Annotated in this window: 34 protein-coding genes and 1 tRNA gene; 27 read left to right on the forward strand and 8 right to left on the reverse strand. The window is 39.6% G+C overall.

The window, feature by feature from the left end; all coding sequences use genetic code 11:
- Positions 1 to 53: 53 nt before the first annotated feature.
- Positions 54 to 2,399 carry a glycoside hydrolase family 127 protein gene (locus FHT21_RS14005; RefSeq protein ID WP_167295257.1) on the reverse strand — a complete coding sequence of 782 codons (2,346 nt, stop codon included), beginning with the start codon at positions 2,397 to 2,399 and terminating at the stop codon, positions 54 to 56.
- Positions 2,400 to 2,409: 10 nt separating this feature from the next.
- On the reverse strand, positions 2,410 to 3,783 hold the full coding sequence (locus tag FHT21_RS14010; protein ID WP_243853996.1) for a rhamnogalacturonan acetylesterase: 1,374 nt from the start codon (positions 3,781 to 3,783) through the stop codon (positions 2,410 to 2,412).
- A 697-nt stretch (positions 3,784 to 4,480) separates the two neighbouring features.
- Here FHT21_RS14010 and FHT21_RS14015 point away from each other — a divergent pair.
- The 9 genes from FHT21_RS14015 (at position 4,481) to FHT21_RS14055 (ending at position 22,494) form a co-directional block, all read left to right on the forward strand.
- Positions 4,481 to 11,566 (forward strand): type I polyketide synthase, encoded by a 7,086-nt coding sequence (locus tag FHT21_RS14015; protein WP_243853997.1) that lies wholly within the window; start codon positions 4,481 to 4,483, stop codon positions 11,564 to 11,566.
- 23 nt (positions 11,567 to 11,589) lie between these two features.
- Complete coding sequence (locus tag FHT21_RS14020) at positions 11,590 to 15,825, forward strand: type I polyketide synthase (RefSeq protein ID WP_167295258.1); 4,236 nt, start codon at positions 11,590 to 11,592, stop codon at positions 15,823 to 15,825.
- Positions 15,826 to 15,860: 35 nt separating this feature from the next.
- A complete protein-coding gene (locus tag FHT21_RS14025; protein ID WP_223833381.1) occupies positions 15,861 to 16,109 on the forward strand; it encodes a phosphopantetheine-binding protein in 249 nt (82 codons plus the stop codon).
- Complete coding sequence (locus FHT21_RS14030) at positions 16,097 to 16,861, forward strand: alpha/beta hydrolase (RefSeq protein ID WP_167295260.1); 765 nt, start codon at positions 16,097 to 16,099, stop codon at positions 16,859 to 16,861. The genes FHT21_RS14025 and FHT21_RS14030 overlap by 13 nt, the downstream gene beginning before the upstream one ends.
- A 12-nt stretch (positions 16,862 to 16,873) precedes the next feature.
- The gene (locus FHT21_RS14035; protein WP_167295261.1) at positions 16,874 to 18,073 is read left to right on the forward strand and encodes a nucleotide disphospho-sugar-binding domain-containing protein; all 1,200 of its coding nucleotides are present in this window, start codon (positions 16,874 to 16,876) and stop codon (positions 18,071 to 18,073) included.
- A gap of 10 nt (positions 18,074 to 18,083) precedes the next feature.
- Entirely contained in the window at positions 18,084 to 19,286 is a 1,203-nt protein-coding gene (locus FHT21_RS14040) for a nucleotide disphospho-sugar-binding domain-containing protein (RefSeq protein ID WP_167295262.1), read from the forward strand.
- Between the two features lie 151 nt (positions 19,287 to 19,437).
- Positions 19,438 to 20,727, forward strand: a complete 1,290-nt coding sequence (locus FHT21_RS14045) for a condensation domain-containing protein (RefSeq protein WP_167295263.1) — start codon at positions 19,438 to 19,440, stop codon at positions 20,725 to 20,727.
- Entirely contained in the window at positions 20,724 to 21,992 is a 1,269-nt protein-coding gene (locus FHT21_RS14050; protein ID WP_167295264.1) for a hypothetical protein, read from the forward strand. The genes FHT21_RS14045 and FHT21_RS14050 overlap by 4 nt, the downstream gene beginning before the upstream one ends.
- Positions 21,985 to 22,494: a hypothetical protein gene (locus FHT21_RS14055; RefSeq protein WP_167295265.1), complete on the forward strand. Its 510-nt coding sequence runs from the start codon at positions 21,985 to 21,987 to the stop codon at positions 22,492 to 22,494. The genes FHT21_RS14050 and FHT21_RS14055 overlap by 8 nt, the downstream gene beginning before the upstream one ends.
- Before the next feature lie 75 nt (positions 22,495 to 22,569).
- Here the strand turns inward: FHT21_RS14055 and FHT21_RS14060 are convergent, their stop codons facing one another.
- Positions 22,570 to 24,648: a hypothetical protein gene (locus FHT21_RS14060; RefSeq protein WP_167295266.1), complete on the reverse strand. Its 2,079-nt coding sequence runs from the start codon at positions 24,646 to 24,648 to the stop codon at positions 22,570 to 22,572.
- 156 nt (positions 24,649 to 24,804) lie between these two features.
- Between FHT21_RS14060 and FHT21_RS14065 the strand changes: the two genes are divergently transcribed.
- The 7 genes from FHT21_RS14065 to FHT21_RS14095 all read left to right on the forward strand — a co-directional run bounded on the left by FHT21_RS14065 (position 24,805) and on the right by FHT21_RS14095 (position 32,810).
- Complete coding sequence (locus FHT21_RS14065; protein ID WP_167295267.1) at positions 24,805 to 25,641, forward strand: alpha/beta hydrolase; 837 nt, start codon at positions 24,805 to 24,807, stop codon at positions 25,639 to 25,641.
- 618 nt (positions 25,642 to 26,259) lie between these two features.
- Complete coding sequence (locus FHT21_RS14070; protein WP_167295268.1) at positions 26,260 to 26,880, forward strand: insulinase family protein; 621 nt, start codon at positions 26,260 to 26,262, stop codon at positions 26,878 to 26,880.
- A 153-nt stretch (positions 26,881 to 27,033) separates the two neighbouring features.
- The gene (locus FHT21_RS14075; RefSeq protein WP_167295269.1) at positions 27,034 to 28,383 is read left to right on the forward strand and encodes a M28 family metallopeptidase; all 1,350 of its coding nucleotides are present in this window, start codon (positions 27,034 to 27,036) and stop codon (positions 28,381 to 28,383) included.
- 45 nt (positions 28,384 to 28,428) lie between these two features.
- A complete protein-coding gene (locus tag FHT21_RS14080) occupies positions 28,429 to 28,902 on the forward strand; it encodes a TspO/MBR family protein (RefSeq protein ID WP_167295270.1) in 474 nt (157 codons plus the stop codon).
- Positions 28,903 to 28,951: 49 nt separating this feature from the next.
- The gene (locus tag FHT21_RS14085; RefSeq protein ID WP_208398920.1) at positions 28,952 to 31,249 is read left to right on the forward strand and encodes a patatin-like phospholipase family protein; all 2,298 of its coding nucleotides are present in this window, start codon (positions 28,952 to 28,954) and stop codon (positions 31,247 to 31,249) included.
- Positions 31,246 to 31,776 (forward strand): hypothetical protein, encoded by a 531-nt coding sequence (locus FHT21_RS14090; protein WP_167295271.1) that lies wholly within the window; start codon positions 31,246 to 31,248, stop codon positions 31,774 to 31,776. Before FHT21_RS14085 ends, FHT21_RS14090 begins: the two co-directional genes overlap by 4 nt.
- Positions 31,777 to 32,240: 464 nt before the next feature.
- The gene (locus tag FHT21_RS14095) at positions 32,241 to 32,810 is read left to right on the forward strand and encodes a 2'-5' RNA ligase family protein (RefSeq protein WP_167295272.1); all 570 of its coding nucleotides are present in this window, start codon (positions 32,241 to 32,243) and stop codon (positions 32,808 to 32,810) included.
- Here FHT21_RS14095 and FHT21_RS14100 read toward each other — a convergent pair whose 3' ends face one another.
- Positions 32,811 to 35,231 (reverse strand): BamA/TamA family outer membrane protein, encoded by a 2,421-nt coding sequence (locus FHT21_RS14100; RefSeq protein WP_167295273.1) that lies wholly within the window; start codon positions 35,229 to 35,231, stop codon positions 32,811 to 32,813.
- Between FHT21_RS14100 and FHT21_RS14105 the strand changes: the two genes are divergently transcribed.
- The 4 genes from FHT21_RS14105 (at position 35,222) to FHT21_RS14120 (ending at position 37,086) form a co-directional block, all read left to right on the forward strand.
- The gene (locus tag FHT21_RS14105; RefSeq protein WP_167295274.1) at positions 35,222 to 35,968 is read left to right on the forward strand and encodes an RNA methyltransferase; all 747 of its coding nucleotides are present in this window, start codon (positions 35,222 to 35,224) and stop codon (positions 35,966 to 35,968) included. The genes FHT21_RS14100 and FHT21_RS14105 overlap by 10 nt on opposite strands.
- Positions 35,969 to 36,027: 59 nt before the next feature.
- A tRNA-Cys gene (locus tag FHT21_RS14110) sits at positions 36,028 to 36,101 on the forward strand.
- A 34-nt stretch (positions 36,102 to 36,135) separates the two neighbouring features.
- A complete protein-coding gene (locus FHT21_RS14115) occupies positions 36,136 to 36,306 on the forward strand; it encodes a spore protein (RefSeq protein ID WP_167295275.1) in 171 nt (56 codons plus the stop codon).
- Positions 36,307 to 36,420: 114 nt separating this feature from the next.
- Entirely contained in the window at positions 36,421 to 37,086 is a 666-nt protein-coding gene (locus FHT21_RS14120; RefSeq protein WP_167295276.1) for a DNA alkylation repair protein, read from the forward strand.
- A gap of 236 nt (positions 37,087 to 37,322) precedes the next feature.
- Here FHT21_RS14120 and FHT21_RS14125 read toward each other — a convergent pair whose 3' ends face one another.
- The 3 genes from FHT21_RS14125 to FHT21_RS14135 form a co-directional block, all read right to left on the reverse strand.
- A complete protein-coding gene (locus FHT21_RS14125; protein ID WP_167295277.1) occupies positions 37,323 to 38,351 on the reverse strand; it encodes a quinone-dependent dihydroorotate dehydrogenase in 1,029 nt (342 codons plus the stop codon).
- A gap of 185 nt (positions 38,352 to 38,536) precedes the next feature.
- A complete protein-coding gene (locus tag FHT21_RS14130) occupies positions 38,537 to 39,187 on the reverse strand; it encodes an NAD(P)H-binding protein (protein WP_167295278.1) in 651 nt (216 codons plus the stop codon).
- A 73-nt stretch (positions 39,188 to 39,260) separates the two neighbouring features.
- Positions 39,261 to 39,671: an Rrf2 family transcriptional regulator gene (locus FHT21_RS14135; RefSeq protein ID WP_167295279.1), complete on the reverse strand. Its 411-nt coding sequence runs from the start codon at positions 39,669 to 39,671 to the stop codon at positions 39,261 to 39,263.
- Between the two features lie 125 nt (positions 39,672 to 39,796).
- On the opposite strand from FHT21_RS14135, the gene FHT21_RS14140 reads away from it, so the two are divergent.
- From FHT21_RS14140 to FHT21_RS14170, 7 genes are all read left to right on the forward strand, one after another.
- Positions 39,797 to 42,877, forward strand: coding sequence for an AsmA family protein (locus FHT21_RS14140; RefSeq protein ID WP_167295280.1), 3,081 nt, complete (start codon positions 39,797 to 39,799; stop codon positions 42,875 to 42,877).
- 140 nt (positions 42,878 to 43,017) lie between these two features.
- The gene (locus FHT21_RS14145) at positions 43,018 to 44,925 is read left to right on the forward strand and encodes an ABC-F family ATP-binding cassette domain-containing protein (RefSeq protein WP_167295281.1); all 1,908 of its coding nucleotides are present in this window, start codon (positions 43,018 to 43,020) and stop codon (positions 44,923 to 44,925) included.
- A gap of 466 nt (positions 44,926 to 45,391) precedes the next feature.
- The gene (locus FHT21_RS14150; RefSeq protein ID WP_167295282.1) at positions 45,392 to 46,669 is read left to right on the forward strand and encodes a DUF5103 domain-containing protein; all 1,278 of its coding nucleotides are present in this window, start codon (positions 45,392 to 45,394) and stop codon (positions 46,667 to 46,669) included.
- A 170-nt stretch (positions 46,670 to 46,839) separates the two neighbouring features.
- A complete protein-coding gene (locus tag FHT21_RS14155; RefSeq protein ID WP_167295283.1) occupies positions 46,840 to 47,805 on the forward strand; it encodes an SUMF1/EgtB/PvdO family nonheme iron enzyme in 966 nt (321 codons plus the stop codon).
- A 36-nt stretch (positions 47,806 to 47,841) separates the two neighbouring features.
- Positions 47,842 to 49,161 carry a Gfo/Idh/MocA family oxidoreductase gene (locus FHT21_RS14160; protein ID WP_167295284.1) on the forward strand — a complete coding sequence of 440 codons (1,320 nt, stop codon included), beginning with the start codon at positions 47,842 to 47,844 and terminating at the stop codon, positions 49,159 to 49,161.
- 10 nt (positions 49,162 to 49,171) lie between these two features.
- Positions 49,172 to 50,170 carry an FAD:protein FMN transferase gene (locus FHT21_RS14165; protein ID WP_167295285.1) on the forward strand — a complete coding sequence of 333 codons (999 nt, stop codon included), beginning with the start codon at positions 49,172 to 49,174 and terminating at the stop codon, positions 50,168 to 50,170.
- Positions 50,171 to 50,185: 15 nt separating this feature from the next.
- Positions 50,186 to 51,112: a TIM barrel protein gene (locus tag FHT21_RS14170; RefSeq protein WP_167295286.1), complete on the forward strand. Its 927-nt coding sequence runs from the start codon at positions 50,186 to 50,188 to the stop codon at positions 51,110 to 51,112.
- A gap of 459 nt (positions 51,113 to 51,571) precedes the next feature.
- On the opposite strand, the gene FHT21_RS14175 is transcribed toward FHT21_RS14170, so the two are convergent.
- Positions 51,572 to 51,856 (reverse strand): GIY-YIG nuclease family protein, encoded by a 285-nt coding sequence (locus FHT21_RS14175; protein ID WP_167295287.1) that lies wholly within the window; start codon positions 51,854 to 51,856, stop codon positions 51,572 to 51,574.
- Positions 51,857 to 52,312: the final 456 nt, after the last annotated feature.

The following is a 52,312-nucleotide window of genomic DNA, read 5'->3' on the forward strand; positions in this document are numbered from 1 at the left end:
GTAATACCTGATTCTCCGTGGTCTGTGAGGACACAGACCACATAAAAATAAATCTACTTCAGCAACCTTACTTCATATATATTGGCTATAGCGGATCCCTGATCGGCAACGAATTTCACTTCTAAATCTGTTTTTAACAGCGTTTTCGGAATTTGATATTCCTGCGTATAAAAAACATCGCCCTGGCTCCCATCTAACTTTACATTTTCAACAGCAACGCCATTGATCAGGATCGAGAAGTTTTTATTCTTTTCCTTTCCGAAATATGTTAAACTCAGCTTGGTGCCCAATAAATCTTTGTTCTTTAACACATAACTGAACCATGCTTTCCCATTTCTAAAATGCCTTTCCTGATAGATTCCATTATCGGTTTGCTCACCTTTAAAATTATGATCCGATTCTGGCTGTTGTTCTCCGGTATTGATCAGATCGATGGTTTTCTGTTCCATTTTCATATTTTCTTCTTCAGCCAACTTAATCGCCATCGCACGTTTCGATAATGCTTCAGGACTACTGTAAGGAAAATAAACCACATAGCGCTTTTCGGCCAGGCTGTAAAAAGGAACTAATTTTAAGGATTTGTATTTGGGTTGATAGATTGCATTTCGAGCATTGAAAGTAAAACTGTTTTTATCAATCAATGTAATTTCGTCTGCTAAGGCATTTTTAGCTCCTGTAACGAGTGGTGCATCGCTAATCGGGAACAGTGCTCCCGAAGCAATATGCCCCATCCTGCTGCCATCAGCGGTTAAATTAGGCTGACTTAAAGTATCCATTGCCGCAGCAAGTACAATTGGGCCATGCAGAAAAGCCACCCAATCAGAACCATCAGGCATAAATTCAGTAGTGGTGTGCATCTGTAATGAAATATTAAGCACATCGCCAGCAGCCCAAACACGGTCGATACTGGCATAACCGTTTTCATCACTTTTTACCATTACCTTTTTTCCATTGACCAACACGGTCATTTTTCCCTTTTCTATCCAGGCTGGCTGACGGAAATGTAAAGCAAAACGCTGTTTGTTTTTTAATTGAAGTTTGAGTGTCGTATTTTCCGCATCAGGAAAAAGCGTTTGTTGTGTAAGCTGAATACCTTTTTCTTTCCAATTTAAAGTAGAAGGGATAAAAAGATTTACATAAAGATCATTTCCACTGTGTGCATAAATTAATTCGCCATATTTACCATGGTTCTCCAATCCCGAACCTACACAGCACCAGAAACTTTCCTGTGGACTTGAATAGGTACGGTAATGTCCTGGCCGCATTGGTGTAAAATATACAAAACCACCTTCTGGCCTTTGCGAAGAAAGGATGTGATTATAAAGTGTACGTTCGTAGTAATCAAGGTAAGTGTTTGAAGGAGCTGCTAAAAATAACTGTTTAGTAAGCTTCAGCATATTGTAAGAATTGCAGGTTTCAGGTCCTTCGCGCGATTCTGTCATCGAAGAAAAATCATTGGCTGGATGAAAATGTTCTCTAACGCTATTTCCGCCAATGGCTACGGTTCTATGTTCCACCACTGTTTTCCAAAAGAAAGCAGCTGCATTTGCCCAGGAAGGATCTTTGTCCAGCAAGGCAATCTGTTCAAAACCAATCACCTTAGGAATCTGCGTGTTTGCGTGCAAACCATTCAGCGCATCCGTATTTTTTAATAGTGGCTTTAAGATAGATTGATCTGAAAACCGTTTGGCCAACTGAAGGTACTTTTGGTTGCCCGTTATCGCGTAAACATGGGCGAAAGTTTCATTTAATCCGCCATGTTCGCTCTTTAATAATTCCTGTATTTGCTGATCGGATAAATTGGAGACCAGATCTACACACCAATCCGTTAGTTTAATAAGCATCTGCTTTGCTTTTGCATTGCCTGCAACTGCGTAAGCATCGTAAAGCCCGGCATAAATTTTATGGATATTGTAAAGGGGCACCCATTTTCCATTTAGCGAAAAACTGGACGATTTTATATTTCCGGCTTTAATCTCTTTCCAGATATCCTTGCCTCCCGGGATCCCCGCCAAATACCCATCACCATTTTTAAGCTGACATTTACCCAGTTCGGCAATCATATATTCTAACCGCTCTTTTACTTTTATATCTCCGGTAGAAGCATACATTAAAGCAAGGGCCGATAAATAATGTCCGCCGATATGCCCATCTAAACCTGTGTTTTCCCAGTTTCCGTAAGATGCTGCCTTAGGCTTTAGCCCCGCTTCTCTTAAATATGGCGCCAGAAGTCTATCCGCATCCAGCGATAGCATATACTTTTTATCGGTTTCCTGAGCCTGTTTAAAAGGTCCTTCGAGCAATCGAACTTCTGTTAAATTAAATGGCTGCAAACTGGTTTGCCCAAATGCCGCTGCACACACCGTTGCAAATAATACCGCAATAACTATTTTTTTCATTTCTATCTCTTTAATTACCATCTGGTTTAACCACACTGCTTTTCGGACTTTCTGGCCAGTGCCAATTTGCCGGGTTATTTGGTTTTGCAGGATCAAATTTTGGTAGATCATCTACCAAATATTTGGCAATTCCCAATTGCTGCTCTTTAATGCCTAAAATAACACATTGCGCAATTTCATAAGCGCCATAAGGATTAAAGTGCGTATTATCGGCCAAAGCTTTATCCTGACCAGGGTAACTGTTTGCTGGGTAATGAACAAAGGCTTTTTTAGATGCTTCTTCACCCAGAGCATTAAATAAAGTCGATGTCATGGCATTCAGATCGATTAAAGCCACTTGCTCTGCGGCGGCTACCTTTTGTGCTGCAGCAGGGAAATCACCAAGAGAATTTATAATCTTCCCCTCAGGCCCAAAAGATCTTCTGCTGGTTGAGGTTACCACCACCGGGATTCCGCCTTTTTTCTTCACTTCCGAAATGAATGTTTTTAACCTTTCGGTGTAAGATTTATAAGCGCCATCGTTTGGTCCTTTATCTTTTTGATCGTTATGTCCAAATTCGATAAACAGATAATCACCAGGCTTCATCACACTTAAAATCTTCGCTAATCGCTTGCTCCCCAAAAACGAGCCCAGTGTTAGGCCCGATTCGGCATGATTGGCAATGGCAACCCCTGGCTTAAAAAACCGCGGGATCATTTGCCCCCACGATGCCCAAGGCTCATCATCCTGGTTCACCACAGTTGAGTTCCCGGCTAAGAAAACAGTAACCTGGTCTTCAACCTTCGTAATTTCGAGTGCCTGTAGTGCCGTTTGATGGTCAAATTCCAGGGTCAGTTTATCATCCCAATCGAGTTTGGTAAGTTCGCGTGGTTTTAACGAAACCAGTTGGCCGTCAGCAATGTGTTTATCTTTAACGTTTACGATAAATGTTTTGGTTAGCGATTGCCCTGCAGTAGTTTTCACATTTTCGAGCATCAACCTTCTCGATTCTGCTTTTACTGTGCTTAACGCAGGGCCTTTCGGATCGCCAAGTGTAACTGTTATTTTGTAATTTCCTTCAGGAACTGCAACCGAAAAATAAAAAGGTTTATCACTTTTCACCAGATCTGATGTTAAAAAATTCTTCCCGCCATAATCTACCCCCTCAACTTTCGAATCAAAATCGAAACCATAACCCTTTTCTTTACTGTAAGCATCGTTAGGTAAAATCTGTATATAGCCTTTGGCAATCTTTCCTGGTCCGAAATCGAATTTGTAGCTGTTTCTTTCCTGTGCCTGCGATAGATTGACCATTAAACCAAGGAAAATAAATGGTTTAATAAACTTTTGAATGCTCATATAGTTTGGATTTGCTGCACGGTCTGTTTCAACAGTCTTATTCATTCAGACCATTTTCTCATAAAATTTGAAATCTGGTTAATTAAACGTCATATAGACGGTTATAATACAAATATATAAAAACAATTCCCATTTAAAGGATATTGAACAGTTGATTTAAAATTTAAGCATTTTCTATTTTAAAATACCATCTTCCCCAACACAAAAACAGCAAACACACAATATTTACTACTAATTAAACATACACAATAAAGTAATTTAGAATACTAGTAAAATTTCGGCGATTTTGAATTAAAAACCCTCAGTAAAAACAAATACAATTGGATAATATTAAAAACGCTATTCTTCAGATCAAAACGAATTAAAATTTGACACTTTTTTAATAAAAAAACAAAAAATATCAACACAAAACATAATAAATCAACCAATTACAAAAAATAATTCATAAATTAACCCATTATTAATATTAACCCAATGTAAGGCCGCTTCTTTTGTATATGAAATTAAAATAAACCATATTAAGAAGCATAATTAAATATATTAATGAGAATTTTGTTCATAAAATTCATTTTTTAATGGAAAAACAAGGCACTTTTCAAACACTTGTTCAGTTCATTCATTTATAAATTTTTGAAACAATTTGACTTAACCAAGTCGTATATTAGTCTAATTAATCATACACACTAATTGCAGTGCTAAAAACCTGTGTTATTGCGTATTACGGTGAGCATAAAGAACCATTATGCCTCACTTAAATCATCCACCAAACAGAAGATTAGAATCAAAATCTAAAGCCATGAACAAACACGCCATTATTGGAGTAACTCCCTTCGAAATCCCTGACAGTAGATTGGTTTCCAATTTACAAAAAGCATATTGCTTTCCGGTTCTCAGTCTTGGGCATAGTAAAAATGAAGCTGAAAAAGCCCTTCAAGCCCTAATAGAAGTAGGCATATCAGATTTCGGTGTAAGCATCAATTCAACAGAATTAGCAAATATTGATCTTCCAGCACAAGTAAGTTTAATTATTGCACCTTATGATTTCGCACTGAAACGTAAAACAACTGCAAAAATTATCTATCAGGTTTACGACCTTCAATCGGCATTAGCTGCCCAGGCAAACGGTGCGGATGGAATTATTGTAAAAGGAAATGAAGGTGCCGGCCGCGTAGCATACGAATCTTCTTTTGTTCTTTTTCAGCGGATTATTAAAGAAATTTCTTCCATTCCGGTTTGGGTTCAGGGGGGTGTGGGTATTCACACGGCAGCCGCTTTAATGGCACAAGGCGCAGCGGGAATCATTTTAGATAGCCAACTCACCTTATTTCCAGAATGTTCCGCTCCTGAAGATTTAAAAACTATTTGTGGTAAGTTAAGCGGAACTGAAACCAAACTGATTGATAATTGCCGCATATTGGCCCGTCCCAATTCGCCGGCATTGGCAGAAGATATAGATTATAATGATCTTCAAAAGTACTTTAAAGGTTACGATCTGGAAACCAATTACCTTCCAATGGGTCAGGATATTGCCTTATCGATTGATCTGGTAACTAAATACAAAAAGCTCGATAAACTGGTTTTTGGAATAAAAGAGGCCATATATGGCCATTTAAAACAAGCCAAAGCCATCAATGTAATAAAGGCGAACAATTCGTTGGCCAAAGATTTAAATATCACCTACCCTATTGCGCAGGGCCCTATGACCAGGGTAAGCGATGTTGCTCCATTTGCTGATGCCGTTTCGGAAGCTGGAGCCTTATCGTTTATTGCCTTATCCTTATTAAAAGGAGCATCGGCAAAAGGCCTGATTGATGAAACTAAAAAATTGGCAGGCGAAAAAACCTGGGGGGTAGGTATTTTAGGTTTTGCACCACAAGAGCTTAGAGATGAACAACAGGAATATATCTTAAATGCAAAACCTCCTGTTCTGTTAATTGCCGGTGGAAGGCCTTCGCAGGCTAAACCTTTTGAAAAAGCGGGCATCAAAACCTTTCTCCATGTGCCCTCTGCCTCGCTTTTAGATATGTTTTTAAAAGAAGGTGCTAAACGCTTTGTATTCGAAGGTCGCGAATGTGGTGGTCACGTCGGCCCACTATCTAGCATGGTATTGTGGGAAAAACAGATCGAACGTTTGTTAAAAGAAGAAAATCCGGAAAATATTAGCGTTTTCTTTGCCGGCGGTATCCATGATGCTTTTTCTACTGCATTTATTTCGGTAATGGCTGCTCCTTTGGCAGCTAAAGGAATGAAAATTGGTGTATTAATGGGCACTGCATACTTATACACCAAAGAAGCTGTTAGTACGGGTGCCATTTTAGATAAATTCCAGCAGGAGGCTATGCAGGCAAACGAAACCGTTTTGCTCGAAACTGCGCCAGGGCATGAAACCAGGTGTTTAAACTCTTCATTTGCCACTTTCTTTAACGAAGAAAAAAAGAAGTTACAGGCTGAGGGAATGGATAAAAAAGAAATCTGGGCAAAACTGGAAACATTAAATGTTGGCCGTTTACGTATTGCCGCAAAAGGTATAGAAAGACGTGGCGATGAACTGGTAAAAATCGACGAAGCTGAACAAACCGATCTGGGCATGTACATGATCGGCCAGATTGCACCTATGCATAAAGAGGTGATGTCATTGCTTGATCTTCATCAGGATGTAGCTAACGAAAACTATACGCACATTTTAAATGCCACACTTCCTTCACCTCCTGTTAATAAGGCAGAAGCCCTTGATGTGGCCATTGTAGGTATGGCCTGTATCTTCCCTGGGGCTAAAAACCTCGAAGAATACTGGCGCAACATTATTTTGGGCAAGGATTCGGTAACTGAAGTACCAGATGAAAGATGGAATAAAGAACTGTATTACAACCCTGATTCTACTGATGGCGATATGTCGCACTCAAAATGGGGTGGTTTTATACCAAGAATAGATTTTGATCCTTTAGAATTTGGTATCCCGCCACAGTCGCTTGCAGCTATAGAGCCCACCCAACTGCTTACCTTAATGGTGGCCAAACAGGCCATGCAGCATGCAGGTTATGCTGATGGTGGTGTAGACAATGAAAATGTTTCGGTAATTATTGGTGCCGAAGGTGGAAACGACCTCGCCAACAGCTACAGTTTTAGGGGCTATTACAAGCAGATGTTTGGTGATATGCCGCCTGAAGTAGATGCTGCCTTACCAAAAACAACCGAAGATTCTTTCCCGGGTATTTTGGCGAATGTAATTTCTGGCAGAATCACCAACAGGTTAAACCTGGGCGGCAGAAATTACACCGTTGATGCGGCCTGTGCTTCTTCGCTTGCGGCAATCGATCTGGCCTGCCAAGAGTTATTTTTAGAGAAATCGGATATGGTTTTGGCCGGAGGAGCGGATTTGCACAATGGTATTAACGATTACCTCATGTTCTCGAGTACACACGCCCTTTCTAAAAAAGGAAGGTGCGCCACTTTTGATGCTGAAGCAGATGGAATTGCCCTCGGCGAAGGTATTGCCATGATCGTATTAAAAAGATATGATGATGCTTTACGCGATGGTGATACCATTTATTCTATTATTAAAGGTGTTGGCGGATCGAGCGATGGCAAAAGCCTTGGTTTAACTGCACCACGCAAAAACGGACAGGTAAATGCATTAGAAAGGGCTTATAGTCAGGCTGGGATTACACCTTCTTTGATTGGTTTGGTAGAAGCACATGGTACAGGTACGGTGGTAGGCGATAAAACAGAAATCAGCGCATTAACCGATATGCTTAATCAATCGGGTGCAATCGCCGGACAAACGCATTTAGGTTCCGTAAAAACGCAGATCGGCCATACCAAATGTGCAGCCGGTATTGCGGGATTAATCAAAGCATCATTATCGGTTTACCATGGCATTAAACCACCTACCATTAATTTAAAAACCCCTAACAGCTTTTATAATGCACAAACCAGTCCTTTCGCTTTCCATACCGAAGCTGGTTTATGGATGGAAGAAAAAAGATATGCTGGCGTTAGTGCCTTTGGTTTTGGTGGAACAAATTTCCATGCGGTATTAGAAAGCGCAAAAAATACAGAAGATAAAAATTCGATATTAAAATCGTGGCCATCTGAACTTTTTGTTTTCAGGGGAGATACTTACGAGGAAGCTAAAAATCGCGTAATCTCTGTAAAAAATCTCTTAGAACTGAACGATCAGATCGAATTGAAAGATATTGCCTATAGTTTAGCAACTGCAGATACCAAACCTGTTCAATTGAGCATCGTTGCCAACCACGCCGAGGATCTGGTGATGAAAATCGATCTTGTTCTATCTGGTGTAGAAAGTAAAGATACTTACCTTACCCAAAAACAGGATGGCAAGGTTGCTTTCATGTTCCCGGGGCAGGGAAGCCAGCGGATAAACATGGCAAGGGATCTTTTTGTGGTTTTTCCTGAAATGAGAAAACTACTGAAAGCTTATCCTGAATATGAAAAAATCCTTTTCCCAAATACTGTATTCAATGATGCAGATGCGAAAGCGCAAAAAGAACGCATAAAAGATACCCGCATGGCACAACCGCTATTGGGTATTGTTGATCTGGCCATTGCCAACTTCTTAAAATCATTGGGTATTGTGCCTGATATGGTTGCCGGCCACAGTTATGGAGAATTACCAGCACTTTGTTTTGCTGGCGCTTTTGAGGAAGAAGCCTTGGTTTACCTGAGTGCAGAACGGGCAAAAGCCATTTTAAATGCTGTTGAAAATGGAGATCCGGGTACCATGCTTGCCGTGAGTGCAAAACCGGAAGATCTTGCGCAATACTTGGGCGATATTGCCTCTGTTTATCCGGTAAATTTTAATGCACCAACCCAATGTGTAATTGCTGGCAGCACTGAAGCCATCGGAAAATTAGCAGCAGTACTAAAAGAAGCCAAAATATCTTTCCGCCCGCTTGAAGTGGCCTGTGCTTTCCACAGTCCATTGGTGGCCAAATCGAAACAGCTTTACCAACAAGTGCTTTCTGGCGTAAACTTTAATGATCTAAAAATTCCGGTATGGTCTAACACCACGGCAAAAGAATACCCAACTGAACCTGCCGCTGTAAAAGAACGTTTGACCGACCATTTAATAAAACCTGTCCTTTTTGTTGATGAGCTTAGGGATATGTATGCTGCCGGAGCCAGGGTTTTCGTAGAAGTTGGCCCTGGCAAGGTGCTAAGCGGATTAACCAAATCCTGCATCGGCAAAGACGAAGTGATTTTACATACCGAAGATCAAGGTCAGAACAAACTCAGCAATTTACTGGGTACACTTGCTGGCTACATGGCTACAGGTCGCGAAATCAAGCTCGAAAAATTATTCGAAGGGCGCTCAGTTAAAATCATCAATCTCGACGAACCCTCAATTTACAAAAAAAGTCCTGCCATTTGGTATGTAAATGGTCAGCATGCTGTTCCATCAACAGGTAAACTTCCTGCAAATGGTGCATCCCCTATTACTAAACCGATTATCCTTATGAATAACACCTCTACACTAACTGAAAATCAACAAGTTAATAGCTCATCCAAAGACTTGATGATGCAGGAGTACCTGCACAGCATGAAAATGCTGATCCAGGCACAACGTGATGTGATGCTTTCCTTTTTAGGACAGGCGCCCGCGATGTCTACGCAAATCATTAATCAGCCTTTAACATCATATCAGGTGCCTCAACCGCTTCGTACCGAAAATCAGATCACGGTAAAACAGGAAATACCACAAATTGAGGTAATAACACCTGTAGCTGCACAAAAAGATTTAAAATTGGTGCTGTTGCAGATCGTGAGCGATAAAACCGGCTATCCGCAGGAAATGCTGGGTATGGAAATGGATCTTGAAGCCGACTTAAGTATCGATTCGATCAAACGTGTCGAAATTATAGGCGCTTTACGTACCGAACTGGGTGGTTTTTCTCAACTGAACCTTCCAGAAGATAAAATTATGGAACAGCTTGCCGGGCTAAAAACCTTAAGCAGCCTGGTAAACTGGATTACAGAAAACACCGAACAACCAAAAGCGGTTAGTACACCTGCCGTAGCAGTAGCACCTACAATCCAGTCAGAACAGACAAAATTTTCATTAGATCAGTTAAAATCGGCCATTCTTGATGTGGTGAGTGAAAAAACGGGTTATCCTAAAGAAATGCTGGGCATGGATTTGGATCTTGAAGCTGATTTAAGTATCGATTCGATCAAACGGATGGAAATTATCGCCTCTTTAAAAGAAAAAATTGGATTTGGCTCACAGAGCGACCAAGCTGATGATTTAATGGAAAAACTGGCCGCTATCAAAACCTTAAATGCACTGGTTAACTGGATTGCAGATGTTGAAGCAGAAAGCTCGGAGGTGCTTACCGAAGCAAAAAAGCTTATTGAGGAGAGCATCGATGATCAAACAGTTAAAGAAAAATTATCCCGTTTAAGATTTGAGCTAACTCCTGCTGCACTTACCATTACCGAAGCAGCTATTTTAAAAGGCCAGCGTTTTGCCTTAACCGATGATGGTGGCGGACAGGCGATCAAAATCAAGAAAGTGTTGGAAAAACATGGTGCCATTGCCGATCTGGTGAGCTTTGAAGATTCATTGGATGGCTATCAGGGCCTCATCATCTTGAACATGTTCGAAGCACAGCAAAAAGTAGGCATTCTCGATCATTTCGCAACCATTAAAAAACTAAATTTTGATACCGTAAAATGGGTGTACCTGATTGCAGATACCAAACAGTATTTTAACGATCAATCTGATATTTCTTTCTTGAGAAATTATCAAGGTTATTCCGGCTTCTTTAAAAGTTTAGACCGCGAATACGAGCATACCAAATGCCGTTTCATCAGTCTCGAAACCAAAATGTCGCCAGATGAAATTACCAATATTACCTTAAACGAAATCCTGAATCCGGATAAACCTTCAGAGATTATTTACAATGACCATAAAAGGCATATTATGGAACTGGTACCGCAACCTTTGAGTACCGAAACGGATGCCCACATCCATTTGGATAAAGACGCGGTAGTGATGGTTTTAGGTGGTGCGCAAGGTATAACCGCCGAACTGATGATCCATTTCGCAAAAGATTATCCTTGCAGGTACATTCTGGTAGGCCGTTCTGCAAATCCAATCGCCTCTGCAAATGAAGCCAGCTCCTCGTTAAAAACCAAAGATGAGATTAGGCAGTACTTAATTAAACAGGGTGAGATTAAAAAACCTGCCGAGATAGAACAGGAAACAAATAGGATTTACAAAAACAACCAGATTTTACGCTGCATTGCAACTTTAGAAGAAGGTGGATCGACGGTAGTTTACGAATCGTTAGACCTTAAAGATGAAGAAGCTTTAACCCGTTTGATCAATCAGGTTTACGAAGATTATGGTCGCATAGATGGCGTAGTACACGGTGCAGGTTTATTGGAAGATAAACTATTCAGCAGCAAAACCTCCGAATCATTCGGACGTGTTTTCGATACCAAAGTAACCCCATTAAGGGTATTGGCTGAACAATTAAGGCCAGAAACCCAATTTGTAATCCTTTTCTCGAGCATTGCTTCTGTTTATGGAAACCGCGGGCAAACCGATTATGCAGCGGCAAACAGTGTAATGGATAAATATGCCTGGGCCTTGAAACAGAAGATTCAGGGAAAGGTAATGGCCATTAACTGGGGCCCTTGGAAAGGTGCAGGCATGGTTTCGCCAACATTAGAGAAAGAATACCAACGCAGGGGAATTGCCTTGATCCCTTTACAGGATGGGATGGAAACTTTCCTGAACGAACTTAAATATGGTAAAGAAAGCCAGGTATTAATTATGGCCGGAAACACCTGGACATAGAAAATCGCATAACCAAACAGCAGATGAAGAAAAGCGACGTAGCAATTATTGGAATGTCATGCATTTTTCCGGGTGCGAAAGATATGCAGACCTTTTGGGAAAATATTATAAACCGGGTAGATTCTACACAGCAGGTTCCGGCTGATCGGATTGATCCCGTGCATTTCGACAAAAACCTGGGTGGCGTTGATCGTTTTTATTGCAACCGTGGTGGCTTTATCCCCGATCATCAATTCGATCCACAGCGGTTTGGGATTTTACCTTTAGCAGTTGAAGGTACAGAACCCGATCATCTCTTAACCTTAGATCTGGTTCACCAGGCGCTGGAAGATGCAGCAGTATTTGAAAAAAAGTACTCGCTCGATAAAACAGGGATCATTATCGGTAAAGGCAATTATGTAGGACCGGGCGCAACCCGTGCGATAGAAATTGTAAGGACAGGCGAACAGATTTCGAGTGTATTAAAAGACTTGATGCCACAACTTACCGAAGCTGAAATTGAAAAGGTAAAACACGAGTTTCAATTACGCAAAGGTCGTTTTAGTGCTGATACCGCAATGGGATTGATCCCTAATTTAGTAGCCTCGCTGGTAGCCAATCGCCTTAATTTAGGTGGCTTAGCCTTTACTCTGGATGCTGCCTGTGCCAGTTCACTTATTGCGGTAGATCACGGCGTACAGGAACTGAATAGTGGCCGCTGTGATATGATTATTGCTGGCGGTGTACATTTAGGTCAGAATGCTGCTTTTTGGAGTATATTCTCCCAATTGGGTGCTTTATCCAAACAGGAAAAAATAAAACCTTTCGATCAAAACGCAGATGGATTGATTATTGGCGAGGGTTGTGGTTTTGTGGTGCTTAAACGCCTCGAAGATGCCATCAGAGATCAGGATAAAATTTATTCGGTAATTAAAGGTGTAGGCATTAGCAGCGATGGTAGTGGAACCAGTGTAATGAGTCCATCGGTTAAAGGCCAGTTGAAAGCCATTTCCGAAGCCTGGAAAAATGCAGAACTGGAAAGTAAAAATATCGGCTATTTAGAAGCCCATGGTACAGGTACACCACTAGGCGATAAAACAGAGGTAGAAACCTTAAAGCAGTTTTTCGGTCAGGATGCCGATCTGCCGAAAGCAGGTATCGGCTCTGTTAAATCAAACATCGGCCATGCCATGCCCGCAGCAGGTATAGCAGGCCTGATCAAGTCGAGTCTGGCTTTATATCATGGAATCATCCCTCCTACTTTACATTGCGATGAACCTGTATCGCAATTGGCCGAAACCCGTTTTTCTGCAGTGCAAAAAGCGATAGACTGGAACCAATCGGGTTTACCAAAATTGGCTGCCGTAAATGCATTTGGTTTTGGAGGGATTAACGCCCATGTGGTGTTAACCGCTTACGATGCTCCAAAAAAAGATGAGGTATTGGTAATTGCGAGACCAAGTCATGAGGCTTTGATCCAATCGCTCGAAAACGGCGATTATAGCGTTGGGAACGGAAATTTCCGCTTGGTATTGTTTAACCCTAGTCCTGAAAGAATCAAAAAAGCCTTAAAAATTGTAGCTAAAAATTCTCCCTGGAGAAATAAACAGGACATCTGGTACACCAATGCACCATTATTGGCGAATGATGGTAAAATAGCCTTTGTTTTCCCCGGTCTAGACGGACTTGCTGGCGGCGAAATTAAATCGGTAGCTGATTATTTCAACATTAGTATCGACGAAAACGAAAAACAAGATGGCCTTTTAAGCGAAGCACTCAATATACTGAACAAAAGCAGTGTTTTAGATCAGGCTTTAAAACAATTGGGCATTAAGTCTGATATGAACGCGGGCCACAGCCTTGGCGAATGGCTTGCGGCAAGATCTTCGGAATTAGCGGAAGAAAGTTCGGTAATGAATTTACTGAGCGTACTCAACCCCGAAACTTTCGAATTGAAAGACTCGCGCTTTATTGCTGTGGGTTGTGGTTTAGACACGCTTCAGCCAATTTTAGAAAGTATTCCCGATTTATACCTTTCAAACGATAACTGCCCGCAACAGGTAATTCTTTGCGGCAGTAAAACTGCATTGGATAAATTGGTTCCGATATTGAAGGTGAAACAGATTTTTCATCAGATTTTGCCTTTTCAATCAGGTTTCCACTCTCCATTTGTGGCCGATAAACTGGGCTTGATCCTCGAAGGCATGCAGGATATGCAGTTCCGGAAAACCACTATTCCGCTTTGGTCGGCGACCACTTTAGAAACTTACCCTGAAGGCTTTGAAGCTATCCGCCAGTTAAGTGCCGAACACCTGATTAAACCGGTACGTTTCCGTGAACTCACCGAAAAACTGTATGCTGAGGGTGCACGCGTATTTATCCAGGTGGGTTCTGGTGGTTTAGTTGGTTTTATTGACGATACACTGAAAGGGAAAGATTTTAGCACCATTAGTGCCAATGTGCCGATCCGTTCGGGCATTACGCAGTTGCAAAGGGTTTTGGCCGCACTTTTTATTGAAGGAAAAGAAATTGGCCTAAATTATTTGGGCAACATCAAATCAACTCCACCGCAAAAAAACAAAGGCATTAAACTCGAACTGGGTTCACCGATTATCCATAACCTGCAAACACTTAAAGGTTTAACCATTAAACAAGCTCAGCCCACACAACCCAAAACTTTTGTGGAGGCTAAACATCCCGTTTTACAGGCCTTTAATGAGAATGTACTGGAAATGATCAACATGCAGAGCGAAATGATCGATTTGTTCGAAAATGCTTCATTTCAGATTGATCGGCCAAGCAATTGGGCACCTGCTAAACCAATAAAACCTGTCAGACAACCCTTTAGCCAAAAACTTGATGTAAGCCTGGATAACTGCCCCTACCTTATCGATCACTCACTATTAAGGCAACCAAAAGGTTGGCCAACGGTTGAAGATATGGACCCGGTAATCCCGATGACCATGATTTTTGAAGTGTTTGCCGAAATCGCCAATGCACAGTCGCCGGAAGAAAAGGTACAGAAAATCATGAACATGCGCGTGTTCCAATGGATGAACGTGGTTAAACCTTTCCAGGAAACCGTAACTGGTGAGTGGAAAGACGAGCAAAGGGTTTACCTTAATTTAGAACGTTATGCAAATGCAGAAGTACAGTTGGCAACACAGTTAAACGCTGCTCCAAACAGAACTTTCGATATTGGAAAATTATTAGATATCGACCGTACTGCTGCACAGATTTATGATGCGCACATGTTCCACGGACCAGATTACCAGGGCATCAAAAAACTGACCGCAGTTGGTGAAAAAGGAATCACAGGCATCATCGAAGCATCAGGCGGAAAAGGCTCATTGCTTGATAATGCAGGTCAACTGTTTGGTTTATGGCTGCAGCTCACTTTAGAAAAAGATAGGATTGCTTTCCCGGTTAAAATTCAGGAAATAGAATTCTTTGGCGATATGGCCGACCAGCAAGGCATCTTTGAGTGTACCTGTGTACTCACCGAAATTAACGATGAATTTGCCACTGCAGATATCGTAATGAAAAGAGATGGCATTACCTGGCTCATCATCACCGGCTGGCAAAATCGCAGGCTGGAGATAGACGAACCGCTATGGAACGTTTCGATGTCGCCCCTCCATAACCGTTTATCAGAAGAAGTTGCACCAGGTGTTTTTCTTTTTGGCAACGCTTATTCGCGTGTGGTTTCATGGGATTTTATTCTAAAAAGATATTTTAACCAGACCGAGAAAAAACACCACAATAACTTACTACCGAATAAAAGAAGAACCTGGATGATCAGCCGCGTAGCCGCAAAAGATGCTGTACGGAATTTATTGAATACACAGAAAAACCAGGCCTGTTATCCCATCACCTTCGAAATTTATTCGGATGAATACCGCAAACCTTATGTTAAGGGCGGCTTAACAGATAACATCAATATCTCCATTGCCCATAAGGGAACTGATGCCGTTGGTATAGCGCGTTTTAACGAACCGGTTGGCATCGATATCGAACATATTGAAGAACGGAGTGCCGGTTTCTTTGATCTTGTTTTTAACGATCATGAAATGGCTCTGCTGCAAAGCCGCGACAAAATAGAATGGGCAACCCGTTTTTGGGTGGCTAAAGAAGCCTATGGCAAATACCTGGGCAAAGGCTTACAAGGCAATCCAAAAGCTTATACCATTGAAGAAATCAATGGCGAAGAATTACGCATCAACAACATCACAATCAAAACAATCAAACATAAAAATTATATCATCGGATGGACACTATAACTACAAAATTAAGCAGCGAAGAAATTTTCAACCTCATGAAACAATTTATCACCGAAGTAATCGGTGAAGAATTTGTTGAAGAAATGGATATCACCCCAGAAAGTTCTTTCACCAAAGATCTGGAAATGGATAGCATCGAAATTGTATCCTTCTCCGAAAAAATCAAAGCACACTTCGGTGATCAGATTGATTTTACTGGCTGGTTATCTTCAATGGACTTAGATCAGCTGATCAACTTAAACTTAGGCATGATCATCTCTTATATCGAAGAATGCCAATCATAACAGTAAACAGCAAATCGGTTCACGTTCAGGAGCTCAATAAAGAAGCTGCTGAAACCATCATCTTGGTTCACGGGATGTTCAGTAACCTATCTGTCTATTATTTTAATATTGCACCGCTTCTGGCCACAAAATATCATGTAGTACTATATGATCTAAAAAGCCATGGCATGAGCGAAAAGGCATTAACAGGCTACGATCTGCAAAGCATGACCAACGATCTTTTGGCACTAATGGAGGCATTAAACTTACAGCAGGTGCATTTAGGCGGTTATAGTTTCGGCGGATTGATTGCCTTAAAAATGGCCATCCGTTTTCCAGAACGCATTAACAAACTGGCAATAATTGAAGCACCGGATCCGAACGATGATAAAACAAGGGGTATTATTGATGAGTACAGCCGCGAGTTTTTAGAGCATTACGTCGAAAATTTTACCGATACCACCAAAGTGAAAATGGGTAAAAGGCAGATGGAGCGCAACCACCGCATGTACGAGTACCTCTTTTATCAAACATCGATTAAAACCGACATGGTGCTTGAAAAAGATTTTTTTGGCAGTAAGGCAATTGAAACAATAAAAAAGAGTACACTATTGCTTTATGGTACCGATTCCAATTGCCTTAGTGCAGGCAAACAATTAGATGGATTGATTGAAAATGCTTCGTTAATTGCTGTACCCGGCGATCATAATATCCCCATTCAGCAACCACTAGTTATTGCAGAATCATTATTAAACTTCTTCCAGGAAACATAAAACTAAACACAGATGGCAAAATTCGTATTTGTAGTTCCTCCCCTTACCGGCCATATCAACCCAACTTTAAGCATGGGTGCAGCTTTACTGGATAGAGGCCACCGTGTAGCATGGATTACTTTAGATCAATCGCTAGGCAATAAACTTCCTGAGGGCGGCGAGTTGCTCGCAATCAGTTACGACCAGAACGACCAGCAAAAAAAAGATTCAGAAAAATACCTCGATATCATCACGAAAAAGATTGTTTACGGCATTGATAGTATCAAATTCCTGTACGAAGAGGTACTGATCCCCTTAAACAGACACAGTTACGAAGGCATTGCCGATCTACTCGATCAGTTTAAGCCTGATCTGGTGATTACCGATCATCAGATGTTTGCAGGTGCCATTGCAGCAACCAACAAAAATTACCCTTATGTTACTTCTGTTACTGCTCCGGCTGCTATAAAAGTAATGGATGAATTACCGAAAGTGCACGAATGGGAAGTGAACCAGATTGTAGCCCTGCAAAAAGAATTCGGTATCACCACGAGCAGCTCCATTGCCTGTTCTGATCTCGCCACGTTGGTATTTACCTCCCGCGATTTTTTCGGAGAGATGGATTTACCTGAACATTTTAAATTTGTAGGCCCTGTTTTTAACCGCCGCAAAACCTCTATTCCTTTTCGCTGGGAAGCATTTCATACCAGTCAGCCTAAAATATTGGTGAGCATTGGTACCACCTTCGATCACGAACATAAAAAAGCTTTTTTTGCCAAGGTAATCGAAGCTTTTGCAAATGAAGACCTCCATGTGGTGGTGGTTTCCGATCCCGCTTTATTTGAAGCATGGCCTGCTAATTTTACAGTACAGCGTCAGGTACCGCAATTGGAACTTTTACCACACCTGGATGCGGTAGTTTGCCATGGCGGACATAATACCGTTTGCGAAACCCTAATGAATGGCTTGCCCATGGTGGTTATTCCAATTGCCTACGATCAAAGCCATGTTGCCGGACGTGTTTTTAGGGTTGGTGCTGGAGAGCGCTTAAATTTTAACCGTTTTAAAGCCAGCCATCTTAAAGAAGCGGTAAATAAAGTGCTGCAGGACGATAGTTATAAAATCGCTGCAGAACAGATTAAAAAATCCTTTATTGAGGCCGGCGGAACAGAAAGTGCTGCCGATTTACTGGAAACATTAAGTAACAAAACATCTAACGTATTCATCAGTTAAATTATACATTATGTCAAAATTCCTTTTCGTTGTCCCGCCTTTTTTCGGTCATATTAGTCCAACATTAAGTATTGGCGCCAGTTTATTGGCCCGCGGCCATGAGGTAAAATGGTTGGGTATTACGCCCCTTGCACAGGTACATTTGCCAGAAGGTGGCGAATTTATTTATCCCGAAGAAGATTTGGCTGAGTATGCTGATGAAATACAACGCATTTTAAAACGCCAGGATGATGGCCCTGCGTGTTCTGGTCCGGAGGTAATGAAGCTTGCGCTCGAAGAAACTTATGTTCCTTTTGCCAAAATGATGATGAAAGGGCTGAACAATTTTGTTGACGTCTGGAAACCCGATGTAATTATTAACGACTGTATTACCTTTGCAGGCGCTTTAAGTGCACATTTAAAAGGCATACCATCTGTTACCACTACCCCAGTGCCACCAGATGTGATGGGCGATACAGCAAACAGCGCCCCTAAAATATTCGAGTGGCAGCAAAATCTGATTAAAGGTTTACAAAGAGAAGTGGGTATCTATAGTGATGATATCCATATCCATTCTCACCAGTTAAATATGGTTTTCACTTCACAGGCCTTTGCAGGGTTTGAAGAAAAACCACCGCACATGCATTTTGTTGGTCCGGTAAAAGGCCGGCCAAATTTAGCCCCATTCGATTGGGAACGTTTAAGTCAAGCCTCCACGCCTAAAATATTTGTATCACTGGGTACTTTATTGGTTGATATCCGTAAGGAATTTTTCCAGAAACTGATTACCGCCTTCGAAAACGAACCTGTAACCATTGTAGCCGCAACCAATCCTGATATTTTTGAAAAATGGCCTGATAACTTTATTGTAAATGGTTTTGTGCCACAATCAGAATTGATGCCGCATATGGATGCCGTAATCTGCCATGGTGGTTTCAATACGGTAAACGATACTTTTACCAATGGCTTACCAATGTTGATTACCCCTATTGCTTACGACCATTTTCACACTGCAAAATTAATTGAGCAGGCAGGTTGTGGGGTAAGTATCCGTTACAAGCGTTTGCGCATTAGCGATTTAAGAAATACCGTTTTTGAGCTTTTAGAAAACCCGAAATATCGCCAGGCCGCTCAAAAAATAAAAGAAACATTCATTGCAGCTGGCGGTAACGATAAGGCCGTGCAACTGCTAGAAGATTTTGCAAAAACAGCCCAAGCTGTGGAAACGGCTTAATGGAGAGTTGTCAACTTTAACAATATGGTCGCTAAGGATGGTCGTCATGCTGAACTCGTTCAGCATCTTTCCTGCTATTAAGATCCTGAAATAAATTCAGGATGACGAAGCGCGTAAATTCGGGATGACGAAACCTTTATAATACTAAAAAATGAAAAGAAAACTGTTATTTGGCGAAAGGATGTTATACGGGGATGGAAAAAGCCCGTTTAACATTGTAATACCTTTCAAAATCAGGGGAGAAATCAAGGAAGACGATTTAAGGTTTGCCTTATTCAAAATCCAAAAAAAACATCCCTGGTTAACCGCCGCAATACGTTTTGACGAAGATAAAAGGCCTTGGTTTGTCACCAATCTTACCGAAAATTTTAGAATCCCTATTCGCATTGTAGACAGGCTAAATGATGAGCATTGGGAGGAAGAATCTACCTATGAATGGAAAACCGTTTTTGATGCTTCAATTGCACCACTTTGTCGCATTACATGGGTTAAAGGTAAAGAGGTATCTGAATTTTTGATGGTATATCACCATTGTCTTTGCGATGGCACTTCGGCACTTTCTATTTTAACAGAATTGCTTCAGCTCTTGGATGACCCTGATACCGATATTGGCAAAGAAATTCCAATTATGGGTGTAAAGGATGTGATTCCGAAAAAGGTATTGAACAGTTACCGCAACCGAACCAAAAACGGATTGATCGGTAAAATTGCCACTTTAGCACTTTGGATTATCCCCATCAAGAAAATAGCTGTAGAGCGAAAAAAAGATTTTATGCTCCGCTGGAAATTTGATCAGGATTTCACTACACAGATCATCCAGTTTTGCAAAGCCAATCAGTTTACGGTAAATACGCTCTTAAGTGCCGCAGTTTTAACGGCCTTTAAAGAAGTAAGAAAAGAAAAAGCATTTAATAAAATATCACTTCCGGTCGATATCAGGAACTTTAATCCTATTATAAAAAAAGACCACATTTTTGCTTTCGGATTAATGATTGTACTCTCTTTATTACCGGAAAAGGATTTTTTAAACAATGTTAAAGCATTGCAAAAGGACGTAAATGATAAATCGGCCAAGCTAAATCCATATAGTTTAATGATGATGATGGAAGCATGCCACCCTGCCTTAAAAAACTTCACCAATTTCTTAAAGTATGGAAAATCAAGTAACGATTGCATGTTTTCCAACCTGGGCAAAATAGATATCGAGTACCGATATCAAAACTTTGAGGTAGAAACCATATTCAGCCCTTCGGTAATGGGGCCTTTAGGCAACACAACCACCATGATTGCCTCGACCTACCGTAATCAAATGGATTTTACCTTTGTGGCTAGCGAAGGTTATGTTCCTTTTGTAGAAGCAGAAGCCATAAAAGAAAAAGTAATAGCTATCCTTAAAGAACAGGTTGAAAAACCAATCGAGATTTTAACTGCGACCGCATGAAAAGAAGATTAATTTTAGGAGAAAGAATAATGCATGTAGATGCCAAAACACCATTAAACTGTGTTTTTGGCGCTAAGATTTCAGGCAAAATCATTGAAGAAAATTTGCACAAGGCACTGTTTAAAATCCAGCAGAAACATCCACTGCTGCAAATGAATATCGATGCTACAGGTAAAACACCATATTTCGTACGTAACGAAAACATCAGAAAAATACCGGTTAGAATTGCTGATCGTTTAACGGAAGAGGATTGGTTAAAACAATCAAAAATAGAGTGGTATAAACTTTTTGATGCCCCAAACGAGCCATTAGCTAGGTTAGTTTGGCTAAAAGGCGAAATCGAATCAGATCTTTTGCTCGTGCTTCCACACTGTATTTGCGATGGAACAACCATTTTAAATCTGATGCGTGAGCTAATGACCCTGATTGATAATCCTGAACAAGATCTGGCTCCATATCCTTCATTTCATTCTGTTCGCGACCTGTTACCCGAAGATTTTGTAATCAGCAAGGCGGGCCATTTTAAAGGGAAAATTTTTGCAGCGCTCGGTCGTTTGTTTTTGTTTTTTAAATCTACTTCAAACAATAACATAGAGAGAAGCAACTATGCTGTTCATTGGAAAGTTAGTGCAGAGGATACCAAAAACCTATTAATTAAGTGTAAGGAAGAAAATACTACTGTTCATGCAGCAATTTGTGTGGCCTTTATGGAAGCTTTTAAACATGTACAAGGCAGCAAAGCCCATGGCAAGGTGATCTGTCCGGTTGATATCAGGCGATTTGTGGAGGCCATAAAACAAGATACCATGTTTGCCTTTGCACCCATTGTGGAGTTAAAACTAGCGCAAGGCGAAAATGATTTCTGGACAAAAACCAGAAGCTTAAAAACCGATCTGGAAGCAAAAGTAGTAGAAATGAAAGTTCACGACTTGTTAAACATGAGCGAGTATTTCCATTCATCGGTAAATAAAATGATTGGCTTTTTGAAAACAACGAAGGGTACACACGATGTTACACTCAGTAACATGGGGCTTTTAAACATCCCTAAGGATTATCAGAATTTTTCTATTGAAACTATTTATAGTCCCACTGTTGCTTTTCCATGGAAAAACGCCAATACTTTAGTATGCAGCACTTTTAACGGACAGCTGGATTTCTCTTTTATGTCGAACGAATCGTTCCTTCGGGAATTTGAAGCCTGGCAGATCAAAGACAGGGTAATAGAATTGATTAAGGAAAATTTAAATGAGTTGGCCAATGTCTGATTACGTAGAGTATGACGAGCAGACAAAGGTTTCGAATTGGCGGAAATTTGTGCGCAAAAACTTGCTTTTACACCTTATTCCAAATACGGTATTAAATACTGTAGTGCCTTATTTTGCTTTTAAAGCACAAAATTCGGTACACTTATTTAGTGGCGAACAAAATCTGGCCAGGTTTTTATTGCCCATGTCGTTATTACTACCGTTTATGATTACACTTGATATTTTAAAGAAAATAAAAGAACTGCAGCATTCAGGCGCCATAAACTATAAAATAGACGAAAAAATTACGGGCTACCCTTTTATATTGAAAAAAGCAGGATTAAATGGCTTGTATAGTATTTTGGCTGTATTTGCTTTGATGCTTGCACTACACTTCTCTTTCCCTAAAAATCACGATTTCGGGATTACCCCATCTGCGATATGTGCAGGATTGTTAGCGGGTTTATATTCTATTACCTTTTTCTATCTTGCTATTAGAAGGTTTAAAGATGATGCGGTATAGTAATTGTACATCACTCATATTGATTTTATAAAATAAATTAACCCTCAGGATGACACAGCGAATAATGAAAAACCATTATTCCAACCAAACCATTTGTGTAAAAGCACCATTGGTGGCAATATCCCAGGCCTCTACCCTTACCCAATGGCGGCCTTTTAAATTTACCGACCAACTAAAATTCTTTTTGCCAAAAGCCTGTGTAGCATTCAAATTAATACGGTTTCGGTAAACCTTTGCTCCATCGCCCGATACAATTTCGACAAAACTTAAAGGGAATGTCCAGTTGAGTTGCACATTTATCTTTGCTTTTCCGCTATTACCAACCTTCAAAGTCTCTCCTGCACCTTTTCCATTAACATTAAAACTCGGGATTAGTACCTCACCTGTCGACACAAAAAACTTCCCCTTTCGCATTACATCTAAAACTGGTTGCCAGCCATCGGCATAGTTGGGTACTTTATCCAGCTGTAAATAATTCACGTTTAAGTGTGCATACATTTCATTTTGCTCGGTGATGGTAAAGATATCAGCCTCCGAAATAATGTGTTTTTTCAAACCCCAGTTGGCCATATCATCCATTAGGTTCAATACCCTTTTACTTAAGGTTGGTAAAGAAAGATCGCCGGGAATCGCTTTCCATGCAGCCCCCATAAAAGTCTCCGATTTAAAAAAGTCTTCTTCTTTATATTTGTCAGGATAACCGGTTGAAGCCTTTGTTCGGGCATGGGCTGTCCAGGCTAAACCATGTTCTTGTTCCAGTAATTTGAGCATTTCTGCTTTATCATTAATGCGGTAAACTTTACCATATTTCGGGTCGTTGGTTTCGAAAGGCTGATCGCTTTTTCTAGACATAATCCAATAAATTGGCTTAGGAAAAAATGCCAGCCAGTGTCCACCATAAAAGTTATTCGCTTCTTCTCCCGGCAGCAATAAAAAATTAGGATCAGATAACCTTTTGGTCTGTTTAAATAAGGCATCTAATTCTTTTAAACGAACAGAATCTGGTCCTTTAGGATGTCCTGGTCCATGAAATTCGGCAAGTTTAACAATATTTAAACCCGCTTTTTTCAATACGTCAACAAATTCGGGCTTTTCTGGTACGGTTTTTCCGCTCAGCACTACGTCCGAAATAAACTCATTATGGAAATGGCTGGCCATTGTTTTATAACCAGCTAACGGCACGTAAGTATCGTTATGCGTAAACCTTTTAACCTCCTCTAAGGCTGCGTCTGCTTTTCCGCCACTCAGTAAACAGAAAAAATTAAGGCGCTGTTGGGTATTTGGGGGTGCATTAAACCAGGGCACATAACGCTTATCTCCCAAAGGATCTTGACGGATACCGATGCCAAAATCGGGAATCAGATTTAAGTAGTTGCTCCCTTTCCAGGTAAATTTAAGATTAAAGGCTTCATCTAAGGGATAAAAATATTGGTGCGGGGCAGGAAAAACAGCCAAACTTCCACCTGTATTTTCGCCAATAACTGTGCGGTATTTTACTTCCAAATTTTTACTTGGATCTGCTTGTGCTGCCTTTTCGCGCTGAAGATTTCCTTTTACGTCAGACCAAACCACGTTAGCCCAGGTCTCTTTTTTGCTTATCAATCCGGCATCGTATAAAATAGCAGTTGAATCTTTTGGAGTAGCTACCACAGCAGCTACATTAAACAAAGGGCTTCCGTTGTAAAATGTTATTTCCAAAGCACCACTAAATGTTTCGCATTGAACTCCATTTATCCGCACTACAGTTTGTGAGCCTCTCGTAGAAACACTGGTTGCACCTTTTGCAAACTTTACAACATTTGTGGTATATGGCCTTGTTGGAACCCGATCAAAAAAGACGTTCCAGCCTCCACTGTTTGAATTTAAGGTGCGTTTACCTATTCTCAACACAAATGCAGGATCGAGATGGGCAGCCACTTCTTTTAAGGCTCCTGGCTTACCTAACCGCAAACTTTTAAACAATGGTTTGCTATTGTCGAGGTCTAAAATTACTTTACCAAAGGCCCCTTTACCAGCAGGCCAGGTAAGCACGAGTTCTTTTTGATTGGAAGAAACGGTAGCACCGTTGATTTTAAATGCTTTTAGATTTACCTGGCTTTGCGCGTAAAATGCCGAAAAGCATATTATCAATAATATAGAAATACTATTTTTCATTCAACTTAATCGTTTTAGTAAGATATAATGCAAGATAACAATTAATACAAAACATAAAACAGTTGGCAAATAGTAATGCATTTCGTTCATTACTTATTTTATTTTAAAAAAATAAATAACATTACTTAATTTGATATAAAATTAAAACCAAACATTTTGCACCCTATACTCCTCAGAAATAACGTAAAAATCCTTGGCGAAGGTAGTCAGGTAATCGTATTTGCCCATGGCTTCGGCTGTGCGCAAAGTTCTTGGAAATTTATTACTGACGCTTTTCTTAAAGATTATAAGGTGATACTATTTGATTATGTCGGCTCGGGTGATTCAGACCTAAGCCAATACGACCAGCGAAAATATGCTACACTGGAAGGATATGCCTGCGATATAATCGATATTATAGAAGCGCTTGATTTGAACAATATTATATTTGTTGGCCACTCCGTAAGCAGTATGATTGGCATGATTGCCGCATTACAGATGCCAGAAGTATTTAAAAAACTAGTTTTTATTGGTCCTTCGCCAAGATATTTAAATGATCATGATTATATCGGTGGATTTAATATAGGAGACATTGAAACCATATTTGAGCATATAGCAGATGATTATGTGTCCTGGAGCAAACAATTGGCACAAGTGGTGATGAATAGCCCTTTAAAACCCGAATTAGCTGATTTTTTACAGGAATGTTTTGAGGCTACCGACCCGAGCGTGGCCCTGGCCTTTGCAATGGCTACTTTTAAGGCCGATTATAGAGACAAATTAAAAAACCTCGAAGTGCCAAGCCTTACCCTGCAAAGTTCGAACGATATTATGGCTCCCTTATCAGCCGGCGAATTTATCCATAAAAATACACCCGAGAATTTTTTGGTTGTCATGAAAGCCACAGGTCACTTTCCGCACATTAGCGAACCAGAAGAAACAATAAGAGAAATAAAAGATTTTATTGAAGATATCAGTTTAAAATCAGCATCAGATCATCTGTATACCCCCTAAAAATTTGCCCATCAATAGTAAAACAAGGGAGAAGTGCAGGTTATTGTTCTAAAAAATGTCTGCGCTTCTTCTTTAACCGTTTTGCATGTCTTGACAATCAATTCTACCCGATACCCATATTAATCTGTACTTAAGCCACCTTCCTCAATAGATTGCAGATGCAGATTTAGCTAAGTGCTTAGTTATTACAGAAATGGCTGAAAGCATTTTGCGCAATACGTTTTAGTTTTTCATATTCTCCGGAAGGCTAAATTTGGATAAGCTTTGCTTGCACTTTCGTGTTCATTAGTCAATTTCAAAGTTGGATCAATCTTTAAAGGCGACTTATTATACACCTGACGATTACACAGCCAACAAACGATTAAACAACTCATAATCAGATATCATTGCAAATAAAATCAAACATAACTATAGAAAAATTTTTCGCAAATAAATAATGAACAAAATGAATAAATATTATATTTGCAAAAATTATTCCCCATTTTTCAACGAGCGTATTCCCTATTCGTCTAGGTTTTTCACCTTCCTAAAGACTAGATATAGTCGAAATAACCATAAATAAGTAGATTTTAAAGGATTAAACAAAAATCACAATCGTAAAAAATTAAAAAAAATAAAATGAACAAAATTAAAACAATTGCACTTGCTACATTAAGTATTTTATCGATTTACCATGCAAAAGCTCAAAATTTTAAGGAGCCTGTGAGCTTTAAACTTAAGAACGGCATGAATATCATTATTTCTGAAAATGACCGTTCACCAAAGGCATATACTAGCTTTACATTAGATACTAAGGCCTTTGAGGGCAAAAAAGATGGCATTGTGGAGTTGTTGAATGCGGTTTTAAACGAAAACTTAAATAAAAATTCAAATATTAGCTTTAAAGATAACAGCGGTAAGTTAGCTACATTAAATGCTGATCTTGAAAAAGACCTGTCAACAATGGCTTCTGTAATTCAAAATGCGAGCTTCGATCAAAAAACTTTTAATACAGCAAAAGCTAAGTTAATTGCCAGTATAAAATTGCAGGATTACGATTATGACCAAACGGTAAATGAAAATTCGATCAATGCATTAACCTTGGACGATGTTAAAAACTTTTATAGCCAGATTTCTCCTGACAAAACATTTTTAACCATTGCAGGAGATGTTGAATTAAATACGGCCAAAGCTTCTGCGAAAAAAGCTTTTGGCAACTGGAACCGAACTCAAGAACTTGCATCAACTGTGGCAAGGTAATATTAAAATTAAGTCTAGGCCCTTTGATTAGTTTCAGAGGGCTTTTTTTATGCCCAAAATGTTACAAGGGATCGGGTTTTAGCTATCCGTATTCCAGGAATCATTCAATATATTCGTTTTAATAAAATCATCATTTTCCGAAAAAACCGACTAATGAAAAAAATCTACACCCTTCTCCTTTTTGTTCTTTTAAGTTTATCTCTACGGGCTCAAGTTGTGGTTAACCGAAATCAGGATATCGATAAAATGGTTAAAGCGGTGAACCAGGATTCGCTAAAATCGTATATCAGTAAAATGGTTTCTTTTGGAACAAGAAATACACTTAGCGATATTAAAAGTAAAACAAAAGGAATTGGAGCAGCCAGAAATTGGGTACTGAATAAGTTTAATCAATTTGCAAAGCAAAGCGATGGCAGGCTTACGGCATACCTGGATACCATTACATTTAAACCTGATGGCAAAAGAGTAGATCAACCTACGCTTTTGGGCAATGCTGTAGCCATGCTTAAAGGCACTGATACAAACGACAAACGCGTTTATGTGGTAAGCGGGCACCTCGATAGCCGTGTTACTGATGTAATGAACAGAACCAGTGATGCACCAGGTGCCAATGATGATGGCAGTGGTGTTGCCGGTGTAATAGAGGCTGCACGGATTATGAGTCAATATAAATTCCCTGCAACCATAATTTTTGTAGCTGTGAGTGGTGAAGAGCAATCTTTATTGGGCTCTGGTTTTATGGCCGCAAAAGCAAAAAAAGAAAACTGGAATGTAGATGCCATGTTAAACAATGATATGATAGGCAGCAACAACAGCAGCGAAACACAGATCATAGATAATACCAGGCTACGTGTATTTAGCGAGGGTTTACCCAGCTTCGATCTGGATAAAAATGCAAAGAGCATCCGTCAATTTGGTTTGGAGAACGATGGCAAAAGCCGCCAGCTGGCCCGATATGTTAAAGAAATAGGCGAACGTTATGTAGATCAGCTAGAAGTTAAACTAATTTACAGAAACGACAGGTTTCTCCGTGGTGGAGACCATACCCCATTCGTAGAAAATGGCTTTACTGCGGTGCGCATAACCGAAATGAACGAAAACTTCGATCACCAGCACCAAGACCTTAGAATAGAGAAAGGTGTTAAGTATGGCGATCTTCAGGAATTTATGGATTTCGAATATTTACGTAAAAATACAGGTGTAAATATTGCTGTTTTGGCCAATCTGGCCAAAGCCCCATCAAGCCCTACCGAAGTAAAGGTTGATGTAAAAAACCTGAGCAACGCTACCTTTTTATACTGGAAAGCACCTACTAATGGTTCGGTAAAGGGCTATTATGTTTTGATGCGTGAAACCAGCAGTGCAGTTTGGGAAAAGAAATTTTTCACATCTGCCACCGAATTAAGATTACCCTATAGTAAAGACAATTATTTATTTGCGGTTCAAAGCATCGGGAATGACGACACTGAAAGTCTACCTGTAGTACCAGCTATTGGCAGATAATAAAAACATTTAAGATTTGCCGTTGTTTAAACTCAAATTTAGCGCATGAAATTAAAACCTCTGGCTTTTATCATTAATATAGCCATCACACTGGGTGTTGGTGCTTTAGGCGGATGGGCAACGGCACAATCGGTTAAAACCTGGTATCCAACATTAGATAAACCATCCTTTAATCCACCAAACTGGCTTTTTGCACCTGTTTGGACTACACTTTATATACTTATTGGTATTGCGGCTTATTTGGTGTGGATCAGACGCGATAAAATTGTTCATTTCCCGCGAACAGTGGCCATTTACCTTATCCAGTTAATTTTAAATTTAGGCTGGTCGTTTATTTTCTTTTACCTGCACGAGATAGGTTTTGCCCTGGCCGAAATTATTTTATTGTTGGTTATCATTATCATCAATGCATCCATATTCTATAAAATAAACAAATGGGCAGGTTTAATATTTATCCCCTATATCCTTTGGGTAACTTTTGCATCATTTTTAACCTACAACATTTTCATATTGAATTAATTTTAAAAGAAAACCCCTATTTTTAAGGGTGGTAACTTTTAAAAGATTTTTGCTGATCCTCTTCGTTCTGTGCTGTAACCAATTGCAGGCGCAAAAGGTAGGTCTTGTATTTAGTGGTGGCGGTGCGAAAGGATTAGCCCACATAGGCACATTAAAGGCTTTGGAAGAAAACCACATTCCTATCGATTATATTACCGGCACATCGATGGGCGGCATTGTTGGTGCCATGTATGCTGCAGGTTATAGTCCTGCGGAAATAGAAAAAATTGCATTGAGCAACGACTTCCAAAATTGGGTAAACGGGCGATACACCAGCGACTATACCTATTATTTCCAGAAAAATGCAGCCAATGCCTCTATGCTTACTGCAAAAGTGGCCATTGATACAGGTTTTCATTTTAGTTTCCGCTCTAACCTCATTAATGATATTCCCTTAAACTTTGCTTTCCTTGAGCTTTTTTCGCAGGCTTCTGCCGTTTCTAAAGACAATTTCGATAATCTTTTTGTTCCCTATCGCTGTATGGTTGCAGATGTACTTTCGCAAAAAAGCATAACGGTAAGCAAAGGAAGTTTGGCAGAAGCTGTAAGGGCAACCATGACGGTGCCTATTATCTACAGACCGATTAAATTAGATGGAAAATATGTTTTTGACGGTGGACTCTATAATAATTTCCCTGCCGATGTAATGGAAAGAGATTTTAAGCCCGATTATGTAATAGGCGCCAATGTTTCTTCTAAAACTTATAACGAGTACCCTAAAAACATCGATGATCGTTTAATGAACCGCTTTTTGGTATATATGTTTCTATCTAAATCAGATTCTACCATGATCGGTAAAAACGGCGTATACATCCAACCCGATTTAGCTACCTATAGTGTAACTAATTTTGCACCTGTAGAAGAGCTGATCAAAAAAGGATATGATGCAACAATGGCCGATATGCCAAGAATTAAAGCTTTAATCAGTAAAAGAGTGAGCGATAAAGAATTGGCAGAAAGAAGGGAAAAATTTAATGCGAAAAAACCAGATCTAAAGTTCAGTAACATTATCGTAACAGGTGTAAACAGTCAGCAGAAAAAATATGTAGAAAGACTTTTCAAGAGCGATAAAACTACTTTTAACCTGCAAGATATTAAACGTGGGTATTATAAGCTGGTAGCCGATCAAACCTTCGAAACAGTATATCCTAAAATTTCTTATCAAGCTGCAACAGACAGTTATACTTTTGAGGTAGTGGCACAGCCAAAGAAGAGCTTTAAACTCGAATTAGGTGGCAATATCTCTACAAGACCGATCAGTAATGTGTTTTTGGGTGCCCAGTACAATTACCTCAACCAAAAATCTTATACTTTTGGAACGAGTTTTTACTCTGGCCGTTTTTACGAATCGGTACAGGTAAATGGCCGGGTAGATTACCCAACCAGGCTCCCCTTGTTTCTCGCCGCCGAATTAACCTATAATCACTGGAATTTCTATAATACCAGCCAGATATTTATCGAAAACCCGCGCCCTATTTACATCGAACAATCAGACCGGAAGATTGATCTCATGATGGGAATGCCTTTAAATTACAATACCAAAATTGTTCTTCATTCTACATTTATAAATAATAACGACCGCTATAGCCCAAACAATACCTTTGCCGTAGGCGATTTATTAGACCAAACCATATTCAACGGTTTCAGGGGCTCGTTAAACTTCGAAAAAAACTCACTGAACAGAAAACAATATGCCACCAATGGTCAAAGCTTTTCGTTAAGTTTTAATTACACTACTGGTCGCGAAAATTACAATCCGGGTAATATTTTCCGCAACACCCCAGGTTTTGTGAAAATTCCGGGTAGTAGCCGGCTACACCAATGGGGCAGCATTAAGCTCACTCAGGAAAACTACTTTTTACATCTTAAAAAATATACTTTGGGTTATATTGTGGAAGGCGTTTTCTCTAACCAACCCTTATTTAGCAACTATTACGCAACACTTTTAACTGCTCCGGCTTTTTACCCCCTGCAAGATAGCCGCTCGCTATTTCTGGATAAGTTTAGGGCAACCACCTATGCCGCAGGCGGAATAAAAAACATTTATAATGTCAAAAAAAATCTTGACTTTAGATTAGAAGGTTATTTATTTTTACCCCATAAAGAATTTGAGCTGAATAATTTTCAGGATATAAATTATGCAAAGCCCATTACAAAATTACGCTATGCTGGTACCGCTGGCCTGGTTTATCACTCCCCTTTGGGACCGGTTAGCCTAAGTTATAATTTATATAATGATGCTGTTAAAAGAAATGGTGTATTATTGCATATCGGTTATTTAATTTACAATAAACGTTCTATCGAATGAAACGAATCTTACTCTTGCTTTCGCTGTGTTTAATCGGGCTTTTCAGCACTGCACAAACCGCAGCAATCAATAATTTTCTGGTAAAAGAGAATTTGCTTAAAAACAATAAACTGGCCATTATTGCAGCCGATTCGCTAAACAATCCCAACGAAAATATAAATGGAACGTATACCTTCAGTGTAAGTGGTTTTACACAGGTACTAAAGTTTAATGATGGCATAGCCGTGCTGCCTTTACCGATCGATAAATCTACCTTCGTTTATATTAAACATCAAAACGACTCCGGTACGCACAGCAAACTCGTGTATGTGTACAAAAAAGATACCGATTTAAGCCCGTATGCCATAAATAGTTTATGGCTTTTCATCATTCCGATCATACTGGTTATTATTGCTTTTGCCTTCCGCAAACTAATCATATTTGTGGTAATTGTATTTCTGGTGTTTGTATATTTTAACCACAGCAATGGCTTAAACCTTTCTACCTTTTTCGAAAGTATATTTGATGGATTAAAGAACCTCGTCTGACGTTTTTGAATTAATTTTTCATCACGAATCGTCATCCGATAGCTATAGTATGTGAGGCTGGACAAGCGCGAGCCGAAGCAATCTCATGCAATAATTTTTTTTATTCTTTTTAGAAAAGCAATTCCTGTGGTGCTTCGGTTCTACCCGTCCCGCCCTTTGCTTAACCCCGATAAATGTTCAATAAGCTAAATTACGCTTAAACCGGGGTAACGCTGTCGGTCGGGTTTAGCTAACGCAGGTTCGTCTAAGCTCAAATGAAAATAAGCTCCTGGGCACACGAACTACAGGGGCGGTGGGTTTATTTTACCAGCAATAGCAGCACCGCATTAGGTTCTTAAGCCCGATCGAAGTGGGATCCTGATATTTTACGCTCACGCTCGTTTCCAACGAGTGTGAAAATAACAAATCGTTTTTTAACGATTCGTTATTGCTTTTTTTACTAATATTTTTAGTAAATTTGATCTATGGAAAATCTATTTTTAGTGTGCCTAGTCCCACCTATTTCTATTGTAGAAGATATCGATGAAATTAGAACATACATTTCGGATAAATTTAATGTACACGAATCATTAAAACGGCCGGCACACATCACCTTATATCCACCGGTAAAACTATCAGCTTACGATGCAGAAAAAAGATTTTTTAAAGCTTTAACAGATGCATCTTTCAGTCAGCCCTTTACCCAGGTGCTCAGAAATTTCAGTTCATTTCCGGAGCATACCTTTTATCTCGATGTTGAACAAAACGATGGGTTAATGAACCTAGAAAAACAGATAACCAAAGCATTACAAGCTTTAAAATTGATAGAAAAAAAAGAAAAATTCAATCCACATTTAACTTTGGCGTTCCGAGATGTAAAACCGCCCGTTTTCAAACAGATTTCTACTGAATTCAAAGACAGGAAATTTAAGCGGGAATTTCAGGTTTCATCTTTTTCTGTTTACCAACATATGGATAAAAGATGGCAGCCCTTTAAAGAATTCCATTTTAAAGATCCCGGTACAAAACCTAAAGCTTTAAGTCTTTTTGCTTAATTAAAACGGCATGCCTATGCCAAAGTTATATTGTAGGAAACGATAGGTATCAGGCCCATGTGTGGCGTTATAACTATTTTTAAAATCTCTCGCCCCAGATAAAAACTTACCGATAACCCATTGATCCGAACCTGTAAACTGAGGATCTTTAAGCTTCAGGCCAACATCGAACCGAAATACAAAGTATTGTACATCATATCTAAGGCCTACACCTGTACCAATAGCCAGCTGTTGTACAAATCTGTTTAACTTAAACACGGTTTGCTCATCAAGTGTCGGGGTTCCAACGAGAATTGATTCGCCTTTTCGGAGATTCCATACATTACCCGCATCAATAAAGGCTGCACCTTTTAATGTTGCACCAAAAAATTTCTTGGCCACGGTAAAACGGTATTCAAAGTTGGTTTCGATGCGCATGGTTCCAAGTTGATCGAGCCCAAAAAATGCTTTCCTCAGGGTATCACTCCTTAAAACACCTCTATCGTAATTTCCGGGGCCAATGGTTCTGGCCTGCCAGGCTCTTACGCCGCTCGATCCGCCAGCAAAAAACTGTTTCTCGAAAGGTATACCTGTTAACACCGAATTTCCATAGGCATAGGCTACACCTGCGTTTAAACGCGCTACAAACTGCCGCTCCCCACCTAAGTGTTTGTACCATCTTATGTCAACCTCGGGGCGCATATATTGGTTAAAAGGTAAACCCAATATCTTTGCAGCATTGTTCACAGTATCTTTTTTGGCACCCGTTAGTTTAGATATGCCCTGCAGCATATTACCCGCAATATCCATTCCCGCCCTTAAATAAACAAAAGACCGGTATTCATTTAGCTTATTTGCATTTAAGGTATAGGTATATTTCATCCCAAGGGTTAAATCTTTACGACCCAACAATGTTGAGTAATAAAGGTTATTCAATACGGTTTGAGCATCAACATTAGGGTCTAAATTGCCAAAACGGTATTCGAAATTCAATGGCGTAAAAGAGTGTAGCTTAGATTTGGTTTCAAACCAATCGTAAGTAATGGAATTGATAAAAATCCTTCTTACGGATACATCTTTCTGCAAAGCATAAATATAACTGCTTGAAAAAGTAGTATGCGGCATTCCATTACCGCCCAAAACCGGATTGTAGAAGGGAATCATCAACCTGGGCACTGTAATGCTTGCACTGATCGAAAAATCGCGCTGATAAATATCACTAAAAGGTTTAGCCCCGTTGCCTATTCTTGATTGCAAACCACCTTTCACCTGAAGTTCAAATCGCTCTGCTCCTCTGAAAATATTGTTGTTGGTATAGGTATTTCCGATGGTAAACCCTACTGTACCTCCATTAAACGGCACCTCTCCTTCCACGCGGTTAGTCATTACCTTTTGTGGAATAAGCTGGATTACAGCATTTACTTTATTGGAAGTACTGTCTCTTCTAAAGTAATCGATCTTTACATTTTTAAAAATATTGAGTTCATACAATCGATCGTAAGTAAGGTTTTCATTCCGGATATCATAAAGTTCGCCCTGTTTCAGAAAATCATATCTTAGAATCGGGTTTCTGCGGTAACGTTTGGAAAAATCGGTGAATATGACGCCATTAACCGTGTCTTTACTCAGTTTATAACGCACCGAATCAGGAAAGCCATCAGGGTTAGGTGCAATAATCATGTGGGTATACCCAATATTGAACTGCTTATGCTCGCTTTCGTTTGGGTCGGTTACATTTAGGTTCAGATCAATTTTATTGGTTTTAGAAGTAGGTTCTGCACCATAAACGTCGAAATTTACATATGGCCTTAAGAAATAAAAATATCCGTTTTCTTTCATAATGCGGTAAATCTGCTCCCTTTCATACGTTAAAGAGTCTTCATCGTACTGCATTCCTTTGTGTAAATGGGTTATTTTAGCCTTATTCGATTCGTAAAGGTTTTTAATATTTCGATTTGGTATCGAATCTGAAAGTTTATCGATAAAATAAGCAGGTCCAGGTTTTGCACTAAATACAATTTCGGCCTTTTTATCTGCAATCTTTATGGCAGAAGTTACTTCAGCCTGGCGGTAACCCTTACTTTTTAAAAACTTCTGTATCTGTGTCCTGGAAATTTCGACCAATGTGCTATCTAAAATAGCCGGTGGCGTACCAAATGGCTTAATATCACTGGTTTTATACCTGCCATCTTTGGTATTGAACAAATTGTACAAAGGCACATTGATACTCAATTTCGATGCCGGCCTGATATCTTTCTGAACATAATTATAAGCCTGTTCTTCAAATTTAGCATCTATACTGTCAATAGTTACCTTCTTCACGATCGATTGATAGTCGGGAATGTACTTGGTTGATGAGCAGGCCTGAATTAAAACAATAATAAATAGTAATATTGCAGTGCTTTTCAGTTTAATATTTATTGAGTTTTGGTATGCTTTCAAAATCACAGATTAGTTTTATAAAATCGTTACATCAAAAAAAATACCGTAAAGAACATGGTTTATTTATTGTTGAAGGTATAAAATCCATAAAAGAATTTTTCCAATCAAGTTACCAGATCCATACTATATTTTACAACAGCGAACAATACAATTTGTTACCCAAATTGCCTGCAAATATAAACTTATTTGAAGTAAAGAACGCTGAATTAGACAAGATTAGTACGCTACAAACACCACAAGGCTTTTTAGCGCTCATTCATATCCCAAAAAATAAAGAATTAGCTTTAAAAGAGCTAAAAAATCAGTTCACTTTGGTTTTAGATGGTGTTCAGGATCCTGGCAATATGGGTACCATCATTAGAACGGCAGATTGGTTTGGTTTTAAAAACATCATTTGCTCAGCCGACTGTGTAGAAGTATTCAATCCAAAAACAGTACAGGCCACAATGGGCTCTTTAGCGCGGGTAAATATTTATGAAACAGATTTACCAGCACTATTAGAAAAAAATACCATACCTGTATTTGGCGCGTTGTTAGATGGCGAATCGATTTACAAAACGCAATGGGGAGCTGAAGGATTAGTGATTTTAGGGAATGAAGGAAAAGGAATATCGGCAGAAGTAATCAAAAAAATAAATAAACCGGTAACCATTCCGAGAATTGGGGAAGCCGAATCGTTAAACGTGGCCGTAAGCGCAGCAATCTTTTGTGCTGAGTTAGTGCGAGTTCGAAATTAAATTGAGATATTATTTGCGGGCTAACTAATAATTGCTATTTTTGCAGCCTTGAATTTAAGGGTCGAGTGGCCGAGTGGCTAGGCAGAGGTCTGCAAAACCTTCTACAGCGGTTCGAATCCGCTCTCGACCTCCATTTGTACAAATAAAATAATTAAAAGGTTATTACCATGGCAGTTACCAGATTAAAAAGAAAAGACAGAAGAAATAAAAATACAGCTCACCAAGAGGTAGCATTTTTAAAGAGAGCAACTAACATCGAGTTAGGAAGCCGCTCTGCACAACCTAAAAATGATCAATTAGCCAAAAACAATGCTGTTTTAGCTACTTTGACAAAATAGTTTTTAGAAATTCTTCTTAAAGATTTAAAGCATCCTTCTGATCAAAGGATGCTTTTTTTATGTCCGAAAAAATGCGGATAATCTTTAAATTTGAAAACAGGGAAAGGCAAAACTATGAATCTTACAGAAACGCTATCAAAACTAGAATCGCTCGGCGAAGAGAAAGTCCGTGCCATGCACATTAAAAATGGTGCAAGAGAAAACATTTTTGGCGTTAAAATGGGTAACATTAGAGCAATAGCCAAAAAGATCAAAACCGATCATGAACTTGCACTTAAACTTTGGGAAACCGAAAATATTGATGCCCGGCTATTGGCTATCCTAATCCTTAAACCAAAAGCACTATCGGCAGCAGAAATCGAGCAGATGGTATCTTCAGAAAATTTTACCTGGGCTGCAGATTGGTTTTACAATTACATCGTTAAAGAATACCCTGATAAAGAACAATTCCGCGAAAAGTGGATGAATTCAGAAAACGTGATGCTGGCCCGTGCAGGCTGGAGCTTAACCAGCGGACGTATAGCCAGAGAACCTGAGGGAATAGATATACCGAGCATTCTTGATCGGATTGAAAAAGAAATGCCTAAAGTAGCACCAGAAATCCAGTGGACAATGAATACCGCATTGGCCCAGATTGGGATTAATCATCCTGATTATAGAGAAAGAGCCCTGGCCATTGGAGAAAAACTTGGCATTTACCGCGATTATCCCGTTTCTAAAGGCTGTACTTCCCCATTTGCGCCCATATGGATTAATGAAATGGTAAGCCGGCAGAAGTAGTTATTTAGCCCGTAGCGAATGTAGTTAAGTTAAGGAGAAATATTACCAGCACAAACCTTTCATTATAAACCCGATAGTAGCGTAAAACCCGCAGGCGAGGAACGAGCCAAGGCTTTGAAGCGATAGCGGGACTATCACAGCCCATGAAATACTGACATTCATTTCCAAAACCTGAAAATTAAAAATGATCTGGTTACAATACTTTCAAACTAATCAGTTTAAAGCCTAGATTGCACTTAAACTAACTCTTTACAGATACTTTTAATCAATCCAGGTCCCTCGTAAATAAAACCAGTATACAACTGAACCAGACTGGCGCCAGCATCCAGTTTCTCTCGTGCATCTTTAGCCGAATGAATACCTCCTACCCCAATAATCGGGAAAGCTTTATTTGATTTTTCTGAAAGATAACGGATCACCTCGGTTGAGCGTTCTTTAACAGGTTTTCCGCTTAGGCCTCCGGTTTCCGCTTTTAAATTCTGCTCTGCAGCCAGGTTTTCCCTGCTGATGGTCGTATTGGTGGCAATAATACCTGCAATTTTTGTTTCTGCCACAATTTCAATAATATCATCTAGCTGTGCATCAGTTAAATCAGGCGCAATTTTCAACAAAATCGGCCGTGAAATATTATTTTTAAGATTGCGCTGCTGCAAGGTATTCAGAATTTTCTTCAGGGGTTCTTTTTCTTGTAGCTCCCGTAAGCCTGGCGTATTTGGCGAGCTTACATTTACCACAAAATAATCTACTACATCAAAAAGACGGTCGAAACATTTAATATAGTCGCGTACTGCATCTTCATTCGGTGTAGCCTTGTTTTTACCGATGTTTCCACCCACTACAATATCTGGATGTTTATCTTTTAGCAAGCGCAAACGCTCGGCCATCACATCCACCCCTTTATTGTTAAAGCCCATCCGGTTGATTAAGGCTTCGTCATTAGGTAAGCGGAACATCCGGGGTTTATCATTTCCTGGCTGTGGCATTGGCGTTACCGTACCCACTTCGATAAAGCCGAAGCCTAAATTACTAAGTGGCTCTACATATTCACCGTTTTTATCAAATCCGGCGGCCAACCCAACTGGGTTTCTGAATTTTACGCCAAAAACCTCACGTTCCAAACCTTTAATATGTACATCAAAGCTGCTACGGATAATGGTTTTACCCAGCGGAAATTTATCATTAAACCACTTTAACCGCTTTACTACAAAATAATGTACGTTCTCAGGGTCAAATTTGAAGAATATTGGTTTAATAATGCGATACATGCCACGAAGATAAGAACTTATAGGTAAATATGGAAAAAGGATTTAGTCCATTAGTTCAGCAACCATAGGTTCATTAGTCAAGATGATAGTGCATAGCCGATAGCTTGATAACGATAAACCAACTAGCCATCAGCCCCAGGCAACCTGTACATTCGCCAATGAGCTAATGGCTAGTGAACCAATTTTTAGTATGCCGCTGTAAACTGCTCCTGGTGATGTGCATTATTTTCCAGCTCATCGGCAATAACAATTGCCAAATCTTCTACTGATAAAATAGAACGGCCTTCTTCATTAAAAACCGGACTTGTTTTACCCAAACGATATTTTCCGGTACGGCCAGTGGTAATGCCTTGGTGCATCTCAATTGCCGGGCTAAAAAACAACCAATCTAATTCCTTCTCCTGTTTCAATGTATTAAAATAATCTCTTACTGCAGTTGCACCTGGTTTGTACTCGGCAGGGAAGTTCGGTCCATCTACAATTTGGTGACCATCTATCTGCAAAGTACCTGCTCCTCCAATAAAAACATAACGCTTAACGCCCGATGCTTTTACTGCAGCCTGAATGGCTTTTGCTCCCGCTACTGTATCGTTATATAAATTTGGATTGGTCCAACCGGCGTTAAAAGCACTTACCACCGCATCGGCACCTTTTATAACCGCTGCTAATTTTTCAGTGTCTAAAACATCGACTGCAATTTTAGTCACAAGATCATCGTTACTTTCAATTTTAGCGGTATCGCGTGCAATGGCGATCACTTCATTTCCACGACTTACTAATTCATTTAAAATGGCTTTACCTACAAATCCAGAGGCTCCAATTAATGCTACTTTCATGTTATTTAATTTTTAAAATTTATAATCTAATTTAAATTGTAATATTTTTTATTACAGTTATATCCAAATTTTTTTATTTAAAACCTGCACTAAAATCTTTTAATGTTTTAGAAGAAAGATTTTTAACCAACGCAGTTTCAGCTTCATCATATAAATCTGTCAGGTGTTGAGTGATCTGTTTTCCCACCGGACAATCAGGATTAGGCTCATTTCTGCTTTCGCCCAACAGGCTTTTTTGTTTAACCGCCCTATACACGTCGCCCAGATTAATATCGGCCGGATTTTTCGCCAATGTAGAGCCCCCACCCTTTCCTTCCTTACTCTGTACAAAACCATGTTTATGCAGGTTAGCCAATTCTTTCCTCACCAAAACAGGATTACAGTTAATACTTCCGGCAATGTATTCAGAATTCAATAGCTGCCCTTTAACCTGGTCGAGGAGTGTAAGAATGTGAAGCGAGATGGAAAAATGACTGCTATTCATACTGTAACTATTTTTATTACAGAACAAAGGTATAAATATATTTTATAATACAAAAATGTTAAATTTTTATTCCTAATTCATCTAAAGACTATCTTTGTGCCCAATTCTGCACTTAAATTAAAATCTTGAAAAAATTCTTAACAATATTCGCGATTACGATCATTTCCTTAATAGCCCTCCTAATTGTTATTCCATATGTAATTCCGCAGACCATTACCAAAGAAATTACACAGGTTATTAATAAAAACATAAAAGGCGAGGTAAAGTTTGAAAGCACCAACATTTCCTTTTTCAATCATTTCCCTTCACTAACTTTAAATTTAAACGAGTTTTTACTGAAAGGCTCAGCTCCTTTTCAACAGGATACGCTTATTTACACCAAAAAACTAGCGCTGGGCATAAACCTGCTCTCGTTATTCTCTAAACAGGTTAAAATTGATCAGTTCTACTTAGACGATGCCCGCATTAATATCCTTAGCGATGAAAAAGGTCATGCAAATTATAATGTTTACGAAAGCAAAAAGGAAAATACGCAAAATACAAGCGAAAGTAATACTGCCATAAAGATTGAAGGGATTTTCATCAACAATAGCAACCTTACTTATAGCGACCATTCAATTCCTATGCTCATCAGGACCAAGGGGCTTAATTATACCGGAAAAGGCGACCTCAGCAACGCAATATTTGACTTAAAAAGCAATCTTTCTATCCATGAAATGGATGTTTATTATGCCAACACCCCCTATTTAATCAAGAAAAAAATAAATGCCAATCTGATCACAAAAGTAAATACCAACTCACTTAATTTAATTTTCGATGAGAACAATTTAATGATCAATTCACTTCCAATCCATTTTGCAGGGCATTTTTCCTTTTTAAAGGATGGTTATGATATTGATTTCAGAACTAAGGCAAAAGAGACAGATCTACAGAACATTTTTACTGCACTACCCTCAGAAATTGCTGATAAACTGGAAAAAACAAAGGTAAAAGGTTATGCAGAGATTGATGCTTCGTTAATAGGAAAATACATTGCTGCCACGCATAGTATGCCTACACTCTCGTTTAACATGAAAGTAAGAGATGGATCAATTTCTAATCCAAACGCTCCAGAGCCGATCAGTAACCTGTTTTTAAACTTAAAAACAAAACTTCCGGGCTTGAATACGGATAGTCTATTGATTAATATGGACAGCCTTTACTTCAACATCGGAAAAGACTATGTGGCCTCGGTTACCAAAATAAAAGGTTTATCGGCACCCGAAATTTACACCGATACCCGTTCCAATATCGATTTAGCCAAATGGGCCAAAGTGGTAAATATGGACAACCTGAAACTGAAAGGCCGCTTAAACATTAACCTCAAAGCCGATGGTAAATACACCAAAAAGGTACAACACTCGGGCATTAGGCAGGTAGATACGGTTATTGCCACTGTACCTAAATTTTCGTTAAAAGCCAGTCTGACGGATGGTTATTTTAAGCACCCTGCCCTACCCGCTGCTATTGATAAAATTAACTTTAACATTACCGGTTCTAATACCGATGGCGATTATAAAAGCACTAGACTGGCTATCGAAAATATCGATATCCGGGCGTTGAACAACTACATCAGGGGCTTTGCCAAAATTCAAACGGCAGCGCATATGCCGGTAGATATCCAGGTGAAATCGCTGATTAACTTTGCCGATATCAAAAACATTTATCCGGTTAAAGGTTACGAGTTAAGCGGCATTATGGATATCGACCTGCAAAGTAAAGGCCCCTACAATAAAATAAAGAAACTTTTTCCTGTTACCACCGCCAGCATTAAGCTAAATAACGGCAGGATTAAAACGCCAAATTTCGATCAACCTTTGGAGCAGATTAAAATCGATGCCGACCTGATTAACAGCGACGGAACTTTAAAAAACACTAAACTGAACATTAAACCCATTTCATTTCAAATGGCGGGGCAGCCCTTTATGATGAAGGCCGATGTGCATAATTTCGAAAATATTGCTTACAGTGTTTCATCAAAAGGCACAATAGATATTGGTAAAATGTATAAACTGTTTGCAGTAAAAGGCTATCAGGTTAATGGAGTTATCTTAGCAGATGTTTTATTTAAAGGCTCACAAAGCGATGCATTGGCTGGCAGATATAACAAATTGCAAAATAATGGCACCATCAGGATTAAAGACCTTAATATCCAGTCTGATTTATTCCCCAAAAGCTTTTTAATCAAAAACGGTGTATTTTCTTTCCGTCAGGATAAGATGAATTTTGATGAATTTAACGCCACCTATGGCCAGTCTGATTTTAAACTGAATGGAAGCCTGAACAATGTAATTAATTATGTTTTAAGTGATAAAGCTAAACTGGAGGGGAATTTTAAGCTCAGCAGTAAGCAAATTTTGGCTGACGAATTTATGGTTTATGCAGATGGTGGCACCGCAGCTTCCGCCCCTTCAAATGGTGTAATCTTAATTCCCGATAACCTAAACGTTATTTTTTCGGCCAATGCTGCCGAAGTAAAATATAACGGTCTCCTTATTAAAAACGCGAAAGGCACCATGCGCATCAACAATGGGACATTAACCTTACAACAAACCGGTTTCGATATTGCGGGTGCACAAGTGGGTATGGATGCGAACTATAAGAGCACGAGTACCAAAACTGGCCTATTCGATTTCCATCTTACCGCTAAAGAATTTGATATTGCCAGGGCTTACAAAGAAATTAAACTATTTAGAGAAATGGCCAGCTCGGCATCAAAAGTAAAAGGTGTTGTTGGCTTAGATTATCAACTCTCAGGCAAACTGAATGCTGAAATGTTTCCGGTATATCCGTCACTGAAAGGAGGAGGCGTATTGAGCTTGAAAAAAGTAAGCTTAATGGGCTTTAAAATGATGAATGCTGTGAGTAAAGCCACAAAAAGAGACAGTTTAACCAATCCGGATTTATCTGATGTTCAAATAAAATCGACCATTAAAAACAATATCATTACCATCGAACAAACCAAAATGAAAGTAGCGGGTTTCAGGCCACGTTTCGAAGGTCAGGTGAGCTTTGATGGTAGGTTAAACTTAAGCGGCCGCTTAGGCCTCCCTCCTTTTGGTTTATTTGGCATCCCGTTGAGTATAACGGGTACGCAGGAAAAACCAATCGTGAAACTGAAAAGGAACAAAGAAGGTAAACTGGAAGAAACAGGAGAAAATAAATAGCTCCATTGATAAAGGACAAACATTGAGCATTAAAAGGTTGCTGTATTGCTTTTCCAAAAAGTTAAAGCAAAACCACTGGCTTATCCTATTTGATTTTCGACCTGAAAAAAGCCTTTAAATTTCGTACTTTTGCAGCCGAAATGATTTCAATAAATAATTTAACTTTCCTGATTGGCTCAAGGGCCTTATACGACGACGCGAACTGGCATATAAAACCTGGCGACAGAGCAGGTTTAATTGGCGCAAACGGAACAGGAAAATCAACACTTTTAAAAATAATTGTAGGCGAATATGCACCTAGTTCGGGCACTGTTTCCATGTCTAAAGACTTGAAAATTGGTTACCTAAACCAGGATTTACTTTCTTACGATTCACACCATAGCATTTTGCATGTGGCCATGGAGGCTTTCGAGCGCCAAAACCAATTGCACGATGAGATTGAAGAACTGCTAAAAAAAATCGAAACAGATTATAGCGAAGAGGTTTTATTCAAATTAAGTGATAAACAGCAAGAGTTTGAAGCTTTAGATGGATACAACATCGAATATAGGGCAAACGAAATTTTAGCTGGTTTGGGTTTCAGTACAGCAGACCAACTCCGCCCGTTAAATACTTTCTCGGGAGGTTGGCGGATGCGTGTAATGCTGGCTAAGATTTTATTGCAAACGCCTGATATCTTATTACTGGATGAGCCTACCAACCACATGGACTTACCTTCCATTAAGTGGTTAGAAAACTATTTAATGAGTTTTGAAGGTGCCATTGTAATTGTATCTCACGATAGGTATTTCTTAGATAAGATTGTAAACCGTACGGTCGAATCGCGTAAAGGTAAGTTAACCGTATATGCGGGTAACTATAGCTTCTATGTTGAAGAAAAAGCTTTACGTGGCGAAATCCAAAAAGGTGAATTTAAAAACCAACAGGCTAAAATAAAGCAGGAAGAGCGTTTAATTGAGCGTTTTAAAGCGAAGGCGAGCAAGGCTAAAATGGCCCAATCGCGGATGAAAGCTTTAGACAAGATGGAACGGATTGATGATGTTGATGATGATAACCCAACCGTAAATTTTGCTTTCAAATTCTCTAAACCATCAGGCAGGCACGTGGTGCGTATAGAACATGCCAATAAGAGTTATCCAAATGTACATATTCTGGATGATGCCGAGGGAGTGATCGAAAAAGGCGATAAAATTGCCTTGATCGGGGCAAATGGTAAGGGTAAATCTACTTTATTGAGAATGATTGCCGGAGCCGAAAAATTTGAAGGTTTCTGCGAAACGGGGCATAATGTTACCACCACTTTCTTTGCGCAGCACCAATTGGAATCACTGCATTTAGAAAATTCAATTTTAGAAGAATTACAGGCATTTGCACCAAAACATAGCGACACGGAATTGAGGAGTATTTTAGGTTGTTTCCTTTTTACCGGCGATGATGTTTTCAAAAAGATCAAAGTGCTTTCGGGAGGAGAAAAATCGCGTGTGGCCCTGGCTAAATCTTTAACAACAGATTCTAATTTCTTGATCCTGGATGAGCCTACCAACCACTTGGATATCCAATCGGTAAACATCCTGATTCAAGCATTACAGCAATTTGAAGGCACTTTTATTGCCGTATCTCACGATAGGTATTTCTTAGATAATGTGGCCAACAAAATCTGGTTTATCGAAGGCGGAAAAATTAAAGAATACCCTGGCACCTATGCCGAATATGAAGAATGGAACAGCAAAAGGATAATTCCTGTGTCTAAACCTATTCCGGTTAAAATGCCAGAAAAACAAAAAGAACAGCCAAAAGCAGTTGCGCCCAATACGGCTAGCCAGTTAAAAAAGCTCAACGATGAACTGCAAAAAACAGAAAAGCTGATTACAGAGCTAGAGCAGAACGTTAAAAATATTGAAGCAGAATTGGCAGATGAGCATGTTTATGCCAATGCCGATAAACTGGCAGAAGCCAACAAACGTTATTTAGCGACAAAACAGGAGTTAGACAATAACCAAGGTAAATGGGAAAGTTTAGCTGCTGAAATTATGGAACTGGAAGGTTAGATTTTAAACACCAATAAGCATGATATATAGCCGTTTCGATGTAAAATCGGGACGGCTTTTTTGTTTAAAATTTGCCACGGAAACGCAGAAACACAGAAGAAGGTTTTTGTTGTTAGAATCCACTAGCTCGGTCGTCTTTGCGAGGAGGAACGACGAAGCAATCTTTCATGCTAGCGATTCTTGCTATAAAGATTGCTTCGTCGGCTGAAAAAGCCTTCTCGCAATGACGATTCAACGAGAAGGTACATAAAGTTAAATCCTACTATCAACCATATTGATTTTTCTACAATAAATTATTTCTGGAAACCGCGGTGCGCTAGAAATCTTCTGCGTCCATCCGTGTTTCCGTGGCTTATTTTCAAAACAAAAATAGGCTTGTGTCAGATAGGAATATCTGACACCACGAATAGTGGCAACCATCCACAAGTCCATTTTGTCCCTTCCTAATAAAACTTTACTTTTAGCCATGCAGAAAATATTATTTCCGATTTTATTTTTCATCTCTACCATGGCCTTTGCCCAAAACGTTCAAACGTTTACCAATGAGAATAAAATTTATCTTCCAAATATTAAAACTGTACTCTGTTATAACAGCAATAAAGAGCAGAGCTTACCTGTAATTATGCTCAATTCGTCAGAAACAATAACTTTTTCTTTCGATGACTTACTTGCAGGTACCCAAAACTACTGGTATACCATTGAACATTGTACTGCAGAATGGGAAACTTCTAAAATCTCGAGTATCGATTATTTAGGGAGTTTTAATGACGACCGCATCATCAATTACCACTATTCTTCCAACACCGCCAGGAAATATACACATTACGAAATTAGCTTGCCCAATACTCAAATTCAACCTAAAATTGGAGGCAATTATGTATTAAAAGTCTATTTAGATGGCGACAAAAAAAAACCGGTTATTTCGCAACGCTTCTACATGCTCGACAATCAGGTTGCCGTAGCAGCAGAAATAAATAATTCCATGCAGGTTGAAAACAGGAATTACAAACAAAAAATCAACTTTACCATTAACCATACCTTTCCCATCCCGAACCCCTATCAGGATATAAAAGCTATAGTAATGCAAAATTTTAATGCTAATACTATCCAGCTTAATACCAAACCCGCATTTGTAAGACCAAACCAATTGGTTTATAACGACCTTACTACGAACGATTTTTGGGGAGACAACGAATTTAGAAAATTTGATACCCGTAGTTTAAGGTACAAAGCCGATAATGTTAAAGGCATATACCGCGATAACGAATCGGTAAATGTGATACTTTTTCAGGATGCCCCCAGAACGGTAGGTGCGTTTGCCAACCAGTACGATGAAAACGGAAACTTTTTTATCCGCAATACCGATGGGCGCGACGATAAAACAGAAGCAGAGTATATGAGTGTTTTATTCACTTTAAATGCCCCGGCACCCAGCCCCAACGGCGATGCCTATGTTGTTGGCCGATTTAACAATTATACCATGAGCAATGAAAACAAACTGCTTTATGATCCCAGCAGGAAACAGTTTTATGGCAATGTGATACTTAAACAAGGTCTCTATGATTATGAATTTGCCTGGTATAATAAAGATACCAAGGTAATGGAAACCAAACCTTTCGAGGGTGCGTTCTTCCAGACCGAAAACAGCTATCAGATTTTTGTTTATTATCGGCGCCCGGGCGCACGCTGGGATACCCTAATTGGTTATACCAATTTAAGTAATAAAGTTTCAGACAGAAGGTAACCAGCTGAACCGAAGCAAAATATTAATTGTCAATTTGACTTTTAATATTACAATACTTACCTTTATTGTTACATAAATTTTCTTTGTTTTAATTGTGGTTATTTACTTTAGCGTTTCAAAAAGTAACCAAATAAACACACTAGAGAATTAGGTGTATCTAACCAAAAATTATGTTTAAAAAGTTAATTGCCGTAGCATTAATAGCCTATCCATGTGCACAGGTTTTAGCACAAAAACCAAGTGATTCGTACACACAATCCATTAACGGAACCAAATTAAAATTCGATATGCAGGCTATACCAGCAGGCAAATTTAAAATGGGAAGTAAAACAGGAAAACCTGATGAGCAACCCGTTCATGAGGTTAAACTCGATGCTTTCTGGATTGGAAAACATGAGGTAACATGGGATATTTTTGAACCATTCCTCTATCGTGATTATGAAAAACAAGCTAGCACAAGCGCTATTCCGGCTGAAGTAGATGCCGTTACCAGACCTACCAAACCCTATCTCGATATGACTTTTGGTATGGGTAAAGAGCACCAACCAGCGGTGGCTATGACACAATATAATGCCATCCAATTTTGTAAATGGCTTTATATGCGTACAGGTATTTTTTATCGTTTACCAACAGAGGCCGAATGGGAATACGCCTGCAAAGCCGGAACGGAAACCAAATATTCTTTTGGCGATGACGCTTCTAAATTAGGCGATTATGCCTGGTATAAAGATAACAGCGATAATAAAACCCATCAGGTAGGTTTAAAAAAACCAAATCCATGGGGATTATTCGATATGCATGGAAACGTTAGCGAATGGACCTACGACCAGTACCTTGCCGATTTCTACGGTCAGAGCAAAGATAAAACTGCAGAAAACCCTGTGGCAGTACCCGAAAAACTTTACCCAAACGTAGTTCGCGGTGGCTCTTACGACGAAACAGCGAATAATTTAACCTCAACAGTTAGGTTAGCGTCTGATCCATCATGGAAGCAATTAGATCCACAGATTCCGAAAAGTAATTGGTGGTTCCCTGAAGCTCCTTTTGTAGGCATGCGCTTGGTACGCCCCGTAAAAACGCCTTCAAAAGCAGATATAGATGCATATTACAATAAGCAACCTATAAAAGACTTTTAAAAACACAACCCTAACCAAAATAAAAAACTTAAACACATGAAAAAACCAATTAACCAACAAGATCGTCGCGATTTTTTAAAAGCAACAGCCATGCTGGCCGGCGGGGCCATGTTAAGCAGCATTCCGCTGGCAGGAGCATATGCATCCGGATCGGATACGATTAAAATTGCCTTAATAGGCTGTGGCGATCGTGGTACAGGAGCAGCTTTCCAGGCACTAAGCACCAAATTTAACATTAAACTGGTAGCCATGGCCGATGCTTTTCAAGATCGTTTAGATAGCAGTTACCAATCATTAAGTTCGAAATTTGCGGCAAAAATGGATGTTCCAAAAGAACGCCAATTTGTAGGTTTCGATGCTTACTTAAAAGCCATTCCATTGGCCGATGTAGTGTTGTTAACCACGCCTCCGGGCTTCCGTCCTATCCATTTCGAAGAAGCGGTTAAGCAGAATAAACAAATTTTCATGGAAAAACCTGTTGCTGTAGATGCACCGGGCATTAGAAAGGTATTGGCCGCAGCCGAAGAAGCTAAAAAGAAAAAATTAAACGTTGTAGTAGGTTTACAGCGCCGCTACCAGACCAACTATCGCGAGTCGATGAAACGCATTAACGATGGTGCTATTGGCGATATCATGTCTGGCCAGGTATACTGGAACAGCGGTGGCGTGTGGGTACGTCCGCGTAAACCAAACCAAACAGAAATGGAATACCAAATGAGAAACTGGTATTATTTCAACTGGTTATGCGGCGATCATATTGTAGAGCAGCATGTGCACAATATCGATATTGCCAACTGGATAAAAAACGGACATCCTGTTTCGGTACAGGGAACGGGTAGCCGCGCCTGGAGAACGGGAAAAGATTATGGAGAGATTTATGATAACCACTCCATCGAATTAACTTATGCAGATGGCGCAGTAATCCATAGTCAGTGCCGCCATTTCGAAGGCACTGCTAACCGCGTGGATGAATCTTTTCAAGGCACCAAAGGTAAAATTTATCTTTCAGGCAGCAATCAGGCCATTATGAAAGATTATAGTGGTAAAGAACTTTATAACCACAATACCAAAGGAAACGCAAATCCATACCAAACAGAGCACGACGAACTGTTCGATGCGGTTTCTAAAGGAGAATATAAATTCAGTAATGTAGACTATGCTGCAACCAGTACATTTTCGGCAATTATTGGTCGTTTTGCTACTTATTCTGGTCAAACCATTAAATGGGATGAGGCTTTAGCTTCGAACATCAACTTAATGCCTGAACGTTTCGCATGGGATGCTAACCCAAGGTTAATGCCTGATGAAAATGGCTTATACCCTATCGCCAGACCGGGGCAAACAAAAGTGATATAAAACTAAATTGATGCGTTATAGCTTTTTGTTTTTCATTTTACCATTGATTTTAGCTTTTTCCTTGAAAAAAGAAGTGAAACAGTATAAAATTGATGGTTTTGCACAGGGAACCGATTATGCTATCATGTACTATGCTACCGATAGTTTAGCGACTAAGGCAGGCATAGATAGTTTATTAAACGAAATTGATTTATCGATGTCGCTTTACAAAAAGGGATCATTGATAAATCAATTTAATGCTACCGAAAAAGAGATTAAAACCGATCGTTTCATAAACGACGTGCTTAAAAGGAGTTTCGAAATTAATCAGGATACTAAGGGTATTTTCGATATTACCGTTGCCCCTTTGGTACAGGCATGGGGTTTTGGACCGAAAGAGGTTAAAAAAGAACCCGATCCGGCAGCCATTAAATCGATATTGACCTGTGTAGGCATGAAAAACCTAAAACTCAAGAATGGTTTATTAAGCAAACTAAAGCCCTGTGTACAGATTGATTTAAATGGAATTGCACAAGGTTACAGCGTCGATTTAATTGCCGCTTATCTCGAAAAAAAAGGAATTAAGCAATACGTAGCCGAACTGGGCGGCGAAATCCGGATTTCAGGACCTAAACCCAATGGCGAAACCATGAAAATTGGTATTGAAGGTCCGGATAAGGATGGGGTTCCGGTAATCAGACACATCGCTTCCATAAATTCAGGCGCAATCACTACCTCTGGTAACTATAGGAAATTCCATCAGAGCGGAAAGAAAAAAATTTCTCACCTGATCGATCCTAAAACAGGCTATCCGCTAGATAATGAAATGATAAGCGTAACGGTATACGCCAAAGATGCCATTACAGCCGATGGTTACGACAATGCCTTAATGGCCATGCACCTTAAAGATGCTATTGCCTTTGTAGAAAGCAGAAAAAACCTCGAAGCTTATTTTGTGTACCACCAAAAAGATGGCAAAATAGCCGATACCTTAACCACCGGATTTAAAAAATTAATTACTCACCAATAACCTAAAACCTCACCGATGAAAAGAAGCGAATTTATAAGAAATAGTCTGCTAACTGCCGGTGCAATTACCACAGGAGCAGGAATTACCGATACTTTTGCCGCTGGAAAGCCCAATACAGTATTCAGTGATAAAACTTTCAACCTCGATTATGCCCCTCACCAGGGCATGTTCCAAAATCATGCGGGTAAAAGTTTTTTAGATCAGATCCAGTTTATGTACGATAAAGGTTTCCGTTCAATAGAAGATAATGGTTACCTAGGCCGCCCTGTTGAAGAACAGGAAAAAATCGGAAACCTGTTGGCAAAATTGGGCATGCGCATGGGGGTTTTTGTAGTAGACGGTGGCGACAACTGGAAAACCTCTTTAACAACGGGCAAAAAGGAATTTAAAGATAAATTTATCGAAACCTGCAAAAAATCGGTCGAAGCCGCAAAACGCTGTAATGCCAAATGGCTTACCGTAGTGCCCGGCTTTTATGAACGCAACCTACCATATGGCAACCAGTTTGCTAATGTAATCGATGCCATGCGCGCAGGTGCAGAGATTTTTGAACCCCATGGTTTAATTATGGTTTTGGAAACCCTGAGCGATACGCCAGAACTTTTTCTCCAAAAAACCAATGAAACCTATGCCGTTTGTAAAGCGGTTAAAAGCCCTTCGTGTAAAATCCTTTACGATATTTACCACATGCAACGTACAGAAGGTGATTTAATTAAAACCATCGACCGCTGCTGGGACGAAATCGCCTACATCCAGATTGGCGATAATCCGGGCCGGAAAGAACCTACAACAGGAGAAATCAATTATAAAAACCTATTTAAACACTTGTATAATAAGGGTTATAAAGGTGTTATGGGTATGGAACACGGCAATTCGAAAGGTGGAAAAGAAGGCGAACTGGCTGTAATTTCGGCTTATAGGGCTGAGGATAATTTTTTGTAGATGTATACTAGATGGGTCGTCATCCCCAACCCAATTGGGGATCTTAAAGCGCTAAACTGGGTTTGCAAGCTGCATTAGGATTCCCGTCTGCACGGGAATGACGCGTGGAGGATATGCGATCGTCATCCCCAACTTGATTGGGGATCCTAAAGCATAGAGCCGGGTTTGCAAGCTGCATTAAGATTCCCGTCTGCACGGGAATGACGCACGGTTTAGATGCAAGCGTCATCCCCAACCCGATTGAGGATCTTAAAACGTTAAGCGGGGTTTGCAAGCTGCATTAGGATTCCCGTCTGCACGGGAATGACGAATGGATGAGATGAGATCGTCATCCCCAACCCGATTGGGGATCTTAAAGCGTTAAGCGGGCTGATAAACTGCATTAAGATTCCCATCTACATGGGAATGACGCATGGATGAGATGCATTACGCTACGTTTTAGGACTCCCATCTTTAAAATCACAAATCCTCATTAAACAAATCCAACCATTCAGGATTGTTATCGCTAATCAACTTAATTTTCCAATCCCTATTCAATTTCTTCTCCTGAGCAATTGCCTCTTCAATGCCAGGATAGAACATAAAATATACGAGCTTTATACAATTATATTTAGCTGTAAAGGAAGTTGGATATCTTTTGCATTTATGATCAATTACTCTTGAGTGCAAGTCAGAAGTAACACCGATGTAATAAACCGTGTTAAAGGCATTTGTCATAATGTAAACACAACCACCGCGTTCCATGTATTAAAAATACATTATTTCTCGTAAGTTTTTATGCGCTACATCATCAAACATTCGCTTCATCTCAAATTTATTTAGACTAGCAGCGATCGTAAGTTGCATTAAGATTCCCGTCTGCACGAGAATGACGTATGGATTAGATGCGATCGTCATCCCCAACTCGATTGGGGATCCTAAAGCATCGAGCTGGGTTTGCAAGCTACACCAGGATTCCCGTCTGCACGGGAATGACGCATGGATTAGATGCGATCGTCATCCCCAACTTGATTGGGGATCTTAAAGCATTAAGCTGGGTTTGCAAGCTGCGTTAAGATTCCCGTCTGCACGGGAATGACGTATGGATTAGATGCGATCGTCATCCCCAACTTGATTGGGGATCTTAAAGCATTAAGCTGGGTTTGCAAGCTGCGTTAAGATTCCCGTCTGCACGGGAATGACGTATGGATTAGATGCGAT

The organism is Pedobacter sp. SG908 (assembly GCF_011759615.1).
Lineage (GTDB): Bacteria > Bacteroidota > Bacteroidia > Sphingobacteriales > Sphingobacteriaceae > Pedobacter > Pedobacter riviphilus.

Coding starts and splice junctions, on each gene's coding strand:
- FHT21_RS14145 (WP_167295281.1), top strand. CDS start 43,018: ATGATTTCAATAAATAATTTAACTTTCCTGATTGGCTCAAGGGCCTTA.
- FHT21_RS14115 (WP_167295275.1), top strand. CDS start 36,136: ATGGCAGTTACCAGATTAAAAAGAAAAGACAGAAGAAATAAAAATACA.
- FHT21_RS14165 (WP_167295285.1), top strand. CDS start 49,172: ATGCGTTATAGCTTTTTGTTTTTCATTTTACCATTGATTTTAGCTTTT.
- FHT21_RS14155 (WP_167295283.1), top strand. CDS start 46,840: ATGTTTAAAAAGTTAATTGCCGTAGCATTAATAGCCTATCCATGTGCA.
- FHT21_RS14105 (WP_167295274.1), top strand. CDS start 35,222: ATGCTTTCAAAATCACAGATTAGTTTTATAAAATCGTTACATCAAAAA.
- FHT21_RS14175 (WP_167295287.1), bottom strand. CDS start 51,856: ATGGAACGCGGTGGTTGTGTTTACATTATGACAAATGCCTTTAACACG.
- FHT21_RS14045 (WP_167295263.1), top strand. CDS start 19,438: ATGAAAAGAAAACTGTTATTTGGCGAAAGGATGTTATACGGGGATGGA.
- FHT21_RS14005 (WP_167295257.1), bottom strand. CDS start 2,399: ATGAAAAAAATAGTTATTGCGGTATTATTTGCAACGGTGTGTGCAGCG.
- FHT21_RS14090 (WP_167295271.1), top strand. CDS start 31,246: ATGAAACGAATCTTACTCTTGCTTTCGCTGTGTTTAATCGGGCTTTTC.
- FHT21_RS14150 (WP_167295282.1), top strand. CDS start 45,392: ATGCAGAAAATATTATTTCCGATTTTATTTTTCATCTCTACCATGGCC.
- FHT21_RS14035 (WP_167295261.1), top strand. CDS start 16,874: ATGGCAAAATTCGTATTTGTAGTTCCTCCCCTTACCGGCCATATCAAC.
- FHT21_RS14040 (WP_167295262.1), top strand. CDS start 18,084: ATGTCAAAATTCCTTTTCGTTGTCCCGCCTTTTTTCGGTCATATTAGT.
- FHT21_RS14070 (WP_167295268.1), top strand. CDS start 26,260: ATGAACAAAATTAAAACAATTGCACTTGCTACATTAAGTATTTTATCG.
- FHT21_RS14015 (WP_243853997.1), top strand. CDS start 4,481: ATGCCTCACTTAAATCATCCACCAAACAGAAGATTAGAATCAAAATCT.
- FHT21_RS14080 (WP_167295270.1), top strand. CDS start 28,429: ATGAAATTAAAACCTCTGGCTTTTATCATTAATATAGCCATCACACTG.
- FHT21_RS14160 (WP_167295284.1), top strand. CDS start 47,842: ATGAAAAAACCAATTAACCAACAAGATCGTCGCGATTTTTTAAAAGCA.
- FHT21_RS14060 (WP_167295266.1), bottom strand. CDS start 24,648: ATGAAAAATAGTATTTCTATATTATTGATAATATGCTTTTCGGCATTT.
- FHT21_RS14020 (WP_167295258.1), top strand. CDS start 11,590: ATGAAGAAAAGCGACGTAGCAATTATTGGAATGTCATGCATTTTTCCG.
- FHT21_RS14075 (WP_167295269.1), top strand. CDS start 27,034: ATGAAAAAAATCTACACCCTTCTCCTTTTTGTTCTTTTAAGTTTATCT.
- FHT21_RS14170 (WP_167295286.1), top strand. CDS start 50,186: ATGAAAAGAAGCGAATTTATAAGAAATAGTCTGCTAACTGCCGGTGCA.
- FHT21_RS14125 (WP_167295277.1), bottom strand. CDS start 38,351: ATGTATCGCATTATTAAACCAATATTCTTCAAATTTGACCCTGAGAAC.
- FHT21_RS14135 (WP_167295279.1), bottom strand. CDS start 39,671: ATGAATAGCAGTCATTTTTCCATCTCGCTTCACATTCTTACACTCCTC.
- FHT21_RS14050 (WP_167295264.1), top strand. CDS start 20,724: ATGAAAAGAAGATTAATTTTAGGAGAAAGAATAATGCATGTAGATGCC.
- FHT21_RS14095 (WP_167295272.1), top strand. CDS start 32,241: ATGGAAAATCTATTTTTAGTGTGCCTAGTCCCACCTATTTCTATTGTA.
- FHT21_RS14120 (WP_167295276.1), top strand. CDS start 36,421: ATGAATCTTACAGAAACGCTATCAAAACTAGAATCGCTCGGCGAAGAG.
- FHT21_RS14055 (WP_167295265.1), top strand. CDS start 21,985: ATGTCTGATTACGTAGAGTATGACGAGCAGACAAAGGTTTCGAATTGG.
- FHT21_RS14025 (WP_223833381.1), top strand. CDS start 15,861: ATGAAACAATTTATCACCGAAGTAATCGGTGAAGAATTTGTTGAAGAA.
- FHT21_RS14010 (WP_243853996.1), bottom strand. CDS start 3,783: ATGAATAAGACTGTTGAAACAGACCGTGCAGCAAATCCAAACTATATG.
- FHT21_RS14130 (WP_167295278.1), bottom strand. CDS start 39,187: ATGAAAGTAGCATTAATTGGAGCCTCTGGATTTGTAGGTAAAGCCATT.
- FHT21_RS14030 (WP_167295260.1), top strand. CDS start 16,097: ATGCCAATCATAACAGTAAACAGCAAATCGGTTCACGTTCAGGAGCTC.